At 71.6% G+C, this 54099-nt stretch carries 59 protein-coding genes (1 of these 59 cut by a window edge); 33 read left to right on the top strand and 26 right to left on the bottom strand.

The features are described from left to right. Positions 1-50 precede the first annotated feature (50 nt). Positions 51-788, bottom strand: coding sequence for a DUF3558 family protein (locus tag ACFWWU_RS25510; RefSeq protein WP_384148116.1), 738 nt, complete (start codon positions 786-788; stop codon positions 51-53). 157 nt (positions 789-945) lie between these two features. Continuing rightward, positions 946-1932, bottom strand: coding sequence for a DUF3558 domain-containing protein (locus ACFWWU_RS25505; RefSeq protein ID WP_384148115.1), 987 nt, complete (start codon positions 1930-1932; stop codon positions 946-948). 175 nt (positions 1933-2107) lie between these two features. On the opposite strand from ACFWWU_RS25505, the gene ACFWWU_RS25500 reads away from it, so the two are divergent. After that, positions 2108-3301, top strand: coding sequence for an RtcB family protein (locus tag ACFWWU_RS25500; protein ID WP_384148114.1), 1194 nt, complete (start codon positions 2108-2110; stop codon positions 3299-3301). 147 nt (positions 3302-3448) lie between these two features. Here the strand turns inward: ACFWWU_RS25500 and ACFWWU_RS25495 are convergent, their stop codons facing one another. Beyond that, positions 3449-4213 carry an SDR family NAD(P)-dependent oxidoreductase gene (locus ACFWWU_RS25495; RefSeq protein ID WP_384148113.1) on the bottom strand — a complete coding sequence of 255 codons (765 nt, stop codon included), beginning with the start codon at positions 4211-4213 and terminating at the stop codon, positions 3449-3451. A 65-nt stretch (positions 4214-4278) separates the two neighbouring features. Then, positions 4279-4614: a YnfA family protein gene (locus tag ACFWWU_RS25490; RefSeq protein ID WP_384148112.1), complete on the bottom strand. Its 336-nt coding sequence runs from the start codon at positions 4612-4614 to the stop codon at positions 4279-4281. Positions 4615-4705: 91 nt separating this feature from the next. On the opposite strand from ACFWWU_RS25490, the gene ACFWWU_RS25485 reads away from it, so the two are divergent. Beyond that, positions 4706-5167 carry a hypothetical protein gene (locus ACFWWU_RS25485; RefSeq protein ID WP_384148111.1) on the top strand — a complete coding sequence of 154 codons (462 nt, stop codon included), beginning with the start codon at positions 4706-4708 and terminating at the stop codon, positions 5165-5167. A gap of 39 nt (positions 5168-5206) precedes the next feature. After that, positions 5207-5692, top strand: coding sequence for a MarR family winged helix-turn-helix transcriptional regulator (locus ACFWWU_RS25480; RefSeq protein WP_384148110.1), 486 nt, complete (start codon positions 5207-5209; stop codon positions 5690-5692). 24 nt (positions 5693-5716) lie between these two features. Here the strand turns inward: ACFWWU_RS25480 and ACFWWU_RS25475 are convergent, their stop codons facing one another. Next, on the bottom strand, positions 5717-6454 hold the full coding sequence (locus ACFWWU_RS25475) for a Mut7-C RNAse domain-containing protein (protein ID WP_384148109.1): 738 nt from the start codon (positions 6452-6454) through the stop codon (positions 5717-5719). 94 nt (positions 6455-6548) lie between these two features. Further along, complete coding sequence (locus ACFWWU_RS25470) at positions 6549-7400, bottom strand: NAD(P)H-binding protein (protein WP_384148108.1); 852 nt, start codon at positions 7398-7400, stop codon at positions 6549-6551. Positions 7401-7531: 131 nt separating this feature from the next. Between ACFWWU_RS25470 and ACFWWU_RS25465 the strand changes: the two genes are divergently transcribed. Continuing rightward, positions 7532-7981, top strand: a complete 450-nt coding sequence (locus ACFWWU_RS25465) for a GNAT family N-acetyltransferase (RefSeq protein WP_384148107.1) — start codon at positions 7532-7534, stop codon at positions 7979-7981. A 6-nt stretch (positions 7982-7987) separates the two neighbouring features. Here the strand turns inward: ACFWWU_RS25465 and ACFWWU_RS25460 are convergent, their stop codons facing one another. Together ACFWWU_RS25460 and ACFWWU_RS25455 are read right to left on the bottom strand one after the other, a co-directional pair. Then, entirely contained in the window at positions 7988-8518 is a 531-nt protein-coding gene (locus tag ACFWWU_RS25460) for a GNAT family N-acetyltransferase (RefSeq protein WP_384148106.1), read from the bottom strand. 15 nt (positions 8519-8533) lie between these two features. Next, positions 8534-9436 (bottom strand): DUF6597 domain-containing transcriptional factor, encoded by a 903-nt coding sequence (locus ACFWWU_RS25455; RefSeq protein ID WP_384148105.1) that lies wholly within the window; start codon positions 9434-9436, stop codon positions 8534-8536. Positions 9437-9563: 127 nt separating this feature from the next. Between ACFWWU_RS25455 and ACFWWU_RS25450 the strand changes: the two genes are divergently transcribed. Next, complete coding sequence (locus ACFWWU_RS25450) at positions 9564-10148, top strand: TIGR03086 family metal-binding protein (protein ID WP_384148104.1); 585 nt, start codon at positions 9564-9566, stop codon at positions 10146-10148. Positions 10149-10316: 168 nt separating this feature from the next. Here the strand turns inward: ACFWWU_RS25450 and ACFWWU_RS25445 are convergent, their stop codons facing one another. Then, complete coding sequence (locus ACFWWU_RS25445) at positions 10317-10559, bottom strand: hypothetical protein (protein WP_384148103.1); 243 nt, start codon at positions 10557-10559, stop codon at positions 10317-10319. A gap of 275 nt (positions 10560-10834) precedes the next feature. Between ACFWWU_RS25445 and ACFWWU_RS25440 the strand changes: the two genes are divergently transcribed. Next, positions 10835-11707 (top strand): ABC transporter substrate-binding protein, encoded by an 873-nt coding sequence (locus ACFWWU_RS25440; RefSeq protein WP_384148102.1) that lies wholly within the window; start codon positions 10835-10837, stop codon positions 11705-11707. Positions 11708-11716: 9 nt separating this feature from the next. Here ACFWWU_RS25440 and ACFWWU_RS25435 read toward each other — a convergent pair whose 3' ends face one another. Beyond that, a complete protein-coding gene (locus ACFWWU_RS25435) occupies positions 11717-12133 on the bottom strand; it encodes a MerR family transcriptional regulator (protein WP_329622784.1) in 417 nt (138 codons plus the stop codon). 312 nt (positions 12134-12445) lie between these two features. On the opposite strand from ACFWWU_RS25435, the gene ACFWWU_RS25430 reads away from it, so the two are divergent. Next, positions 12446-12772, top strand: coding sequence for a hypothetical protein (locus tag ACFWWU_RS25430; protein ID WP_384148101.1), 327 nt, complete (start codon positions 12446-12448; stop codon positions 12770-12772). A 61-nt stretch (positions 12773-12833) separates the two neighbouring features. On the opposite strand, the gene ACFWWU_RS25425 is transcribed toward ACFWWU_RS25430, so the two are convergent. Beyond that, complete coding sequence (locus tag ACFWWU_RS25425; RefSeq protein WP_384148100.1) at positions 12834-13454, bottom strand: hypothetical protein; 621 nt, start codon at positions 13452-13454, stop codon at positions 12834-12836. Between the two features lie 280 nt (positions 13455-13734). Here ACFWWU_RS25425 and hemL point away from each other — a divergent pair, with 280 nt between their 5' ends. The 8 genes from hemL to ACFWWU_RS25385 all read left to right on the top strand — a co-directional run bounded on the left by hemL (position 13735) and on the right by ACFWWU_RS25385 (position 22295). Further along, the gene (gene hemL, locus ACFWWU_RS25420; RefSeq protein WP_384148099.1) at positions 13735-15042 is read left to right on the top strand and encodes a glutamate-1-semialdehyde 2,1-aminomutase; all 1308 of its coding nucleotides are present in this window, start codon (positions 13735-13737) and stop codon (positions 15040-15042) included. Next, positions 15039-15725, top strand: coding sequence for a histidine phosphatase family protein (locus ACFWWU_RS25415; protein ID WP_384148098.1), 687 nt, complete (start codon positions 15039-15041; stop codon positions 15723-15725). The genes hemL and ACFWWU_RS25415 overlap by 4 nt, the downstream gene beginning before the upstream one ends. Before the next feature lie 403 nt (positions 15726-16128). Further along, positions 16129-17379: a hypothetical protein gene (locus ACFWWU_RS25410; RefSeq protein WP_384148144.1), complete on the top strand. Its 1251-nt coding sequence runs from the start codon at positions 16129-16131 to the stop codon at positions 17377-17379. A gap of 87 nt (positions 17380-17466) precedes the next feature. Further along, positions 17467-18093: a TlpA family protein disulfide reductase gene (locus ACFWWU_RS25405; protein WP_384148097.1), complete on the top strand. Its 627-nt coding sequence runs from the start codon at positions 17467-17469 to the stop codon at positions 18091-18093. 4 nt (positions 18094-18097) lie between these two features. Further along, positions 18098-18835, top strand: a complete 738-nt coding sequence (locus ACFWWU_RS25400) for a cytochrome c biogenesis CcdA family protein (RefSeq protein ID WP_384148096.1) — start codon at positions 18098-18100, stop codon at positions 18833-18835. Between the two features lie 5 nt (positions 18836-18840). Beyond that, positions 18841-20604 carry a cytochrome c biogenesis protein ResB gene (locus ACFWWU_RS25395; protein ID WP_384148095.1) on the top strand — a complete coding sequence of 588 codons (1764 nt, stop codon included), beginning with the start codon at positions 18841-18843 and terminating at the stop codon, positions 20602-20604. Then, positions 20601-21689, top strand: coding sequence for a c-type cytochrome biogenesis protein CcsB (gene ccsB, locus ACFWWU_RS25390; protein ID WP_384148094.1), 1089 nt, complete (start codon positions 20601-20603; stop codon positions 21687-21689). Before ACFWWU_RS25395 ends, ccsB begins: the two co-directional genes overlap by 4 nt. A gap of 48 nt (positions 21690-21737) precedes the next feature. After that, on the top strand, positions 21738-22295 hold the full coding sequence (locus ACFWWU_RS25385) for an SRPBCC domain-containing protein (protein WP_384148093.1): 558 nt from the start codon (positions 21738-21740) through the stop codon (positions 22293-22295). A gap of 5 nt (positions 22296-22300) precedes the next feature. Here the strand turns inward: ACFWWU_RS25385 and ACFWWU_RS25380 are convergent, their stop codons facing one another. The 4 genes from ACFWWU_RS25380 to ACFWWU_RS25365 all read right to left on the bottom strand — a co-directional run bounded on the left by ACFWWU_RS25380 (position 22301) and on the right by ACFWWU_RS25365 (position 26988). After that, positions 22301-23872 carry a hypothetical protein gene (locus ACFWWU_RS25380; RefSeq protein ID WP_384148092.1) on the bottom strand — a complete coding sequence of 524 codons (1572 nt, stop codon included), beginning with the start codon at positions 23870-23872 and terminating at the stop codon, positions 22301-22303. 4 nt (positions 23873-23876) lie between these two features. Next, complete coding sequence (locus ACFWWU_RS25375) at positions 23877-25937, bottom strand: hypothetical protein (protein ID WP_384148091.1); 2061 nt, start codon at positions 25935-25937, stop codon at positions 23877-23879. 90 nt (positions 25938-26027) lie between these two features. Beyond that, complete coding sequence (locus tag ACFWWU_RS25370) at positions 26028-26504, bottom strand: nucleoside deaminase (RefSeq protein WP_384148090.1); 477 nt, start codon at positions 26502-26504, stop codon at positions 26028-26030. Positions 26505-26535: 31 nt separating this feature from the next. Continuing rightward, positions 26536-26988 (bottom strand): anthrone oxygenase family protein, encoded by a 453-nt coding sequence (locus tag ACFWWU_RS25365; RefSeq protein WP_384148089.1) that lies wholly within the window; start codon positions 26986-26988, stop codon positions 26536-26538. 90 nt (positions 26989-27078) lie between these two features. On the opposite strand from ACFWWU_RS25365, the gene ACFWWU_RS25360 reads away from it, so the two are divergent. Then, on the top strand, positions 27079-27657 hold the full coding sequence (locus tag ACFWWU_RS25360; protein ID WP_384148088.1) for a TetR/AcrR family transcriptional regulator: 579 nt from the start codon (positions 27079-27081) through the stop codon (positions 27655-27657). 85 nt (positions 27658-27742) lie between these two features. Here ACFWWU_RS25360 and ACFWWU_RS25355 read toward each other — a convergent pair whose 3' ends face one another. Continuing rightward, the gene (locus tag ACFWWU_RS25355) at positions 27743-28216 is read right to left on the bottom strand and encodes a GNAT family N-acetyltransferase (protein WP_384148087.1); all 474 of its coding nucleotides are present in this window, start codon (positions 28214-28216) and stop codon (positions 27743-27745) included. A 246-nt stretch (positions 28217-28462) separates the two neighbouring features. On the opposite strand from ACFWWU_RS25355, the gene ACFWWU_RS25350 reads away from it, so the two are divergent. Next, positions 28463-28804, top strand: a complete 342-nt coding sequence (locus ACFWWU_RS25350; RefSeq protein ID WP_384148086.1) for a hypothetical protein — start codon at positions 28463-28465, stop codon at positions 28802-28804. Positions 28805-28942: 138 nt separating this feature from the next. Then, complete coding sequence (locus ACFWWU_RS25345) at positions 28943-29878, top strand: DMT family transporter (protein WP_384148085.1); 936 nt, start codon at positions 28943-28945, stop codon at positions 29876-29878. Here ACFWWU_RS25345 and ACFWWU_RS25340 read toward each other — a convergent pair. After that, positions 29775-30665, bottom strand: coding sequence for a LysR family transcriptional regulator (locus ACFWWU_RS25340; protein ID WP_384148084.1), 891 nt, complete (start codon positions 30663-30665; stop codon positions 29775-29777). The genes ACFWWU_RS25345 and ACFWWU_RS25340 overlap by 104 nt on opposite strands. After that, positions 30665-31018 (bottom strand): PLD nuclease N-terminal domain-containing protein, encoded by a 354-nt coding sequence (locus tag ACFWWU_RS25335; protein ID WP_384148083.1) that lies wholly within the window; start codon positions 31016-31018, stop codon positions 30665-30667. The genes ACFWWU_RS25340 and ACFWWU_RS25335 overlap by 1 nt, the downstream gene beginning before the upstream one ends. 90 nt (positions 31019-31108) lie before the next feature. On the opposite strand from ACFWWU_RS25335, the gene ACFWWU_RS25330 reads away from it, so the two are divergent. Then, entirely contained in the window at positions 31109-32560 is a 1452-nt protein-coding gene (locus ACFWWU_RS25330; protein ID WP_384148082.1) for a menaquinone biosynthesis decarboxylase, read from the top strand. Further along, positions 32557-33459, top strand: coding sequence for a menaquinone biosynthesis prenyltransferase MqnP (gene mqnP, locus ACFWWU_RS25325; RefSeq protein WP_384148081.1), 903 nt, complete (start codon positions 32557-32559; stop codon positions 33457-33459). Before ACFWWU_RS25330 ends, mqnP begins: the two co-directional genes overlap by 4 nt. A 64-nt stretch (positions 33460-33523) precedes the next feature. Here mqnP and ACFWWU_RS25320 read toward each other — a convergent pair whose 3' ends face one another. Continuing rightward, on the bottom strand, positions 33524-34243 hold the full coding sequence (locus ACFWWU_RS25320) for a TetR/AcrR family transcriptional regulator (RefSeq protein WP_384148080.1): 720 nt from the start codon (positions 34241-34243) through the stop codon (positions 33524-33526). Positions 34244-34418: 175 nt separating this feature from the next. Here ACFWWU_RS25320 and ACFWWU_RS25315 point away from each other — a divergent pair, with 175 nt between their 5' ends. The 5 genes from ACFWWU_RS25315 to ACFWWU_RS25295 are packed head-to-tail and all read left to right on the top strand — an operon-like array spanning position 34419 to position 39868. After that, positions 34419-35300, top strand: coding sequence for a glycosyltransferase family 2 protein (locus ACFWWU_RS25315; RefSeq protein ID WP_384148079.1), 882 nt, complete (start codon positions 34419-34421; stop codon positions 35298-35300). Continuing rightward, positions 35297-36661 (top strand): glycosyltransferase, encoded by a 1365-nt coding sequence (locus ACFWWU_RS25310; protein WP_384148078.1) that lies wholly within the window; start codon positions 35297-35299, stop codon positions 36659-36661. Before ACFWWU_RS25315 ends, ACFWWU_RS25310 begins: the two co-directional genes overlap by 4 nt. Further along, positions 36658-38037 carry a lipopolysaccharide biosynthesis protein gene (locus ACFWWU_RS25305; protein ID WP_384148077.1) on the top strand — a complete coding sequence of 460 codons (1380 nt, stop codon included), beginning with the start codon at positions 36658-36660 and terminating at the stop codon, positions 38035-38037. The genes ACFWWU_RS25310 and ACFWWU_RS25305 overlap by 4 nt, the downstream gene beginning before the upstream one ends. Then, the gene (locus tag ACFWWU_RS25300) at positions 38034-39062 is read left to right on the top strand and encodes a glycosyltransferase family 2 protein (RefSeq protein WP_384148076.1); all 1029 of its coding nucleotides are present in this window, start codon (positions 38034-38036) and stop codon (positions 39060-39062) included. Before ACFWWU_RS25305 ends, ACFWWU_RS25300 begins: the two co-directional genes overlap by 4 nt. After that, positions 39059-39868 (top strand): polysaccharide deacetylase family protein, encoded by an 810-nt coding sequence (locus ACFWWU_RS25295; RefSeq protein WP_384148075.1) that lies wholly within the window; start codon positions 39059-39061, stop codon positions 39866-39868. Before ACFWWU_RS25300 ends, ACFWWU_RS25295 begins: the two co-directional genes overlap by 4 nt. 67 nt (positions 39869-39935) lie before the next feature. On the opposite strand, the gene ACFWWU_RS25290 is transcribed toward ACFWWU_RS25295, so the two are convergent. Genes ACFWWU_RS25290 through ACFWWU_RS25275 form a run of 4 tightly spaced genes read right to left on the bottom strand, consistent with a single transcriptional unit; the run spans position 39936 to position 44276 of the window. Next, complete coding sequence (locus ACFWWU_RS25290; RefSeq protein WP_384148074.1) at positions 39936-40784, bottom strand: family 16 glycosylhydrolase; 849 nt, start codon at positions 40782-40784, stop codon at positions 39936-39938. Beyond that, a complete protein-coding gene (locus tag ACFWWU_RS25285; RefSeq protein WP_384148073.1) occupies positions 40781-42052 on the bottom strand; it encodes an FAD-dependent oxidoreductase in 1272 nt (423 codons plus the stop codon). The genes ACFWWU_RS25290 and ACFWWU_RS25285 overlap by 4 nt, the downstream gene beginning before the upstream one ends. An 18-nt stretch (positions 42053-42070) precedes the next feature. Beyond that, positions 42071-42460: a hypothetical protein gene (locus tag ACFWWU_RS25280; RefSeq protein ID WP_384148072.1), complete on the bottom strand. Its 390-nt coding sequence runs from the start codon at positions 42458-42460 to the stop codon at positions 42071-42073. 10 nt (positions 42461-42470) lie between these two features. Further along, complete coding sequence (locus ACFWWU_RS25275; RefSeq protein ID WP_384148071.1) at positions 42471-44276, bottom strand: glycosyltransferase; 1806 nt, start codon at positions 44274-44276, stop codon at positions 42471-42473. Positions 44277-44420: 144 nt separating this feature from the next. Here ACFWWU_RS25275 and ACFWWU_RS25270 point away from each other — a divergent pair, with 144 nt between their 5' ends. The 4 genes from ACFWWU_RS25270 to ACFWWU_RS25255 all read left to right on the top strand — a co-directional run bounded on the left by ACFWWU_RS25270 (position 44421) and on the right by ACFWWU_RS25255 (position 48655). Beyond that, positions 44421-45668: an ATP-grasp domain-containing protein gene (locus ACFWWU_RS25270; protein WP_384148070.1), complete on the top strand. Its 1248-nt coding sequence runs from the start codon at positions 44421-44423 to the stop codon at positions 45666-45668. Positions 45669-45726: 58 nt separating this feature from the next. Continuing rightward, on the top strand, positions 45727-46815 hold the full coding sequence (locus ACFWWU_RS25265) for a phosphotransferase family protein (protein ID WP_384148069.1): 1089 nt from the start codon (positions 45727-45729) through the stop codon (positions 46813-46815). Then, positions 46812-47900: a GNAT family N-acetyltransferase gene (locus ACFWWU_RS25260; protein WP_384148068.1), complete on the top strand. Its 1089-nt coding sequence runs from the start codon at positions 46812-46814 to the stop codon at positions 47898-47900. The genes ACFWWU_RS25265 and ACFWWU_RS25260 overlap by 4 nt, the downstream gene beginning before the upstream one ends. An 86-nt stretch (positions 47901-47986) precedes the next feature. After that, positions 47987-48655: a UbiX family flavin prenyltransferase gene (locus tag ACFWWU_RS25255; protein WP_329625656.1), complete on the top strand. Its 669-nt coding sequence runs from the start codon at positions 47987-47989 to the stop codon at positions 48653-48655. On the opposite strand, the gene ACFWWU_RS25250 is transcribed toward ACFWWU_RS25255, so the two are convergent. After that, the gene (locus ACFWWU_RS25250) at positions 48652-48789 is read right to left on the bottom strand and encodes a hypothetical protein (protein ID WP_267044219.1); all 138 of its coding nucleotides are present in this window, start codon (positions 48787-48789) and stop codon (positions 48652-48654) included. The two genes, ACFWWU_RS25255 and ACFWWU_RS25250, sit on opposite strands and share 4 nt — an antisense overlap. A 113-nt stretch (positions 48790-48902) precedes the next feature. On the opposite strand from ACFWWU_RS25250, the gene ACFWWU_RS25245 reads away from it, so the two are divergent. Both ACFWWU_RS25245 and mqnE read left to right on the top strand, forming a co-directional pair. Continuing rightward, complete coding sequence (locus ACFWWU_RS25245) at positions 48903-49358, top strand: Lrp/AsnC family transcriptional regulator (RefSeq protein WP_384148067.1); 456 nt, start codon at positions 48903-48905, stop codon at positions 49356-49358. Positions 49359-49408: 50 nt separating this feature from the next. Then, positions 49409-50587: an aminofutalosine synthase MqnE gene (mqnE, locus tag ACFWWU_RS25240; RefSeq protein WP_384148066.1), complete on the top strand. Its 1179-nt coding sequence runs from the start codon at positions 49409-49411 to the stop codon at positions 50585-50587. Between the two features lie 61 nt (positions 50588-50648). Here the strand turns inward: mqnE and ACFWWU_RS25235 are convergent, their stop codons facing one another. Together ACFWWU_RS25235 and ACFWWU_RS25230 are read right to left on the bottom strand one after the other, a co-directional pair. Further along, positions 50649-51524, bottom strand: a complete 876-nt coding sequence (locus tag ACFWWU_RS25235) for a GyrI-like domain-containing protein (protein ID WP_384148065.1) — start codon at positions 51522-51524, stop codon at positions 50649-50651. A gap of 78 nt (positions 51525-51602) precedes the next feature. Next, positions 51603-52136, bottom strand: a complete 534-nt coding sequence (locus ACFWWU_RS25230) for a GNAT family N-acetyltransferase (RefSeq protein WP_384148064.1) — start codon at positions 52134-52136, stop codon at positions 51603-51605. A gap of 130 nt (positions 52137-52266) precedes the next feature. Here ACFWWU_RS25230 and ACFWWU_RS25225 point away from each other — a divergent pair, with 130 nt between their 5' ends. Beyond that, positions 52267-52533 (top strand): DUF4229 domain-containing protein, encoded by a 267-nt coding sequence (locus tag ACFWWU_RS25225; RefSeq protein WP_384148063.1) that lies wholly within the window; start codon positions 52267-52269, stop codon positions 52531-52533. Between the two features lie 379 nt (positions 52534-52912). Next, on the top strand, positions 52913-54099 hold the 5' portion of the coding sequence (locus ACFWWU_RS25220; protein WP_384148062.1) for a dicarboxylate/amino acid:cation symporter. It continues 160 nt past the right edge of the window; 1187 of the gene's 1347 nt are visible here — the first part of the coding sequence; its start codon is at positions 52913-52915; its stop codon lies beyond the right edge, outside the window.

Here is a 54099-nt window from a genome sequence, read left to right as displayed (position 1 = left end):
GGGGGAGGGACGGGCTCCGCGCGGATGTCTCCGTCTGCGCCGGTTTGTGACTACTTGTTGGCTGCCGCGACGGCGGCCACAGCCTCCTTGGCGGCCTTCACGGCGCCATCCATGATCTTCTTGTCGGAGGGTGCGTCGGCTCCCGCGTAACCGGCACCGTTGTACGACAGCAGGACCAGCACGTTGCCCGTACGCGCCGCGACCGAGGCGTAGACGAAGTCCTCGTCCGTCTTGCGCAGCTTGTACGCGACCGCCTTCGCCTCCTCGCCGATCCCCGAGGCCGTGGTGGTGCGAACCTTCTTCGCGCCGGGCGTCTCCTGGATCTTGGAGAGCTCCTTCGCCAGGTTCTCCACCGCGCGCTCCTCACCGCTGCCGAGCGACGCGTCCGACTCGTACCGGTAGAACGACACGTCGAGCCAGCGGTACTGCGAGCCGTCCACACCGTTGTCGTCGAGGCCGTTCCACGAGCAGCCGCCACGGCTGGCCAGATCGCTGGAGGCGGCCGGCGTGCCCTTCTTGCTCTTCGCCTTGGGCACCAGGGACGCGGTCGTCTTCGCCGAGATCGCCTTGCAGACCTCGGGCAGCTTCGCGAACTTCGCCGGCTCGACCGTCGGCGTCGGCGAGGCGGTGGGGGTGGCCGAGGCCGACGCGGAGGCCTTGTCCTGCGTCCCCTTCTTGCCGGAGTCACCGCTGCCGCCCGAGTCCGAGGAGCAGCCGGCGACGACGAGCATCACCGGGACGGCTGCGCAGGCGAGTATGCGGGGGAGTCGCGGGGCTGATCGCTGCATGGTTCCTTCAGTCGCTTGTCGTACGGTCCGGCCGTCCGGTCGGAGGCCCGGGCCATCGGGCGGCCACGGCCAATCGGTCGGCCACGGCCATCGGGCGGCCACGGGTACGCCGACACGTTACGTGGTCGCCGTCCGCTCACGGATCGGAGGCGAACGGCTACTCCTCCAGGCGCTCGGCGAGCAGCCGGGCCAGGTTCCGCGCCTTGTCCTGCAGTTCCTTGCTGTCGGGGGCCTCCGCGGAACCGGTGCTCTGCTCCCGGTAGGAGACCGTCACGATGACGTTGGATGTGCGGAACACCACGCTGACGACGCGCTGATGTCCGTTCTGGCCGACAGTACTGAGGGCGTCGTCGAGGTACGCGATGTCGCCGAGGCCGTCGAGGACGCGGGACTCCAGGCCGGTGGAGGCGGAGGTGGGCGTGGGGGTGGGCGTGGGGCCGGTGGAAGGCGCGCCGCTGGTTCCCGTGGAGGGCGAACCCGACGTCGGGCCGTCGGCGGGCGGGGTCTTGCTCGTCGGCGCGGCGGGGCTCGTGGTGCTCGTGGTGTTCGTTGCGCTCTTGGGGTCGGTGGAACCGGTCGCGTCAGGCTTCGCCGTACCGGAGGCGGTGCTCGTGGCCGTGCCCGTGGCCGTACCGGTGGGCGTGGGTGGGGTGGTGGGGGGTACGGGGATGCCCGCCGCGAGCTGCTTGCGGAGGTACACGTCCTGCGCCCGGGCGTCGTCGCTGACGGCGGAGTCGTACGACACGACCCGCTCGATGTCGAGGACGAGCCGGTGGGAGGTCTCGGGGCTGTCGGCCTTCCACGTGCAGCCGACGCGCCGGTCGGTGTCGTACGTGACGGCCGCGACGCCGCGGTACGCCTTGGCGCGCTCGGGGTCGGACAGTGCGGCGGCGCCCGGGAGCAGGTCCTTGAGCATGGCCTGCGGGACGGCGCCGCAGGGCTCGAAGAGCGTGCGGTAGCGGCCGGGAGGGGCGACGGGCGTGATGGGGCCGGCCTTGGCGTCGACGGCGATGTCGTCGGTCGTGGGGCCTGCCGAGCATCCGGTGAGGCCGAGCCCGAGGCCCAGTCCGAGGACGCTGGTGAGGATGGCGGCGGTGCGCGCCGCGGACCCGGTGCGGCCGGGGGCGTACCTCTTTCGCTGCACGGTCCCAGGGCTCCCTTCTCCCGAAGTCTTTCCCGAAAACTGTTTGCCGCGCGAACCCGGCCGGTGGACACAATGTCTATCGCACACGCAGCTGTTGATGCCGGTCCGCTGTCACCTGTACGGGCTTTGGCTCCGGTTTTTGCGTTATCAGACTTTTCGGGGGAATTGAGGAAGTATGTCGTACGTAGAGGTACCGGGGGCGAACGTACCCATCCGGATGTGGACCGATCCTTCCACGGTGGACGACGGCGCCATGCAGCAGCTGCGGAACACGGCGACGCTGCCGTGGATCAAGGGCCTGGCCGTGATGCCGGACGTGCACTTCGGCAAGGGCGCGACGGTCGGTTCGGTGATCGCGATGCAGGGGGCGGTGTGTCCGGCGGCGGTCGGTGTGGACATCGGCTGCGGGATGTCGGCGGTCAAGTCCTCGCTGACGGCGAACGACCTGCCGGGCGATCTGTCCCGACTGCGGTCGAAGATCGAGCAGGCGATCCCGGTGGGCCGTGGTCTGCACCGCGAGGCGGTGGACCCGGGGCGGCTGTACCAGTTCCCAACGGCGGGGTGGGGGGACTTCTGGTCGCGGTTCGACACGGTCGCCGATCCGGTGAAGTTCCGCCGGGGGCGGGCAGAGCAGCAAATGGGAACACTCGGATCCGGGAACCATTTTGTGGAGCTTTGTGTTGATGCGTCCGATTCGGTGTGGCTCATGCTGCACTCCGGATCCCGGAACATCGGCAAGGAACTCGCCGAGTACCACATCGGCGAGGCGCGGAGCCTGCCGCACAACCAGGGGTTGGTCGATCGCGACCTGGCCGTCTTCGTCGCGGACACCCCGCAGATGGCGGCCTACCGCAACGACCTCTTCTGGGCGCAGGAGTACGCCAAGTACAACCGCGCGATCATGATGGCGCTCTTCCAGGAGGTCGTCCGCCGGGAGTTCCGCAAGGCGCGGGTCACCTTCGACCAGGTCATCTCCTGCCATCACAACTACGTGGCGGAGGAGCGGTACGAGGGCATGGACATGCTGGTCACGCGGAAGGGGGCGATCCGGGCAGGCTCCGGGGAATTCGGGATCATCCCGGGGTCGATGGGAACGGGCTCGTACATCGTGAAGGGCCTGGGGAACGCGGCGTCGTTCAACTCGGCTTCGCACGGCGCGGGCCGGAAGATGAGCCGGAGCGCGGCGAAGAAGCACTTCTCGACGCGGGACCTGGAGGAGCAGACGCGGGGTGTGGAGTGCCGTAAGGACTCCGGTGTCGTGGACGAGATCCCTGGCGCGTACAAGCCGATCGAGAAGGTGATCGAGCAGCAGCGGGACCTGGTGGAGGTCGTCGCCAAGCTGAAGCAGGTCATCTGTGTGAAGGGCTGACGCCGGGACGTACGTAAGGGTGGGCCCTGGTACGTATTCCGTACCAGGGCCCATCGGTCCGTTCCAGTCGACCAGGGGCGCGGCGGCGCTCGGCCAGTTGGATGGCCGCCTCCTTCGTGTACGGGGTGTTGTCGACCCCGTCACGAATTACAGCTCGCGGTGGACCTTGGTGTTGGAGGCCTGGGCGCGGGGGCGGACTACCAGGAGGTCGATGTTGACGTGCGGGGGGCGGGTGCAGGCCCAGGTGATGGTGTCGGCGACGTCGTCCGCGGTGAGGGGTTCGGCTACGCCCGCGTAGACCTTGGCGGCCTTGTCGGTGTCGCCGCGGAAGCGGGTCGTGGCGAACTCGTCCGTCTTGACCATGCCGGGGGCGATCTCGATGACGCGGACCGGGGTGCCGACGATCTCCAGGCGGAGGGTCTCGGCGAGGACGCGGGCGCCGTTCTTGGCGGCGACGTAGCCGGCGCCGCCCTCGTAGGTGGAGTGGCCCGCGGTGGAGGAGAGGACGACGACCGTGCCGTCACCGCTCGCGGTGAGGGCCGGGAGCAGGGCCTGGGTCATGTGGAGGGTGCCGAGGACGTTGACCTCGTACATCCGGCGCCAGTCGTCGGGGTCGGCGGTCGCGACGGAGTCGGCGCCGAGGGCGCCGCCGGCGTTGTTGACGAGGATCGCGAGGGTGCGGAAGGCGGTGGCGAACTCGTCGACGGCGGCGCGGTCGGTGACGTCGAGGGCGTAGGCGGCGGCCTGGTGGCCGGCGTCGTTGATCTCGGCGGCGAGGGCTTCGATGCGGTCCTTGCGTCGGGCGGTGAGCACCACGCGGTAGCCGGCGGCGGCCAGCTGCTTGGCCGTGGCGGCGCCGATTCCGCTGCTCGCTCCGGTGATGACGGCGATGGGGGTACCGGGGGCGGTCATGGCGTGCTCCTCGCGCAGGTGGTCGATTCCGTGGATCGCCCGGTCAGGATAGGCGGGGGCGGGGATCAGCGGCCGCGTGGGGCGTACATGATCAGGGACATGCCGGCGAGGCAGACGAGTGCGCCGATGACGTCCCAGCGGTCGGGGCGGTAGCCGTCGGCGATCATGCCCCAGAGGAGTGAGCCCGCGACGAACACGCCGCCGTAGGCGGCGAGGATGCGGCCGAACTCGGCGTCGGGCTGGAGGGTGGCGACGAAGCCGTAGACGCCGAGGGCGAGGACGCCGGCGCCGATCCAGATCCAGCCGCGGTGCTCCCGTACGCCTTGCCAGACGAGCCAGGCGCCGCCGATCTCGAAGAGGGCGGCGACGGCGAAGAGGGCGGCGGAGCGGGCGATCAGCATGGGGGCAGGGTGCCATGGGCCAGGGGACACGCTGGCTGATGGGGTGTCAGGGGATGCGGTCGTATGTGGGTATTTTGTGCTTATGCGTGGAATGCGGAAGTCTGTGCTCGGGGTCGTGCTCGCGGTCGCCGTGCTGATGGGTGCGGGTGGGAGTGCCGGTGCCGTGGGGGCCGAGGCGGATCTTGCCCATCACGGGCAGGTCTCCTTGTGGGACGGGCGGGTCGGTGTGTGGCTGGTCAGTGAGAACCACGGGCCTTCCGATCTCCCCCAGGCGACGGTCCGGCTCGCCTTCTCCGAGCCGATGTCCGGTGGTCAGGAGCTGCCGACGGCCTGTCTGTGGAGCAGTGACCGTGTGGTGTCCTGCCGGACGGGTGAGCTCCGGGCGGCGGGGACCGTCGGTGAGCTGGCGCTCGACCTGCGGACCGCGGGTCTTCCGGACGAGCTGACGGTGGAGATCACCACTGCCTGGCGGGACGGGGCCGCCGACCGGAATCCGGCCAACGACCGGCATCGGGTTCTGGTGCTCGCCACCGGTGATCCGTACGTCTTCTGACCTCGACAGGGGCCGGTGTCTGGTTCGTACAATTTCTGCATGCCGCAGAAGAGTTCCGACCGGCGCGAAGCGCTGATGACCGAGCTGTACGGGGAGGCCCGCCGCTACATGGCCTCCTATGCCCTGTTCAATCAGGCCGTCGCCGATCACCTGCGGCTCCACCCGACCGATGTGCAGTGCCTGAACCTGCTCAGTCTGGAGGAGCGGCCGGTGACCACCGGGCGGGTGGCCGAGCTGACCGGGCTCACCACGGGCTCCGCGACCCGGCTCGTCGACCGGCTGGAGCGGGCCGGGTACGTGACGCGCGAGCGGGACACCGAGGACCGGCGCCGGGTCCTGGTGGCGCTCGTGCCCGGGCGGATGGCCGAGCTCGCCGCTCTGTGGCGGAAGCTCAACGGGACCTGGGGCACGATGTTCGACGTCTACAGCGACGCCGAGGTCGCCCTGCTCATCGCCCATATGCGGCGCACCGTCGAGGTCAGTGCCGTGCAGATCGAGCGGCTGCGCGGCGGCGAGCTCGGCTGACGCTGCCAGGGGGCGTCTGCCCCCTTACCGGGTCGCCGCGCCGCCGAACTCGCGGACCGCTTCGGAGACGATCGCCTCCAGGCGGGCGTGGTGGGCGCCGCGCCAGTAGACCCGGCCGCACTCCACGCACTCCGCGAAGACGTCGTAGGTCTTCTCCGTGCCCTGTTCCAGTTTCTGGCGGACCGCGTCCTTGTCGGCGTCGGACAGCCGGCCGTTGCACGCCGTGCACCGGGTCCAGGGTGTCAGCGGGGGCGCGAACCGCTCCAGGACGTCGCGGAGCTGGTCCTCCGGCCGGTCGCTGTACACGTAGGCGCCCGCCCACAGCTCCCGGCGGCGCAGGAGACCGCGGTCGCGCGTGAGCATGACCCGCTGCTCCCGTGCGGAGAGCGCGGCCAGTGCGGGGTCGCCGATGTCCTCGCTCTCGTACGCCGCGTCGACGCCGAGCAGGCGCAGTCGGCGGGCCAGTGTGCCGAGGTGCACGTCGAGCAGGAACCGGAGTGGCGCGCCCGGCACCGGCTGGGGGCGGGCGACGTCCTCCACCTCGATCGTCTCGCCCGCGACCGGGACGTGCGACGTGTCCACGGGCCGGCCGTCGACGAGGAGCCGTCCCGCTTCGGTGAGCGGCACGCCGAGTGACTCCACCACGTGCCCGAGTGAGGAGGCGCCGTCGGTGGTCACGGGGGTGTGTCCCGAGCGCCGCTCCGCCGAGACGAAGAGCCGCAGGCCGGGGGCGAATCTGATGTGGATCTCCGGTCCGTTCACGGGGACAGGATGGCATCGGGGACTGGGAGGGGGCCAGGGGATTCCCTCGGGGTGTGGGCCGGTTCCGAGGGAGGGGGAGGGGGAGGCGGGCCGGTCAGGGGCGGAAGGCGGCTGCGTGGTCGGTGGCCCAGGTGGCGAAGGTGCGGGCGGGGTGGCCCGTCAGTTCCTCGACGGTGCGGGTCAGCGGCGTCGGCCGGCCGTCGTGCGCGGCCCAGTAGGAGAGGAGGGCGTCCGCGAAGGTCTCCGGTATGAAGTCGGCGACCGACTCCTTCCATTCCTCGGGGGTGGGCACGGTGTGGGGCGCGGGGCGGCCCGTGATCTCGGCCAGGATCGCGAGCTGCTCGGTGAAGTCCAGCGACTCGGGGCCCGTCAGCAGATAGGACGAGCCGCGCAGCCGGGGCTCGGTGAGCACGGCGAGGGCGGCCTCGGCGATGTCGCGCTCATGGATCGGATCCCCGTGTGCGTGCGGATAGGGCAGGGCGGGTGCGTGTCCGTTCCGGAGTGCCCATGACCACTGCAGGGCGTTGGAGGCGAAGGCGCCGGGCTGGAGGTGGGTGGCCTCGAAGGCTCCGGTGTCCGCGGCGGCGGACAGGGCGCGCTCGGCGGCGAGGTGGGAGGCGGCGATCGGGTTCTCCGCGGCGTCCGGGGCGAGGACGGAGCTGGAGGAGAGGAGGACGACGTGCTCGACGCCGGCGGCCCGGGCCCGGTCGGCGAACGTGCCGACGTGTGCGGCCTCCGCGTACAGGAAGACGGCGTCGGCGCCGGTCAGGGCGGCGTCGAAGGTGGTCGGATCGGTGAGGTCGCAGCGCACCGTGTCGACGCCGTGGGGTGGGGAGAGTCCGGCGGGGTTCTTGGAGGCGGCTGTGACCTTGACGCCCGCGGCGTCGAGCAGGCCGATCAGGGTGGAGGCGACGCGGCCGCGGCTGCCGGTGACGAGAACGGTCATGAGGGTGTCCCTTCGGTGAGAGCGAGGATCGCCCGGTTTGCTGCGGGTAGAAGAGTCTGTGTCACGCAGATAAATATCCGTGGGGGCGTCTCATCCGTCAACCCTGAAAAACCCTGGGGTACCGTCCCCGCATGAAGATCAGCGACCTCGATCCGGGCGATCCCCGGCTGGAGAGCGACCTCCTGCCGGTCCTCTCCGAACTCCGCCCCCACCTCACCCCGGAGCTCTTCCGTGAGGTGTACGAGGCGGGGCATCCCCAGGGGCTGCGGTTCAGCGCCGCCTACACCGACGCCGGGCGCTGTGTCGGCGCGGCCGGCTGGCGGATCATCAACAACACCAGCTCCCTGCGCAAGCTCTACGTCGACGACCTGGTGACCGCCGCCGCCGACCGCTCCAACGGCGTCGGCCACGCGCTCATCGCCCACCTGGAGGGCCACGCGCGTGCGGCCGGCTGTCACGAGCTCAACCTCGACTCCGGCACCCACCGCACCGGAGCCCACCGCTTCTACCTGCGCGAGCGCTTCGACATCGTCGCCTTCCACTTCACCCGGCCGCTCACCGGGCAGGAAGACGCCTCCTAACCCCTCCTAGCCGGGCGTGGGGCCCAGGTCGAGCCGCCAGTCGTTGCAGCGCATCGCACGGCCCGGCGGGTACTCGAAGGCGCGCTCCCCGCGCAGCTCGAAACCCGCTTTGCGGCACACCGCGTTCGACGCGGTGTTGTCCGCCGACGGGAAGGCGTGCAGGTGCCGGCGGAGGCCCGCGGCCCGGGCTTCGGCCGCCACCGCGCGCGTGGCGGCCGTCGCGACGCCCCGGCCCTGGAAGCCCGGCAGGACGGTCCAGCCCGTCTCGTACACCGGCTCGTCGTCCCAGGTCTGCGCCCAGAAGCCGATGCTGCCCACCACCACGTCCTCCGGCAGCAGCCGGATCCGGAACATCCGCCCCGCGCCCGTGTCGTCGGCGCTCAGCGCCACGTACCGCCGGTGGCGGCCGACGAGCTGTTCCTCCGTCTCAGGGCCGCCGAGGTGCTCCATCAGCTCCGGTGCGTTGAGCGCGCGCAGCAGCCCCGCGTCCTCTTCGGACCAGGCTTCGAGCCGTACGGGAGAGGCGTCGTCGTCCATGGTCCGTACGGTAGGTCAGGGCACTGACACCGCGCGGGCGTACGCGGTCGGCGGCACCCCGATCGTCGCCGTGAAGTCCCGTACGAGATGGGCCTGGTCGCTGTAGCCGAGCTCGGCCGCGAGCTGGGCCCAGTCGGGGGCGCCCGCCGTCCCGGCGGACTCCGTGCGCTCCAGGGCCTCGTGGATGCGGTAGCGCAGGATGACCCACTTCGGCCCGACGCCGACGCAGGCGGCGAAGAGGCGCTGGAGCGAGCGGGCCGACAGGCCGGACGCGGCGGCCAGCCGGGACACCTTGCGCAGCCCGCGGTCCGTGCGGATCAGGTCCACGAGCTCCATGGCCTGCTCGGCGGCCGGGTCGGGTGCGGGGCCGTGTGCGAGGAGGAAGGCGTCGAGCGCCGCCACGCGCGCGTGGTCGTCGTCGGGGGAGAGGACCGCGGACAGCGGGCCGGAGCCCCCGCCCGTATCCCCACCCTCCGCAGTAGCCGCGCTTCCGGTCGCCGGGAACACCTCGGTGAGGGGAACCCGGCGGCCCGTCCAGGTCGAGACCGGCCACGCGGGCGCGAACGGCCGGAAACCGCCGGGGCGGAACTGCACCCCGCAGACCCGGCCCAGGCCGGTCAGCTTCTGCGTGAACAGGCCGAGCCCGATCCCGGAGACCTCGGCGGACGACTCGGCCGCCTCCGGAGGGCCGTCGAGCGGGCCGTACCGCTGGAAGACGACGTTCACCGACGGGTGCGGGACGACGTGGGTGGCGTACGGCTCCGTCAGCTCCCAGTCGATCAGCCAGTAGTGCTCCAGGTAGGGCCGCAGCTCGGGCGCCGGGGTGTGGCGGCGGAAGCGGACGCGGGTGAGCAGCTCGGCGGGGTCGACGATGCCCCGGGTGTCCCGGCGTGGCGCTGAGGCGGAGGCGGCGGACATGCTCCGCATGCTAGGCGTTCGTGAGCGGTCGCTCGGGGGTCTTCCCTAAGGGTTCTTTCAGGGGTCCGTGCCGGTGGCGGCGCGTTTTTTCAAGACCGGGGCGGGCAGGCTCCCCTAGCGTCGACGTATGACGTACGAGGCCCCGCCCCGCATCGGTGATCTGCTCCGCACCGCCGCCGCCCACGCCGCCCCCCTGGTCGGCGCCACCACCGACGACTCGCTCGGCGCGCCCACGCCCTGCGCCGAGTACGACGTGCGTGCCCTGCTGAACCATCTCTTCTCCGTCGTCGTGAACTTCCAGGCCCTCGCGGCCAAGGAGCCGGCCGACTTCGCCGAGACCCCGGACCGGCTCGCGGAGGCCGGCTGGCGCGAGCGGTTCTCGGTGGAGACCGGGAAGCTGGCCGCCGCCTGGTCGGCGCCCGGCGCGGAGGAGGGGATCGTCGGGGCCATGGGGCTGCCCGCGCGGACGGTCGGGTCGATGGTCCTGCTCGATCTGACCGTGCACGTGTGGGACCTGGCCCGTGCCACCGGGCGCGGCTTCGAACCGGATCCGGCCGTGGTGGCCGGGCTGGTGGAGGAAGTGGAGGGGATGGCGCCGATGGCGCGGAAGATGAACGTCTTCGGGGAGGGCGTCGACCTGCCCGAGGGGGCGACGGTGTTCGAGCGGCTCCTCGCGGCGACGGGACGCGACCCGCGCGCCTGGGCTGCCTGAGGCGGGCCCTGGGGCACGGCCAGGTGGCCTGATGCGCGCTGAGGTGGCCTGATGCGGGCCTGAGGCGGCCTGATGGCGGCCTGATGGGGGCCTGAGGCGGCCTGATGGGGGCCTCAGGCGGCCTGATGGGGGCCTCAGGCGGCGTGCTCGCGCGGCCTGAGGCCCCCATCAGCGCAGGCGGCCCGGGGAGCCGAAGGAGAGGCGGGAGACGACCTGGCCGAAGGCATGCTCCTCCGCGGGTGTCAGCTGCACCGACTCCTGCGGGTGCCAGACGCGCTCCAGCGGGCCGGCCGCCCGGTCGCGGCGCGCCCGGGCCCGCAGGCTCAGCGTCAGCCACACCGCCGTCGAGACGGCGAGCAGGCCGAAGAGCGTGAGGACACGGGGGTCGGAGAACTGGCCGGGCAAGGACATGGCTCACTCCAGAGCGTGAGGGCCGTCCGTACGCGCTGAGCCCCGGCAGGTGGCGCGCGGGCACGAAGGCGCTGGCGATTCCTACTGCTTCCTCCCGACCTGTTCAGTTAACACCACGTCGGGGGACTTTCGGCAGGGGGGCCGGGACCAAAGTCCCGGGCGGGGCGGCGGGCGGCGGGGGCCTCCGCGGGGCGCCGCAGGCCCTCTTGTGCGGGCCGGGGAACCGTTCCAAGGTGGCCGCAGGAGGCAGTCTCGGCCGGGGAGGGAGCAGCCGCATGTCCGGAACACAGCCATGGGGATTCACGGACGACAGGGGTACGGAGCCGGCGTCGGCCCGTGTACCGGAGCGGGTCGTCGCGTACGTACGGGCCGGGGCGGCGCTGCTCGACCTGGGGGTGACGCCGGTCGCCGTCTACGGTTCCGGGCACGACGGCCCGGTGTACGACCCGGCCAAGGCGGGCGGCCTCGACGCGGCCGGGGTCCCGTACCTCGGTCCCGGCCGGGCCCTGGACGAGGGGCTGCTGCGGGAGTCGCGGCCGGACCTGATCGTCGACGTCACGTACGACGGGAAGAGCCCGTACGCGCTGGACGAGGCGGTCGCCGACCGGCTCGGGGTGCCGCTCGTCGCGCTCTCCGTCGGCAACGAGCTCACCCTTCCGGCGATCCTCGGCCGGTTCGGGGCGCTGAGCGATTCGCTCCGGGCCGGGACGGCGGGGTCCACGGCGGGGGCCACGGCGTCGGCGGCGGCGTCGGCGGACCCGACGGCGGGCGTGGAGGAGGCCGAGGCGGTCCTCCGGGGCGCCGCCGGGCGGAGCGGGCTGACCGTGCTCGCGCTCTCCGGGGCCGGCCCCGAGCAGGTCCATCTGGCCCGGCCGCAGGCCTGGCCCGAGCTGGCGCGGCTCGCGGCGCTCGGTGTCCGGCTGGTCGATCCCGGGCCGGGGCCCGGCGCCAACTGGCTCACCGCCGACTGGGGCCGGGCCGCCGAGCTCCGTCCCGACCTGATCCTCTTCGACAACCGGTCCCACGCCGTCCCGCCGTACGAGACACCGCCCGGCACCCGCCTCGCCGCGTGGAACCCGGAGACCCCGCCCAGCCCCGCCGCCTACGCGCGCTTCTTCCGCGAGGTGGCGGAGGCCCTGGCGGCGTAGGGCTTCCGGTCAGGCCGGGGTCGAGGACAGCCGGCTGCGGAGGGACGTGGCGAACTCCTCCGCGCGGGCCAGCTGGGTCCGCAGTTCGGTGACCCGCTCCGCGGCCGCCTGCTCGTAGCGGCGGACGCGGGTCACGAGCGCGGTGCGGTCCTCCGGGTCGAGCTCCGTGTCCGTGCCCGGACGGTCCTCGGTAAGCCGGTCCACGGCCGTGAGCAGTTCGCGGGTCTCGTCGAGGGTGAAGCCGAGCGGCTTCATCCGGCGGATCACCATCAGCCGGGAGACGTCCGCGTCCGTGTAGAGGGGGAATCCGCCGGGCGAGGCCGCGGAGGGCACCACCAGGCCGTTGTCCTCGTACTGGCGGATGGTGCGCAGGGACAGTTCCGTCCGTGCGGCGACCTCGCCGATCTGCATGGGTTCGCCGGCCATCCGTACTCCGCTTCCTACTCCGCTCCGTACTCCGCTCACGCGTGACGTCCTTCCTCGTAGAGGGGTTCCGCAGGGCGCGACTTCCGCGCATTACATACCATTCGTCCTAACTTCAGCACTTATGAGCGCTGGAAGTGCGGCGAAACGCCTGCTCGTCGGACGTCCGTTGGACATACCGGCCAGGGGTAACGCTGTGTCACTCGTGCTCCCTGGGCTACGTTCTCTCTGGTTCGGCCGCACGTACTTCAGGGCGGGCGGCGATCCGTGCGGCGACGAGTGGCGGCGGAGAGCCGGGTGGGAGCGGAGAGCCGGGTGGAAGAACGGGACAGTGACGCGGAGAGGCTCGTGTGGCAGGCCGACGGGCTGCTGACCGACGAGGGGCGGGGCGGGCTGCTGAGGCTGTTGGCCGTGGAGGGGTACCGGACGTCCCGTCCGGCCACCCGTCCGGCGGAGCTGCCGAAGCAGCTCGACGTGTCGGTCGCGTACGGACCCGAGGGCGCGGCGGGCGCGGTCTTCGACCTCGCGGCGGTACGGGCCGCCGCGTCGCCCGCCGGCTCGTACTGGACTCCCCAGGGGGTCGTGACGGGCCGGGAGCTCGACGAGCTCGTCGACTGCGGCGGTGGCGAGACGACCCGGTAGGGATGAGGGGCGCGGCTGCCGGGGTCAGGGGGCGCCCTGCCCCCTAGGGGGCATCGTCCCCCTAGGGCCAGACCAGGCAGTACGGCTGGTGGCCGGCCTCGTGGAGGCGGACCGAGAAGTCCTGCCACTCGTGGAGCAGCTGGTAGACGTCGAAGGCGTCGCGCGGGCCGCCGCGGTCGGGGACCGTGGACCAGATGAAGGCCGCGGCGCCGACCGACTCCTCGCCGATCCCCCGCAGCGGGTCGACCACGGTCATCGGGAGCTTCACGACCGCGTAGTCCGGGTGGAGCACGACGAGCTCCAGCGGGGGAACCTTGTGCAGGGGCATGCCCTGGATGCCCGTCAGGACCATCGCCGCTATGGTCTCCGGCTTGATCTTGGTGAACATGCCGCCCATGCCGAGCTCGTCGCCGCCGAGCTCCTCCGGGCGCATCGAGATCGGGACGCGGGCCGCCGTGGCGCCGTCGGGCGCGCCGAAGTACTTGTACGTCACACCCAACGACCGGCCACTCCCGCCTCCGAGTGCCGGATCCGCCTCGGGGCCCTGACCGCCGGGGCTTCCCGGAGTGCCGGGCGCGCCGGGAGTCGACCCGTCCGCCCGCCGGCGCCGGTGCCTCCCCCGCCGGGCAGACTCCGGACCCAGGTCGTCCGTCCCCTCGCCCGGTCCGCCACCGCGATGCATATCTCCACCCGACTGCTTTTTCTCGGCAACACGACCCCGCCGCGCGACCCGATCATCGTGTCAGTGACCTCCCCCGCGTTCGTACGGTGAAACACCTGTCCGCAAGAACGCCGTGGCCTCTGACACCATGGATTCCGTGAGCCATCCCTCTGACGCCCCAGTTTCGCAGACGCGGCCGACAGCCGCCCCGGCGTCATCTCAGGGTGCCCACACCGTTCCTCCGTACTCGAAGCCGTACCCGAAGCCGTAATCGCGGCCGTACTCGCAGGTCAGGATCACAGTGCCGTATTCATACGAAGCCCCAGTCTCACAGACGCTTTTCGACCGCGCGTCCCTCGTGACGCCCGGCGGCGTGAACTCACCGGTGCGTGCCTTCCGAGCCGTGGGCGGTACGCCCCGGTTCATGGTCTCCGGTACCGGTCCGTACCTCACCGACGCGGACGGCCGGGAGTACGTCGACCTGGTCTGCTCGTGGGGGCCGATGATCCTCGGCCACGCGCACCCCGAGGTCACCGCCGCGGTGCAGGCCGCCGTGGTCCGCGGCACGTCCTTCGGTACGCCGGGTGAGGGCGAGGTCGCGCTCGCGGAGGAGATCGTCGCGCGCGTCGAGCCGGTCGAGCAGGTCCGGCTGGTCTCCTCCGGTACGGAGGCCACGATGTCCGCGATCCGGCTCGCCCGCGGCTTCACCGGGCGCGCCAAGGTCGTCAAGTTCGCGGGCTGCTACCACGGTCACGTGGACGCGCTGCTTGCCGCGGCCGGTTCCGGGGTCGCGACCCTCGGTCTGCCGGACACGCCCGGCGTGACCGGCGCGCAGGCCGGGGACACCGTCGTGCTGCCGTACAACGACCTCGAAGCGGTGCGGGCGGCCTTCGCCGCGCACCCGGGTGAGATCGCCTGTGTGATCACCGAGGCCTCGCCCGGGAACATGGGTGTCGTGCCGCCGGCGGAGGGCTTCAACCAGGGCCTGGCGGACCTGTGCCGGGAGAACGGCGCGCTGTACATCTCGGACGAGGTGATGACCGGTTTCCGTACCTCGCGGGCCGGCTGGTACGGCGTCGACGGCGTCAAGGCCGACCTGCTGACCTTCGGCAAGGTCATGGGCGGCGGCTTCCCGGCCGCCGCGTTCGGTGGCCGCGCCGACGTCATGGGGCACCTGGCCCCGGCCGGGCCGGTCTACCAGGCGGGCACGCTCTCCGGTAACCCGATCGCCACCGCCGCCGGGCTCGCGCAGCTGCGGCTGCTCGACGAGGCCGCGTACGCGAAGGTCGACGCGGTGTCGAAGGAGATCCAGGGGCTCGTCACCGGCGCCCTCGCGAAGGAGGGTGTCGCGCACCGGCTGCAGACCGCCTCCAACATGTTCTCGGTCTTCTTCACGGCCGACGAGGTGCGGAACTACGACGAGGCGAAGCAGCAGGAGGCCTTCCGCTTCAACGCCTTCTTCCACTCGATGCTGGCCGACGGGGTCTACCTGCCGCCGTCCGCCTTCGAGTCCTGGTTCGTGTCGGCCGCCCACGACGAGCGGGCGATCGAGCGGATCGCCGCCGCGCTGCCGGCCGCCGCCCGCGCCGCCGCGGAGGCCACCGCATGAGCCTCTCCAGTGACGACATCACCGTCGTCCACCTGATGCGGCACGGCGAGGTCCACAACCCGGACGGGGTCCTCTACGGCCGTCGCGCCGGCTACCACCTCTCCGAGCTGGGCCGTCAGATGGCGGACCGGGTCGCCGAGTCCCTGGCCGCCCGGGACGTCACGTACGTCGTCGCCTCCCCGCTGGAGCGGGCGCAGGAGACGGCGATGCCCGTCGCCAAGTCGCACGGTCTGGACCTGGCGAGCGACGAGCGGCTCATCGAGGCGGCGAACGTCTTCGAGGGCAAGACCTTCGGCGTCGGTGACGGGGCCCTGCGCAAGCCGGGGAACTGGAAGCACCTGACCAACCCGTTCCAGCCGTCGTGGGGCGAGCCGTACGTCGAGCAGGTCGTGCGGATGATGGGCGCGCTGGACGCGGCGAAGGACGCGGCCCGCGGGCACGAGGCGGTCTGCGTCAGCCATCAGCTGCCGATCTGGATCGTCCGGAGCTTCGTGGAGAAGCGGCGGCTCTGGCACGACCCGCGGCGGCGGCAGTGCACGCTGGCCTCGCTGACCTCGTTCACGTACCGGGGGGACAAGATCGTCTCGGTCGGGTACAGCGAGCCGGCCCGGGATCTGGTCCCGGCGCATCTCCTCGCCGGGGCGAAGCCGGTGAAGGGGAAGTCGAAGGCTTTCGGGGCGTAGCCCCGAGCCGGGAGCCCCGAGCGGGGAGCCCCGAGCCGGGAGCCCCGAGCCGGGAGCCCCGAGCGGGGTTCCGAGCGTAGTCCCGAGCCGGGTTCCGGGCGGGGTTCCGGGCGTAGTCCCGAGCCGGGTTCCGGTAGCCCCGAGCCGGTTCCGGGCGCGATCCGAGCCGGGTTCCGGGCGCGGTCCCGGTGAGCGATTCCCGGAGAGCGGACGCGGGCCACTGGACAGGTGACCCGAAGAGGTCCATCGTCAGGGCGGTCAGGTGGTGTACATGCCATCCGGCCGCCCTGAAATTTATGTGCGAATTTCCGGAACCTCCGTGTTCCGCCCTGCATCTCACTCATTGTCGGTTTGGATGACGTTCAGTTCATACGTCAGCGCGAATGGGGATGTCATGCGCGGGATCAGCGGGATCAGTCGAAGGGGGCTCCTCGGGGCGGGCGTTGGCGCGGCCGCGGCGATGGGAATCGCCGGCTGCGGCAGCAACAACGAGGACAAGCCGGGACGTTCCGGACCCGGCAAGGGGGGCGACGCGTCGGCGGAGCCGACCACACCCGCTCCGACCAAGGACGACGCCAAGCTCATCGGCGACGGTTCCACCGCCGACACCGGCAAGCAGCCGCACCAGCCCGACACCCCCGTGCCCCTCGAACCCGGTCAGACCCCGCCGCAGTTCGTGATCTTCTCCTGGGACGGCGCGGGCGAGGTCGGCAACGGTCTCTTCCCCCGCTTCCTCGAACTCGCCAAGAACCACGACGCGGCGATGACGTTCTTCCTCTCCGGGATCTACCTCCTCCCCGAGTCGAAGAAGAACCTCTACCGCCCGCCGAACAACCGCGTCGGCGCCTCCGACATCGGCTACCTCACCGACGACCACATCAAGGACACGCTGAAGTACGTCCGGCAGGCCTGGCTCGAAGGCCACGAGATCGGCACCCACTTCAACGGGCACTTCTGCGGCGGCTCCGGCTCCGTCGGCAACTGGACCCCGGCCCAGTGGCAGAGCGAGATCGACCAGGCGATGAAGTTCGTCACCGAGTGGAAGACCAACAGCGGCTGGACCGACCTCGACCCGCTGCCCTTCGACTACTCGAAGGAGCTCGTCGGCGGCCGTACCCCCTGCCTCCTCGGCCAGGACAACCTGCTCCCCACCGCCAAGCGGCTCGGCTGGCGCTACGACGCCAGCTCGCCCGGCGGCCGCCAGACCTGGCCCGTCAAGCGTCAGGGCATCTGGGACCTGCCGCTCCAGGCGGTGCCCTTCCCCGGGCACTCCTTCGAGGTCCTCTCCATGGACTACAACATGCTCGCCAACCAGTCGAAGAACACGACGAAGGGCATGCCCTCCCGCTATCCGGGCTGGCGCAAGCAGGCCACCGACGCGCTCCTCGGCGGTTTCCGCCGCGCGTACGAGTCGAACCGCGCGCCCTTCTACGTCGGCAATCACTTCGAGCAGTGGAACGGCGGCATCTACATGGACGCCGTCGAGGACGCGATCAAGGGAATGGCCGGAAAGAAGGACGTCCGGCTCGTCTCCTTCAAGCAGTTCGTGGACTGGCTCGACGTGCAGGACCCGAAGATCCTCGCCAAGCTGCGCGGGCTCGACGTGGGGCAGAAGCCCACGGGCGGCTGGAACTCCTATCTCAAGACCGCCTAGTCAGGTTTAGGCGATCTTGACAAGGGGCTTTACGGGCACGTAGGGGGGTGCCCAAGATCCCCCAAACGCCCATGCGAAACTTTTCACATGAGCCTTAGCAGTCGTGCCAGTCGCGCCCGTCGTGCCCCTCGACGCACCCTGCTCGCCGTCGGAGTGCTGTCCGCCGCCCTCACGCTCTCGGCCTGCGGCGGCGACAGCAACGGCAAGTCCGGCGGCGGTGGCAACACCAACTTCGTGACCAACACGGGCGGTATCTCCACCGCCGCCAAGGGCGAGCGGGCGACCCCCGGGAAGCTCGCGGGCGAGACCCTCGACGGCAAGCAGCTCGACGTCGCCGACCTCAAGGGCAACGTCGTCGTCCTCAACGCCTGGGGCTCCTGGTGCGCCCCCTGCCGCGCCGAGGCTCCCCACTTCGCGAAGGTCGCCAAGGACCTGGAGGGCAAGGGCGTCGAGTTCGTCGGCCTCAACACCCGCGACCCCAACAAGCAGCCCGCGATCGCCTTCGAAGAGGACTACGGGGTGCCCTACCCGAGCCTCTACGACCCGCAGGGCAAGCTGATCCTCTTCGGCTTCCCCAAGGGCACCCTCAGCCTCCAGGGCATCCCCTCCACCGTCGTCCTCGACAAGGAGGGCAAGATCGCCGCCCGTTCCCTCATGGCGCTCGACGAGAAGAAGCTCCGGTCGATGATCGAGCCTCTCCTCAAGGAGAAGTGAGCCGGTGAACGAGACGGTCACCAGCGGAGCCCTGCTGCTCGCCCTGCCCCTCGCGGTCCTCGGCGGCCTGGTCTCCTTCTTCTCGCCGTGCGTGCTCCCGCTCGTCCCCGGCTACCTCTCGTACGTCACCGGGGTCACCGGCGCCGACCTCGCCGAGAGCCGCCGCGGCCGGATGACCGCCGGGGCCGTCCTCTTCGTCCTCGGCTTCACCGTCGTGTTCGTCTCCGGCGGCGCCCTCTTCGGCTACTTCGGGTCGACCGTCCAGGCGTACCGCGAGACGCTCACCACGGTCCTCGGCGTGCTCATGATCCTCATGGGCGTGTTCTTCGCCGGCCTGATGCCGTGGTTCACCCAGCGCGAGTTCCGCTTCCACAAGAAGCCCGCCGCCGGACTGATCGGCGCCCCGCTGCTCGGCGCGCTCTTCGGCATCGGCTGGACCCCGTGCATCGGCCCGACGCTCGCCTCGGTCAACGCCCTCGCCCTGGAGCAGGCCAGCGCGGGGCGCGGCGCGATACTCGCCTTCGCGTACTGCCTCGGCCTCGGCGTACCGTTCGTGCTCGCCGCCATCGCCTTCCGCAAGGCGCTCGGCGCGTTCGGGTGGGTCAAGAAGCACTATGCGTGGGTCATGCGGATCGGTGGCGGCATGATGATCGTCACCGGCGTCCTGCTCCTCACGGGCGCGTGGGACAGCATGGTCGCCACGATGCAGGGCTGGTCCAGCGGTTTCACGGTGGGGATCTGAGTTCCATGAGCACGACCGACACATCCGGTACGTCCGATACGACGGAGACCGAGCGCAAGGCCGACGAAGCGGCCGGCGCCCAGCTCTCCACCGCCCCCACCGAGGACCGTGGCGAGACGCCCGTCGGCGGACCCGTCCTCGGCGTCGTCGGCTGGATCCGCTGGTTCTGGCGGCAGCTGACGTCCATGCGGGTCGCGCTGATCCTGCTGTTCCTGCTCTCCCTCGGCGCCGTCCCCGGCTCCCTCATCCCGCAGACCAGCGCGGACGAGATCAAGGTGCAGGACTTCAAGAACGCCCACGAGACCCTGACGCCGATCTACGAGAAGCTCCAGTTCTTCGACGTCTACAGCTCGGTGTGGTTCTCCGCGATCTACATCCTGCTGTTCGTCTCCCTCATCGGCTGCATCGTGCCGCGCACCTGGCAGTTCGTCGGCCAGCTCCGCAGCCGTCCGCCGGGCGCCCCCCGGCGCCTGGACCGGCTCCCCGCGTACACCACCTGGCGCACCGAGGCCGAGCCCGAGCAGGTCCGCGAGGCCGCGCTCGCCGTCCTCAGGGGCCGCCGGTTCCGCGCCCACACCGCCGGGGACGCGGTCGCCGCCGAGAAGGGCTATCTGCGCGAGGCGGGCAACCTCCTCTTCCACGTCGCCCTGATCGTGATCCTCGTCGCCTTCGCCTGGGGACAGCTCTTCAAGTCCGAGGGCGGCAAGCTGATCGTCGAGGGCGACGGCTTCTCCAACACGCTCACGCAGTACGACGACTTCAAGTCCGGCTCGCAGTTCGGTACGGAGGAACTGGAGCCGTTCACCTTCACGCTCGACGCCTTCGACGGCACGTACGAGAAGAGCGGCCCGCAGCGCGGCACCCCCCGCACCTTCGAGGCGAAGGTCCGGTACGCCGAGGCCGACGGCGCGGAGAAGAAGGCGGTCATCCGGGTCAACGAGCCGCTCAAGGTCGGCGATTCCAAGGTCTATCTGATCGCCCACGGCTACGCGCCCGTCGTCACCGTCAAGGACGGCGGCGGCAAGACCGTCTTCCACGGCGCCGTGCCGCTCCTGCCGATCGACAACAACATCACCTCGACCGGCGCGATCAAGGTGATGGACGGCTACCGCGACAAGAACGGCGAGGGCAAGAAGGAGCAGCTGGGCTTCCAGGCCTTCTTCGTGCCGACCTTCGCCGGCGCCGGCCAGGGCACGATGTTCTCGCAGTTCCCGGCGCTCGACTACCCGGTCATGGCGCTCACCGGCTACCACGGCTCCCTGGGCGTGGACTCCGGTCTGCCGCAGAACGTGTACCAGCTCGACAAGACCAAGATGAAGCAGTTCACGGACGCGTCCGGCAACCCGCTCGCCGACCGCCTGCTGCCCGGCAAGACGATGACGCTCCCCGACGGGGCCGGCTCGATCACGTTCGAGAAGGAGATCAAGGAGTGGGCCAGCTTCCAGATCTCGCAGCAGCCGGGCAACGGCCTCGCCCTCGCGGGCGCGATCGCGGCGATCGCCGGTCTGACCGGTTCGCTCTTCATCCAGCGGCGCCGGGTCTGGGTCCGGGCCGTACGGGGTGAGGACGGCGTGACCGTCGTCGAGATGGCCGGCCTCGGGCGGAGCGAGTCGGCCAGGCTCCCGGAGGAGCTGGGCGACCTCGCGGTCACGCTCACGGCGGACGCGCCGCCCGCCGCACCAGCGCCCGAAGCCGATCCGGAAGCCGTACCGGAACCCGCGGAAGAACCCGCAGAAGACCCTGCCCCTTCTGGAGAGGCCGACAAGTGATCCTCGCCGCCACCACCAACGAGAGCCTGGCGAAGATGAGCGACCTGCTCATCTACTCCTCCATGGCCGTCTACACCCTGGCCTTCTTCGCGCACATCGCCGAGTGGGTCCTCGGCAGCCGCAGCAAGGTCGGCCGGACCGCCGCCGCTCTCACGCAGCAGGCCTCGGCCGCGGCCGCCGCCGTGACCGTCCAGGTCAAGGGGGCGGCCGGTGCCACCGCCGTCCTCGACAAGCCGAAGGTCGTGACGCGCTCCGCGGCCGGCACCCGGGACGTCCCGGACGGCCCCGGCGCGTCCGGCGGCACGGTCAAGGGCGACCTCTACGGCCGGATCGCCGTCTCCCTCACCGTTCTCGCCTTCGCGATCGAGGCGGCGGGCGTGGTCAGCCGGGCCCTCGCCGTGCAGCGCGCCCCCTGGGGCAACATGTACGAGTTCTCCACCACCTTCTCCACGGTGGCGGTCGGCTCGTACCTCGGCTTCCTCCTCGCCAAGAAGAACGTGCGCTGGATCGGCCTGCCGCTGGTCACGACGGTCCTGCTCGACCTGGGCCTGGCCACCACCTGGCTGAAGACCCCCAGCGACCAGCTGGTGCCGGCGCTCGACTCGTACTGGCTGTGGATCCACGTCTCCACCGCGATCTTCTGCGGCGCGGTCTTCTACCTCGCGGCCGTCGCCACCGTCCTGTACCTCTTCCGCGACTCGTACGAGAGCAAGCTCGCGAGCGGCGGCACCCCGAGCGCCTTCGCCCGCTCCGTCCTGGAGCGGCTGCCCTCGGCGGCGTCCCTCGACAAGTTCTCGTACCGGGTCAACGCCGCCGTCTTCCCGCTGTGGACCTTCACGATCATCGCGGGCGCCATCTGGGCCGGCGACGCGTGGGGCCGCTACTGGGGCTGGGACGCCAAGGAGGTCTGGTCCTTCATCACGTGGGTCGGCTACGCGGCGTACCTGCACGCGCGCGCCACGGCCGGCTGGAAGGGACGGAAGGCCGCGTACATCGCGCTCATCGCCTTCGGCTGCTTCCTCTTCAACTACTACGGCGTCAACATCTTCGTCACCAGCAAGCACTCCTACGCGGGCGTGGAGTAGAACCGGCGCGGAGTAGCGGGCGGGGGGCCCCGGGGCCACGCTGGAGGTATGAGCGAGATACCCCGGGGCAGGTGCGAGACCCACGACGGCGACACGCACCTGCTGCGGTACGTCATGGAGCTCCCGCACCCGCCGGCGGAGGTCTGGGAGGCCGTCGCCACCCCCGAGGGCCTGCCGGGCTGGCTGTGCGCGGCGGACCCGCTGGAGGCCCGGCTCGGCGGACGGGTCACGCTCCGCTGGCTCGCCGTGTCCGATCAGGGGGCTCCGCCCCCGGGCTCGACGGAGGTCTCGGGGCGGGTGACCGCCTGGGACCCCGAGTACGTCGCCGAGTACACGGTCGATCCGCCGCACGGCCGGATCCGGTTCCATCTGGAGCCGGGGTCCGGGGGCGGCGGGTCGACCGTGCTGCGTTTCACCAACGAGTTCCAGGGGACGCGGGAGTACCGGCTGGACTGCCTGGCGGGCTGGCACGACCACTTCGAGCGGCTCTCCGCCGCGCTGGACGGCCGCCCGACGGACTGGGCCGCGTGGTCGCCCGACCGCTGGAGCGAGCTGCGGGCGCTGTACGAGCGGGACGAGGCGCCCTGGCCGAAGTGGGTGCCGTGACGTCCCTAGTTCCTCTTCGGGGGCAGGCAGGACGTGCTCGGGGGGTTCTTCTCCGGCCAGGCGATCTCGACGAAGCGCTGTGAGCCGTCCAGGGCCAGTTCCACGATCGGGACCGCCTTGTTGTACGGGTTGCCGTAGTTGTCGAGGCAGATCCAGCCGCTCGCGCCCTGCACCCGCAGCGAGCCCTTCACCTGCGGCCACTGCGTGACCACGTCCGCGAGCTCCGGGTACTGGGCCTCCTGCGGCGTGGCCTGGCGGATCGCGTGGACCGCCGTCGCCATCGCGTCGTACGCGACGATCGCCTGCCCGTCCGCGAGCGGGACCGGCTTCTTCGAGGCGCGGGCGATGTCCGTCTCGAAGGTCGAGTACGCCACCACCGAACCGCCCGTCGCCGGGACCGGCCGCCCCGGCGCCGGCTTCCACGCGTCGGGGTGGGCGAGCGCGGCGTAGCGGACCGTCAGCTTCTTCCTGAGCGCGTTCCGGTCGAGCTTCTCGTCGGCGCCCAGGTACGAGCCCTCGTCGCCGGTCAGGATCGTGAAGGCGCGGTCGGTGCAGCCGCGCGACCCCAGCGCGTTGATGAACTGGCGGAGCTGGGTGTGGCGGCCCGCGAAGAAGACTGTCTCGGCGCGGGTGTCACAGATCAGGTGGGTGATCTGGCGGAAGGTGTTCGCGGTGGTGCCCTCGTCGGTCGGGTCGGGCGGCGAGGTGAAGAGCTGCGGCTCGTAGGGCGCGCCCTTGAGGGACGCGGCGAAGGCGGACTTGAGGGTGTCCGTGTAGTGGTCGCCGCTGCGGGTGTCCTGGACGAGGAGCGCCTTGGCGGCGTCGACGCGGCCGAAGTGGGCGAGGGCCTTGGCCTCGTCGCTGTTGGTGGGGGAGACGCGGGCGAGGCCGGGGTAGCGGTTGTTCCCGGCGCCGGGGCCGTTGGCGATGTCGTCGGCGGTGATGGTGGTGCCGACGACGGCGATCCCGCCCTCGGTGAGGGTGGTCACCGCCTCCCGCATCTGCGTCGAGGAGGTGGCGACGCCGGAGACGACCCGCAGCCGGTCGGGGGCGCCGGTCATCGACGCCAGCTGCCGGGTGACGGCCTGCCAGTGGGCGTTTCCCTGGCCGGTGTTGGCGAGGACGAGCCGGATCTTCGGGGTCTGGCTGTTGGACTCGTGGTTGGCGCGGTACTGGTAGGCGTACGCGCCCTGCACCTCGTGGAGCACCTTGGTCCGCATGCCTCCGTCGGAGGAGGTCAGCGGCAGGAGCACGGCGACGGTCGCGTACTCGCCGGGCTTGAGGGCGGTGTTCTCGCGGCCGATGGCCTCGGCGACCTCGGCGAGTTCGGGGATGCCGAAGGCGTGGCCGTCGCCGTTGACGCCGACGCACTCGGAGCTGCCCTCGGGGCGTGCGACGCCCGCCGCGCAGGAACGGTCCTCCGGAGTGGTGAGCCGGGCGATCCCGTATCCGCCGAGGCCGACGACGAGGACGGTCCCGAGCAGGGCGGCGACGAGCTTCTGGCGGGGTGTGCGGACGCGGCGGCGGAGCCGGTCGGTCACTCCACCGGTCGGTCCACCGGTCAGACGGTCGGGCATGGCGTCAGACTCCGTCCTCGCGGCCCGGCGGCAGCGAGAGCTCCCGCCAGGCGCGGATGTCGCGCGGCCAGTGGGTGGCCGCGTCCCAGAGCGAACCGCTGCCCGTCAGATGGCGGCCGGAGAGCCTGCGCAGCTCGTGCGCGAGCCGGTCGGCCACGTCGTCGTCGGGCAGTGCGAGCGGATCGGTGAGCAGCCATACGGCGTGCAGCAACCGCCCTACGGAAAGGTGGAGTTCGATGTGCTCGGCGTCGAGTCCCGCCGGGAGGTCACCCGCCGGGGCCTGGCCCAGGGCGATCGCCCGGCGCGGGTCGGGTCCCGAGTGGTCTCGCTCGCGCGGGTACGCGGCGGCGGCGACGAACTTCAGCCGCCCGAGCCAGCCGAGGACGTCCTGCTCGGGGAAGGTGGCCCGCAGGTGGGTGACGGCCTCCTCGGTGCGGCCGAGCGCGAGGTCGTGGTGGAGCCGGTACGGGCCGGGATCGGGCCCGTAGTACCGGTGCAGGGTCTCGTGGACCGCGCGCCAGGACGCGTAGCGCGGGTGGTCGTCGTCCTCGAAGCGGAGCCGGTGCAGGAGCAGGGCGCGCAGGAGGGGGTCGGCGACGAAGTGGCGGGGGCCCTCCTGCCAGTCCTCGGCGCGGAGCCGGTCGCGGACGCGCAGCGCCACGTCCCCGTCCAGGGACTCGCCCTGGAGCCGGGCGTGGGCGAGCGCGCGGGCGGACCCCTCGTCGTGGGCGGCGGCGAGCACGGCGTACGGGCCGGGGCGTCGCACCGGGAGCAGCTCGGCGAGGAGGGTGGGGGCGACGGGCACCGGCGGGGCGTCCTCGCGCAGCTCCACCGTCAGGTCGAGGAGCCCGCCCGGGGTGAGGCCGGCCCGGAGCTCCGGCGGGGCCTCGCCGGCGGCGCGGCCGAGGAGGGCCACGCCGAGCGGTCGGCCGCCGGTCAACCGGTGGACGGCGCGGGCGAGTTCGGGTGGCGTGCGGCCGGCCGGGTCGTGGTGGTCGAAGGCGGTGCGGGTCTGGGCGGGGGAGAGCGGGGTGAGCTCGACGGCGAGGATGCCGGAGCCGACGCTCGCCCCGCGCGGGCAGGGCGCGCGGTGCGCGGTCTCCGGCAGCCGGGTCCTGGTGGCGTGCCGCAGCCCCTCGTGCTCGCGGATCCGGGAGGTGGCGAGGACGACGACCCGGTCGCGGCGGCCGTCGGCGCGGGCGCGCAGGATCGGCTCGACGAGCTGCCGGCCGAGCTCCTCGTGGGCGTTGTCGAGGAGGAGGACCGGTCTGCCGATGCGGGTGCCGCGCCGGAGCCCCGTATAGGCGTGGAGCAGGTCCTCGGTGAGGGCGCCGACGAGGAAGTCCTCGGCCTCGCGGCGGCGCCGGCCGCCCTGTTCGAAGTCGATCGCGAGCTGCCGGAGACCGGCTTTGCCGCGCCCGCCGGCGTTGCGATAGCTGCCGTACCAGTTCTCGGAGGCGCGCTGGAACCGCCCGAAGACCTCTTCGAGGACGGTTTCCACGGTCGCCTCGGCGAGCAGCCCGGCCATCGGCACGCCGGCCTCGGCGAAGGTGCCGGCCAGCTTGGAGAGGACCTTGGAGACCCAGTTCCCGGTGGCGCCCTTCGTCGCGTCGACGGTCGCGAGCAGCGGTCCGAGCCGAAGGAGGTCGTTCCTGGCCCGCTCGTCGTCCTCCTGGGACCAGCCGAGTGAGGCGACGGCCACGAGCCCGAGCGACAGCCTCGGGAACTGCACCGGCTTCGCGGCGAGCACCTTCGGCGACAGCTGGACGGCGAGCTCGGTGAGCGCCCCGGTGACCTGGCTCCAGCCGGGCCCGTGGTCGGCGGGCGGCTCGACGTGCGCGCAGTCGAGCAGGGCGAGCGGCGTGTAGCCCTTGTAGCGGTTGCGGACCTCTTTGAGCAGGGAGGTCTTCCCCATGCCGCGCCCGCCCGTGAACACCGTGACCGGCGGATCGTCGCCGTGTTCGTACGCGACCCGCGCGGCACCGTGCCGGGTGAGCCCGCTGAGCCGTGCGACGAGACCACTGTCGTGCAGGACCGCCTCGCGTCCGTAGAGCTCCCTGTCCACCGGCCACCCCCCTGCTTCCCCCTGCTACCCCACGAGATGCGCCCCGTCACATCGTCAAGTTCAGGATATCGACAGGGTGTTGGGGGCACGTCAACCTTTGCGAGGTTGCGGTGACGGCTCTTCTCCGATGTCCTCGTGCCAGAGGGCGGGGTGCGCGGCGACGAACTCCCGCAGGAGTGCCACGCATTCGGCGTCGCCGAGGACGATCACCTCGACGCCGTGCCGGGTGAGCCAGTCGTGCCCGCCGTGGAAGGTCTCGGCCTCGCCGACGACGACCCGCGAGATTCCGAACTGCCGGACGAGGCCGGAGCAGTACCAGCACGGCGACAGGGTCGTGACCATCGTCGTCCCCCGGTACGAGCGCTGCCGCCCGGCGGCGCGGAAGGCGGCGGTCTCGGCGTGCAGGGACGGGTCCCCGTCCTGCACGCGCCGATTGCGCCCCCGCCCGAGGAGCGTGCCGTCGGCGCCGTAGAGCGCGGCCCCGATCGGGATCCCACCTTCTGCGAGCCCGCCCCGCGCCTCGTCGAGGGCGGTCCCGAGCCAGCGCTGCGCCTGTTCGTGGTCCATGAGGGGACTGTTCCCCGTGGGACCGACTGCGTCACGCGCCGGCGGTGGCGGTGACCAGCAGGGTGAACGCGGCGACGATGACGGCGACGCGGAGGTAGTGGTAGCGGTTCCAGCGGTGCAGCTGCTGCTTCCAGTCGGCGGGCCGGTTCTCGGGGGTCCAGGTCTTGTTTCGGTTGTTGATCGGGACGAGCAGCAGGATCGACATGACCACGCTGAGGATCAGCAGTCCGGCGGCGGTGACGACGAGTCCGGCGCCGTGGTGGTTCCATCCGGCGACGGCCCAGATCCCGCTGAGGACGAGCGAGCCTATGTACCAGAACGGCATCAGGGTGCCGAGCATGCGGCCGCCGTGGGCGTGGCCGAGCTGGCCGCTGTCCTCGGGAAGCGCGTCCAGGATCCGGCTCATGATGAAGGCGACGGAGAACTCCACCCCCACCATCAGGCCGACGACGACGGTGGTGACGACCTCGAGTGCGTTGAGCATGACGATCCCTCCGCGAACTAGCGTTGCTAGATGATGGTGCAACGCTAGTACTACTAACGCTCGGTTGTCTAGCGATGCTAGGATCAAGTCATGTCGGTAAAGGAACGCAAGGAGCGCGAACGGGCGGAGCGCGAGCGCCTCATCGTGGCGACAGCCCGCGAACTCGCCGAGCAGCAGGGCTGGGACGCCGTCACCACCCGCCGGCTCGCCGAGCGCATCGAGTACAGCCAGCCCGTCCTCTACAGCCACTTCCGCGGCAAGCGCGAGATCATCGGCGCCGTCGCCCTGGAGGGCGCCACCGAGCTGGCCGCGGCGCTGCGGGCCGCGACCTCCGCCACGGACGGCCCGCGCGAGCGGGTCGCCGCCCTCGCCCACGCCTACCTCGACTTCGCCAAGCGCAACCCGGCCGTCTACGACGCCTTGTTCCAGCTCGACGGCGGCCTGGCGTACGCGCAGGAGGACACCCCTCAGCCGCTGAAGGACGCCTTCGCCGCCCTGCTCGAGTGCCTCGCCGAGGTCGCCGGCGACGGCGTCCACCCGGGGCTGTTCACCGAGGTGTTCTGGGCGGCTCTGCACGGCCTGGCGACCCTGACCAGAGCGGGCCGCCTGCTGCCCGAGGGCGCTGAGCCGAGGGTGGAACTGCTGGTGGACCGGCTCGCCGTGATCTGACACGCCGCCGTCCCGGCGGGCACGCGGCCGGGGCCCTCGACCACGACCCGACGTACCCCCTAGGGGGTACCGGAAGGGGATCTCATCAGGTGTCGAGTGGAAGTTCCAGCAGTTCCTCCGGGGGCTGGAAGCCGAAGCGCTGATAGAGCGGGGTGCTGCGCTCTGACGGCCAGACGATCAAACCTTCGAGGCCGGCGGTGTGTGAATGCCGCTTCAGCGCCTCAAGGAGCGCCGAGCCGGCTCCTTTGTTCCGTTGAGACGGCAGGACGAAGAAGTTCGTGACATAGCCCACCGGGTTGTTGTCCTCGTAGGGCTCCGGCATCCGCTCCACCAGGCAGAGGAAGACGTGACCGCAGATCTCCCCTTCGGTCTCGGCGACCCAGGCCGACCACTGGCCATCCCTGAGCCGGTCGTGGATCCAGTGCTCTGCCTCTTCCGGGGGCCGCGTCGGAGCCGGTGGCCGCCCTTCGTGGTCCTCTTGCTTGTGCGTCCAGCGCAGTTCGGCCAGGCGCCCCGCGTCGGCGGGCCGGGCTGGGCGCACGGTGAAGTCTCTGGTCATGAGGCAAGTCTCTTGGTCGCACCGTGGCGGGACGAATGGATTTCCGCGCCGGTCCCGGACGACGTACCCGGATCCGCTTCCGTGCGGGCCCGCCGGGCCCATGTCGGCGGCCGTCCCGGCTTCTTGCCCGTTTGAGATCATCTTCCGTCAACCGCCTGACGCGGCACGCCGGCGGCTGGGACGATCCGTGACGTGATCGCTTGGATGCGCCGCACCCCCCTCTGGGTGGTGATAGTGGGGGGCGTCATGACCGCCGGCCTGTTCCTCGTCGGCGCCGTCGTGCATGTCGCGGACCTTCTTCACCACGGCCTTCAGGCCTACGACTGGGCTCCGAGGTGGCTGAACTTCTACTGGTCCTCGCTGGCGCTCCTCGACCTGCTCGCAGCTGTGCTGCTGATCAGAGGCAAGCGTCGAGGGACGGACCTCGCCTGCGCCATCATGGCGACCGATCTCGCCGCCAACTGGTACGCGACCTATGGCGTCCAGCACAGCAGTCTCGCCGCTCAGCCCGGCCTCCAAAGACTGGTCGTCCTCGCCGCGTTCGTGCTGGGAACGGCGCCTTTCGTCCGACGGCATCTCACCAGTTGAGAGGGGCCGTGAGCCGACGGCCGACGGTCCATCGGGTCTGCCGATGGACCGCCCATCGGGCCCGCCGATCGGGGCCATCGGGAGGACGGCCCACTGGCTCGTGGACCGGGTGCCGGACCCGCCCGTAGCGTCACTGCCATGAGAAACGAGACCAGGGGAACCGTCGAACTCACCCTCGCCATGGTGCTCTCCGGCACGCTCGGCATCTTCGTCGTCGAGTCCGGGGCTTCGCCCTTCGAGGTGGTGTTCTTCCGGTGCCTCTTCGGGGCCGCCGCGCTCGGGGCGTACAGCCTCGCCCGGGGGTTCTTCACCGGGCACGGGTTCACCGCGAAGAAGCTCGGGCTCGCCGCCCTCGGCGGGGTGTTCATCGTCTTCAACTGGGTCTTCCTGTTCGAGGCTTACGAGGCCACCTCGATCTCCCTCGCCACCGTCGTCTATCACACGCAGCCGTTCTTCCTCGTGCTGCTCGGTGCGGTGTTCATGCGGGAGCGGATCTCCGGCGCCAAGCTCGCGTGGCTGGCCGTCGCCTTCGGTGGGCTCGTGCTCGTCTCCGGAGTGCGGCCCGGCGACACCGCCTCCCTCAAGGGGCTCGGGTTCGCGCTCGCCGCCGCCGTGCTCTACGCCCTCGCCACCTTCGTCACCAAGCGGATCACCGGCATACGGCCGCACCTGATCGCGCTCGTCCAGGTCCTCGTCGGGCTCCCGCTGCTCCTGCCCTTCGTCGACTTCGGCGCCGTCTCCGGGATAGGGGGAGGGTGGCTGTGGCTCGTGGGGCTCGGGGTCATTCACACCGGGCTGATGTACGTGCTGATGTACGCCGCCTACGCCAAGCTGCCGACCGCCAAGATCGCCGTCCTCGCCTTCACCTACCCCGCCGTCGCCATGGGCGTCGACTGGGCGGTGTACGGGCACCACATCGGGCTCGTTCAGGCGCTCGGCGTTCCGCTCATCGTCCTCGCGAGCCTCAAGGTCACACTGGCCGGCTCTGCTCGGACACCAGTCGCCGCGCCTGCTCCACGAACAGCCGGACATGCGCCGGAAGCTTCTTCCCCCGTCGCCACGCGAGCTGTGTGAAGAGGGTGAAGGGGGGATCCCAGTCCAGGGCGACCAGCGTGCCGGAGGTCAGTTCCTCCGCCACCGCCACCCGGGGGAGCAGGGCCACCCCCAGGCCCGAGGTCACTCCCCGCTTCGTCGCCTCGATCGTGCCGAACTCCATGAAGGGCGGCGCCCACTCCCGCAGCTCCTCCTCGAAGAGGTCGCGGTACGGGCAGCCGGGTTCGGTGCCCACCAGGCGGGCCGCCGCCAGGTCCGCGTTCGTCAGCCCCGTACGCCCCACCAGGGGGTGGCCGGGGCCGGCGACCAGCACCAGCGGCTCGGGCGCGAGGACCTCCGACTCCAGGCCCTCGTGCTCCGTGCCGGGCTCCATCAGGAAGCCCACGTCGTACGTGCCCTGGCGCAGCGCCGCCCGGGTCTCGTCGCCCAGGGTCGGCCGCAGCGTCAGCCGCACCTTCGGGTAGCGGTGGTGGAAGTACTCCAGGAGCGGCGGCAGCCGGTAGGACGTGAGGGACTCCATCGTGCCCACGGCGATCGTTCCCGAGGGTTCGGCGGCGGTCGCGACGGCCGTCCTGGCCTCCTCGGCCAGCTCCGCCATCCGGCGGGCGTACGGCAGGAGCCGCTCCCCGGCCTCGGTGAGCCGGATACGGCTGCCGAGCCGCTCGAAGAGCTCCACGTCGAGGGACGACTCCAGGGAACGGATCTGGCCCGTGACGCTGGACTGGGCGTAGCCGAGGTCGGCGGCCGCCCGGGTGAAGGAGAGGACGTCGGCGACCTTCTCGAAGGTGACGAGGAGCCTGAGCTCCATCACTTCTCGGTGTCCTCGCCGCTCTCGCGCTTCCTCAGCTCCTCCTCGCGGCGGCGGAGGTCCGCCTCCCGGGCCTCGAACCCCTCGGCGGTCTCGTCCTTCAGGGACTTCAGGAACTCGGGGTTGTCGTCGGGGGCGACCCAGCCGCCCGACCTGCCCCGCGCCGAGGCGGCGCGCCGCACCTTGCCCGCGAAGAACCAGACGATCGGCCCGACGATCCAGAACAGCAGGATGATGATGACCCAGACCACCTTCGGCAGGTGCTTGGTCTCTTCCTCCGGGGTGTTCAGGCAGTCGATGAAGGCGTAGATCGTCAGCGCCAGCGGCAGGATGTACAACAGCGCCCTGAGCATGTGGGACAGCCCCCTGGAAGCGGTGGCGGGGGCGCGGTTCGGCGGCCCCGGTGACAGGTCAAGGGTAGCCGGTGACCGATACTGGCCCTTATGGCTTACGACGATCTCCGCTCGCTGCTCAGGGCCCTGGACCGCGAAGGCGACCTCAAGCGCATCAAGGCCGAAGTCGACCCGTACCTGGAGGTCGGGGAGATCGTCGACCGAGTGAACAAGGCAGGAGGCCCGGCGCTTCTCTTCGAGAACGTCAAGGGCTCCTCGATGCCGCTCGCGATGAACGTCTTCGGGACCGACCGCCGACTGCTCAAGGCCCTCGGTCTGAAGTCGTACGGCGAGATCAGCGAGAAGATCGGCGGGCTGCTCAAGCCCGAGCTTCCGCACGGTTTCGTCGGGGTCCGCGAGGCCTTCGGCAAGCTCGGCTCGATGGTCCACGTGCCGCCGAAGAAGGTGAAAGAGGCCCCGGTCCAGGAGGTCGTGCTCACCGGCGACGACGTCGATCTCGACGCGCTCCCCGCGCTCTTCACCTGGCCCAAGGACGGCGGCTCCTTCTTCAACCTCGGGCTCACCCACACCAAGCACCCGGAGACCGGCGTGCGGAACCTGGGGCTCTACCGGCTCCAGCGGCACGACAAGCGCACCATCGGCATGCACTGGCAGATCCACAAGGACAGCCGCAATCACTACGCGGTGGCGGCGGCCCGCGGCGAGCGGCTGCCCGTCGCGATCGCCTTCGGCTGCCCGCCGGCCGTGACGTACGCGTCGACGGCCCCGCTGCCCGGTGACATCGACGAGTACCTCTTCGCCGGCTTCGTGCAGGGCAAGCGGATCGAGATGGTCGACTGCAAGACCGTCCCGCTCCAGGTGCCCGCGCACGCCGAGGTCGTCGTCGAAGGGTGGCTGGAGCCCGGTGAGACCCTGCCGGAGGGGCCTTTCGGCGACCACACCGGCTTCTACACGCCGCAGGAGCCGTTCCCCGCGCTGACGATCGACTGCGTGACGATGCGGAAGCGGCCGCTGCTCCAGTCGATCGTCGTGGGCCGGCCGCCGACCGAGGACGGGCCGCTGGGCCGGGCCACGGAGCGGTTCTTCCTGCCCCTGCTCAAGATCATCGTGCCGGACATCGTCGACTACCACCTGCCGGAGTCGGGCGGCTTCCACAACTGCGCGATCGTCTCGATCGACAAGAAGTACCCGAAGCACGCGCAGAAGGTCATGCACGCCATCTGGGGCGCGCACATGATGTCGCTGACGAAGCTGATCATCGTGGTGGACAAGGACTGCGACGTCCACGACCTGCACGAGGTGTCCTGGCGGGCCCTCGGCAACACCGACTACGCCCGCGACCTGACGGTGGTGGAGGGGCCGGTCGATCATCTGGACCACGCCTCGTACCAGCAGTTCTGGGGCGGCAAGGCCGGTATCGACGCGACCAGGAAGCTGCCAGAGGAGGGCTACACCCGGGACGGCGGCTGGCCGGACATGGTGGAGTCCGACCCGGCGACGGCGGCCCTCGTGGACCGCCGCTGGAAGGAGTACGGGCTGTGACCACGGCCGCCGTACCGGGCGCTGATCCGGGGCGTACGAAGGCGTTCCTGCGCCTCGTGATGATCGAGCACTCGGTCTTCGCGCTGCCCTTCGCGTACACCGCCGCGCTCACCGCGATGTATCAGGTGGACCGGCAGATCCACTGGTGGACGCTCTTCCTCGTCACCGTCTGCATGGTGGGCCTGCGGACCTTCGCCATGGCCTGCAATCGGATCATCGACCGCGAGATCGACGCCCGCAATCCGCGGACGGCGGGGCGCGAGCTGGTGACCGGGGCGGTGTCGGTGCGGTCGGCGTGGACCGGGGCCGGGATCGCGGTCGTGGTGTTCCTGGGGGCCGCGGCGCTTCTCAACCCGCTCTGTCTGGCGCTCGCGCCGCTCGCCGTCATCCCGATGGTCGTCTACCCGTACGGCAAGCGGTTCACGAACTTCCCGCACGCCATCCTCGGGCTCGCCCAGGCCATAGGGCCGATCGGCGCCTGGCTCGCGGTCACCGGCGAGTGGTCCTGGGACGCGGTGATCCTCGGCCTCGCGGTCGGCGTCTGGATCGGCGGCTTCGACCTGATCTTCGCCTGTCAGGACGTCCAGGCGGACCGCGCCCACGGCGTGCTGTCCGTCCCGGCGCGCTTCGGCGTTCCGGCGGCACTGTGGGGCGCCCGCGCCTCGGCGGTCGTGACGACGGGGCTGCTCGTCTGGTACGCGGTGGCGACGGACGCGGGGATGTTCTTCTGGGTCGGCCTCGTCATCGTGGCGGCGGCCTTCTGCTACGAGCACTCGATCGTGAAGCCGAACGACCTGTCCCGCCTCAACCGGGCGTTCTTCACGACGAACGGCTTCATCGGGATCAGTCTCTTCGTGTGCGCCCTGCTCGATCTGCTGGTGCGCGGGCTGTCCCTCTGATTCCTCGGATCTCTCTCGGATCTCTCTCGGATCGATCCGTCGGGATCGATCCGAGAGAGATCCGTCAGGATTCGGGGGCGAAGCGGTCCAGGAGGGCGTCCAGGCCGATGGCCAGGCCCTCCGGGGCCCGCCCGGCGAGTGTCGGGGCGGCGCCGCGCAGGCAGGGCAGCTCGCGGGCCGGCATGCGGTGCAGGCCGAGGCGGAAGGCGGGATCGGGCTCGTCGGGGTTGTCGACCATGGCCCGCAGGTCTCCGAGGATGTAGCCGAGGACCCAGCCGGTGACGGCCCGGAAGGCCATGACGGTGGCGTCCTCGTCCAGCCCGGCCCGCTCCAGGAGGGCCAGGATCCGCTCGTGGTCCCTGAGGACGGGGAGCGGACGGCGGGCGAGCGGGACCGCCAGCATGCGGGTGGCCAGGAGCGGGGCCACCTGGGGATGCGCGAGGGCGACCCGGTAGGTCGCGGCGGCGATCCGGTGCAGTTCGTCCCGCCATCCGGGTGCCTCGCCGGAGGCGGCCAGCTGTTCCTCCAGCTCGGTGTAGAGGGCCTCCACCAGACCGTCCAGCAGCGCGTCCTTCCCGGCGGCGTACCGGTACAGCGCCATGGCCTCCACTCCGAGCTCCGCGCCGGTCCGGCGCATGCTCAGCGCGGACAGTCCCTCGCGGTCGACCAGCTCCAGGGCGGTGGCGAGCACGCGCTCGCGGCTCAGGCGGCCGTACCGCCCGTGGTCCCCGGCGCGGCGGCCCGGCGCACGGCGCCCCTGCGCGGGGTCCTTCTCGATCGCCATGTGCCCGCCTTCGCTGTGCGCCTTGACCGCAGGACATCCAGGGATAAAGTGTACATATACGACGTAAACGTATGGTGCATCGCAAGGGTGACCGCACCTGTCACCCGGCACCCACTCCGGCGGACGGCCTCCGCAGCACGACGCGACCGTGCACCGATTCGATCCCGGAGCCATCATGACCACGCACCCGACCCTGCGGCAGAACACCGACTCCCAGCCCGGCTCCCCGCCGGACTCCCCGTCCGCGGACCACCCACTCCGCCGCTCCACCGACCCGGCCCCGCACCCCATGCGGCGCGCCGAGGACAAGGCGCCGACCCGGCTCGCGGTGAGCCTGGTCATCCCGGCCCTCAACGAGGCGCGCAACATCCCCTGGGTCTTCGAACAGATCCCGGACTGCGTCGGCGAGGTCCTGCTGATCGACGGCGACTCCCACGACGCCACGGTCCGCATCGCGACCCAGATCCTGCCCACGGTCCGCAGCCTGAAGCAGAGCGGGAAGGGCAAGGGGAACGCGCTGCGCACCGGCTTCCTCGCGGCGCGCGGCGACTACGTGGTGATGATGGATGCCGACGGCAGCATGTCCCCCGCGGAGATCCCGCACTTCGTGCACTTCCTCGAGAACGGCTACGACTTCGTCAAGGGGTCCCGTTTCGTCGAGGGCGGCGGCTCCCTCGACATCACGCGCTTCCGGCAGCTCGGCAACCACGCCCTGCTGGCCCTCGTGAACCGGCTCTACGACGCCACGCTGACCGACCTGTGCTACGGCTTCTGCGCGTTCCGGCGCAGCTTCCTCGACCAACTGGACCTGCACGCCACCGGTTTCGAGATCGAGGCCGAGATGATCGTGCACGCGCTGCGCTCCGGACTCCGGATCGCCGAGGTCCCCAGCCTCGAACTGCCCCGCCGCAACGGCCGGTCCAACCTGCACGCGATCTCCGACGGCCGCCGGGTGCTGCGGACGCTCCTGTCCGAGCGTCCCGGCGGGCAGAAGGCGTCCGCCCAGCCCGCATCCGCCCAGCCCGCGTCCGCCCCGTTGGAGCGGAGCGCGTCGTGACCGGCGGCCGTCCGCTCGCGTCCGCCGCGCCGCTGGCGGTCGTGGACATCGACCTCGCCGAGCCCGGGGCGTTCCGGCGCCCCGGGGGCGGGGCGCGGACCAGGCCGTCGGGTGCCGCGCTCGGTCTCGTACGGTTCCACGGCCGTCCGCTGGGGATGGCCGAGGCGTCCGGCGGCGGGCCCGATGAGCTGTGGCAGGCGCTCGCGGCCGCGGCGGTCCGGGAGTTCACGGTCACCGACGAGGGCCTCGGTCGCGCCGAGCCGCACCGGACGCCCGTCGAGGCGCCCGTCAAGACGCCCGCGATCAGCGTGATCGTGGCCACGAGGAACCGCGCCGGGATGCTCCGCGACTGTCTGGACTCGCTCCTCGCGCAGACGTACCCGCGGTTCGAGGTGATCGTGGTGGACAACGCACCGGCGGACACGACCACGGAGGAGCTGGTCCGGCGGGAGTACGGTGGGCTCCCGCAGGACCACGGTCCCGTGGTCCGCTACCTGCGCGAACCCGTGCCCGGCCTCGCCCGTGCCCACAACCGGGGGCTCGCCGCGGCCCGCGGCGCGATCAGCGCCTTCACCGACGACGACACGCTCGTCGACCCGCTGTGGCTGACCGCGCTCGCCGCGCCCTTCCTGGCGGACGCCCGCACCGGATGCGTCACCGGGCTCATCGTCCCCGCCGAGCTGGACACCGAGGCGCAGGTCGCGCTGGAGCGGCACGGCGCGTTCGCGAAGGGGTACGCGCCCCGCGTCTGGTCGCTGCGCGCACCGCCCGCGGACCCGCTGTTCCCGTTCACCGCGGGCCGCTTCGGCTCCGGCGCGAACATGGCCTTCCGTACGGAACTCCTGCGCGACCTCGGCGGCTTCGACCCCGCCACCGGCGTCGGCACCCCCGCCCACGGCGGTGACGACCTGCTCTCCTTCTTCCGGGTCCTCGCCCGCGGCCGCTCGCTGGCCTACGAGCCCGCCGCGATCGTCTGGCACCGGCACAAGCGCACTCCCGAAGCCCTCGACGCGCAGGCGTTCGGCTACGGCGCGGGCTTCGGCGCCTATCTGGCCGGGGCGATCGTCCACGAACCACGCATGCTGCCCGCGCTGCTGCGACGGCTGCCCGGCGGCGTACGGTACGCGCTCACGCGACACAGCGAAGGCGCCGGACCGGATGCCGGACCGGACGCCGGACCGGGCTCCGGGCGCGGCGCCACGGCGTCCAGGCTCACCCGTCTGGAGCTGCGGGGCATGCTCTACGGGCCGTACGGCTACCTGCGCAGCCGCCGGATCGAGCGGCGGCTGCGACGGCGGACCGAAGGCCGCCGCGACGACCTCGCGCGCCCCGGCTCGCGGAGGCGGGGCGGACCCCGATGACCGAGTCGCGGACCGCACGGCACGCCCGGAGGCCACCGGCGGCCGGCACCACGGTCGTGGTCGACCGGCCTCCCCCCGACCCGCGGCGCTCGGTCGGCGAGGTGGTCCGGTCCGGCGTCACCGCGGTGTTCCCCCGTGACCCGCTCCTGCGCAACGGCCACCTCCTCGCGATCAGCTCCCTCGTCAGCGCCGCGCTGGGGTCCCTCTTCTGGGTCCTGGCCACGCGCTGGTACGACGACGAGGTGGTGGGCCTCAGCTACTCCGCGCTCTCCATGACCCTGCTCCTGGCCAACATCGGCCAGCTCAACCTCTCCGACTTCCTCGTCCGGTTCGTGCCGTCCGCCGGCCACCACACCCGCCGGCTGATCCTCCTCTGCTACACCGTCAGCGCCGTCATGAGCGCCCTGGCGGCCTTCTGCTTCCTGCTGCTCGTCCCCGAGGTCGCCCCCGGCCTCGACTTCCTGCTGACCCCGGTGACCGCCGTCTGCTTCATCACCGCCACCGCCGGATACGCCGTCTTCGTCATGCAGGACGGCGCGCTGACCGCGGTGCGGCGGCCCGGCTGGGTGGTCGGCGAGAACGTGATCTTCGCCTGCGTGAAGATCGGGCTGCTCGGCATCGGTGCGGCCATGGCGCTCTTCTCCGGCATCCTGCTCTCCTGGGTCGGGGCGCTCGCCGTCTCCCTCCTCGTCGCCAACTTCGTCCTGCTGCGGCGGGCGGTACCCGAACACGTACGGGTGTCGACGGAGGCGCAGCGACCGGACCGGGCGCTGCGGTACGCGGCCGCCGACTACTTCGGCTCGCTGTTCCGGATGGCGGCGTACACCCTGGTCCCGCTGATGGTCCTGAACGCGCTGGGCGCCGAGCAGAGCGCCTACTTCTCGCTCGCCTGGATCGTCGGCTACGTGCTCTACCTGGTGGCCCGCAACCTGGGCAGCTCCCTCGTCGTGGAGGCCGTGAGCAACCCGGAGCGGCTGGTCGAGCACACGGTGAGGATGCTGCGCCACACGGGTCTGCTCCTGGGCGCCGCCATCGTCTTCGTCGCCGCGCTCGCGCCGCAGATCCTCTTCTTCTTCGGCCCCGAGTACGCCGAGCACGGAACCACCCTGCTGCGGCTCCTCGCCCTGTCCGCCCTGCCGAACATCGTGGTCAGCCTCGCCATCGACGTGTGGCGGGCGCGGCGGCGCCTGCGGTGGGCCGTCGGGGTGCAGGTCGTGATGTGCGTGATGGTCCTGGGGCTCACCAAGATCCTGTTGCCCACGATGGGGATCACCGGCGCGGGTGTCGCCTGGCTGGTGACCATGTGCGTGCTCGCCGTGCCGCTGCTGATCTGGCGGAAGCGCTGGCTCACGACCGGATCCGGGAGGTCCTCGTGAACACCGACACCGACACCGACGCCGGTACCGGCCGCGTGCCGACTCTGACCGTCGTCGTCTGCGCCTACACCCTCGACCGCTGGGAAGACCTGCGGACGGCCGTCGGGTCGTTGCGCGCACAGCGGCACCCCGTGGAGGAGACCGTGCTGGTCGTCGACCACTGCCGCGAACTGTACGAGCGGGCGTCCGCCGCCTTCCCCGGCGTGCGGGTGCTCGCCAACGCCGAGCGCCAGGGGCTGTCCGGGGCACGCAACACCGGTGTGGCCGCCGCCCGTTGCGAGGTCGTGGCCTTCCTCGACGACGACGCGGCCGCCGATCCGGACTGGTCCGCACGGCTCCTCGCCCGCTATGCCGACCGCGCCGTCGCGGGCGTCGGAGGTCTGGTCCGGCCGTGGTGGGTCACCCGCCGGCCGGTGTGGTTCCCGCGCGAGTTCGACTGGGTGGTCGGCTGCTCGTACCACGGACTGCCCGAACAGCCTTCCCCCGTACGGAACTTCATCGGCGCCAACATGTCCTTCCGCCGGTCCGAGCTGGTCGCCGCCGGAGGGTTCCGGACGGATCTGGGGCGCGTGGGGACCCGCCCCCTCGGCTGCGAGGAGACCGAGCTCTGCCTGCGCATCGCGGCCCGTCACCCGGCCGCGGTCCTGCTCCACGAACCCGCCGCCGCGGTCCGCCACCGGGTTCCCGCGGCCCGCGCCACCTGGGCGTACTTCGTCGCACGGTGCTATGCGGAGGGGCTGTCCAAGGCGCACGTCGCCCGGCTCGGCGGCACCCGCGCGGCCCTGTCCAGTGAGCGCGCCTATCTGCGGTCGACCGTCCCGAGGGCGTTCGTCCGGGCGCTGCGGCCCGGCCGCCCCGGCGGTCTGCGCACCGCCTCGGCGCTCGCGGGAGGGGTCGGCGTGACCGTCGCGGGCTACGTCGCGGGCCGGGTCCGGCATGCGGAGCCGGACCCGGCGCCGGTCCCAGGGCCGGCCGCCGTACCGGCCCTGGGAGGGGTGGGGGACGCCGGCGGGGGGCTGCCGTGACCGCCGTACCCGTCTTCCTCTACCACTCGGTGGCGTCCGACCCGCCGTCCTGGATCGCGCCGTTCACGGTCGGCCCGCGCGCCTTCGCCGAGCAGCTGGAGATGATCGCCGACAGCGGTCTGCGGATCGTGCCGCTGCACCGGCTGGTGGCCGCGCAGCGCGGCGGCCCGCCGCTCCCCGCCCGGGCCGCGGTCCTCACCTTCGACGACGGCTTCGCGGACTTCCACTCGACCGTGCTGCCCCTGCTCGCGCGGCGTGACCTGCCCGCCACCCTGTACGTCACCACCGGCGGGCTGCGCGGCCGGGCCGGCGGCCCGACGGAGGGCGTCTTCCCGCCGGAATCACGGATGCTGAGCTGGCGGCAGCTCGTCGTCCTCGACGCGTACGGCATCGAGATCGGCGGCCACACGCGGACGCATCCGCAGCTCGACACCCTGCCCGCCGACCGGGCGTGGGACGAGGTGGCGGGGTGCGGACAGGAGCTGGAGGACGTCCTCGGTCACCCGGTGACCTCGTTCGCCTATCCGCACGGGTACTCCAGTCCCGCGGTGCGCGACCAGGTGCGCGCGGCCGGCTGGACGTCGGCCACGGCGGTGCGCGACGCGTTCAGCTCGACGGGTGACGATCCGCTGCGCATCGCCCGGCTGATGGTGCGCGCGGACACGGACCGGGAGCGGTTCCGGCAGTGGACGACGGGTGCCGCGGCGCCGGTCGCGCCGTTCCCCGAAGGGCCGCGGACCAGGGGCTGGCGCGCCTACCGCCGGATGAGGGCACGGCTGAACGTGCCGTACAAGGCGGTCTCCTGAGGGAGTTCGGGGCGGGGCGGTCCACGCGCCGGGAGGGGGCGTGGCTCACCGCCGGGAGGGGCGTGGCTCACCGCTCCCACACCCGTACCCAGTCCACGCGCATCCGGGCCGTGTCGACCGTGTCCGGAGGGGGCTTCGGCACCCCGACCGCCAGATTGATCAGCACCTCCATGGGCACGTCCGGGATCCGTTCCGTGTCGGTGACCCGGAGGCGTTCGACGCCGTCCACGTACCAGACCAGCGCGTCGGGCTCCCACAGCAGACCGAACACGTGGAACCGGTCCGGGAAGTCCGCCGGGCCGTACGTACCGCGCTGCCGTTCCTCGTCGCCGTCGGGCCCGCGCCAGTGCACGTACATGCTGACCTGCTCGGTGGTGTCCAGGAACTCCATGATGTCGATCTCCGGCGGCGTGAACTTCGAGTCGGGCATCATCCAGAACGCGGGGAACATGCCCGCCTCGGGCGGGATCCTGATTGCCGCCTCGAAGTAGCCGTACGTGAACGTGCGCCGGGGCTCGCCGTACCAGTCGTCGCGGCCGGTGGAGATCATGCCGGAGGTCCACGGGTAGGTCCGGTCGTCGCTGCCGTCCGTCTCGCGCCGCTCGGCGGTGAGGGTCAGTTCGCCGTCCCGCACCGAGACCTGCTCCGGCAGGTACCACTGCAGTTCGTCGTTGCCGCTGTTGGTGCAGCCGTCCTTGTTCCAGTCGTAGCAGGTGGTCCACGTCCGGCCGTCGAGTTCCGTCCCGTCGAACCCGTCGTCCAGGACGACCCGCCACGAGCCGGACGGCGGCGGCCCGGTGGTGGGCGCCCGCGGGCTCTCGGCCGTTCCGGTGCAGGCGGTGGCCGTCAGCAGCAGGGCGGACGACAGGGCCAGCGCCAGCCGCCGAAGGGACTGGCGGGCGCCCTTCGCGGTCACCGTGGCCCGCCCGCGACCGAGGCCGCGACCCGGTGGGCGGCGAACGTCGTGCCGTGGACGAACCGCAGGAGAGGGCCGAAGGTGGGGGCCGCGGCCAGGCCGGTGAAGTACAGGCCGGGGACCGAGGACTCGAACCCCGCCGACAGCACCGGCGCGCCACCGGGCGAGGTGGCCACCGACGTCCGCAGCGCCGGTTCCAGGATGGGGATCCTCCCCACGTCCACCCGGTAGCCGGTGGCCGCCAGGACGTGATCGGTGTGCAGGACGTCCCGCCGTCCCGTCGGGTCCTCCAGCTCCAGGCGTACGGCACCGTCCGTACCGTCCTCCTGCCGGGCCGAAACGAGGCTGTGCGCGCACCACACCGGGAAGCGTCCGTCGACCCGGTCCCGGAGCCACCACGCGCCGGACGGTCCGAGCACGGTGCGCAGGAAGTGCTCGCGTACCGGGGGCGGCAGGCGGCGGTAGGCGGCCGGGCCGTGGCTGACCGCGAACAGCGACCAGCCGGGGCCCAGCGCCGAGCCGGGTTTACGCAGCCGGGTGGACCGGGAGCGGGAGGCCGGCCGGTCCGCCGGCGGAGGGTCGCCGAACAGCAGGGCCCGGGTCCGGGCGATCACGACGGGCCGGGCGCCCGCCTCGTGCAGCAGCGCGGCGCTCTCCAGGGCCGACTGGCCCGCGCCGACGACGGCGACGCGCCGGCCGGCGAAAGCGGCGAGGTCCCGGTGATCGCAGGAGTGGGACGCGAGGCCCGCCGTGACGAGCGGCGCCAGTCCGGCCGGCCGGTGGGCGTACGCGACGAGTCCGGTGGCCACCACCACGGCCCGCGCGGTGACCTCCTCGCCGCCGTCCAGGGAGACGCCGAACCCGCCGTCGGCGGCCCGCACCTCGCGTACGGCCGTACGCTCCACGTCCGGCACCAGGCGCTCCTGGAACCACTGGCCGTACGCGATGAACTCCTCCACCGGGATCGGATAGGTGTCGCCGACCGGCCGGCGTCCCCGCGCGGCACGGAAGTCCGCGAACCGGTGCCCGCTCTCGGGGGCGGAGATCGAGGAGGCCGCCGGGACCGACTTGAGGAACATGCCGTCGGGCATGTGGGCCCGCCAGGTCGCCATCGGATCGCCGAACACGCGGGTGGTCACGCCGTTCGCGGCCAGCCAGGCGGCGGTGGCGAGGCCGAACGGACCGGCTCCGACGACCACGACGGGAAGCCGCCGGCGCGCGCCGGCGCCGGGGTGCGGGGGCGGGATCGGGGGCGGGTCCTGGGCCATCGCGCGCTTCCTCTCTCTTCAACCAGCGTGCACCCCCGTGTCCCGGTTCCGCGCGCCGGAGCGGCCGGGCAGCAGGGCCAGGACGGAGGTCAGGACGGCGAGGGCGACGAGGGACCGCGTGGCGGTGAAGACGCCGCCGAGGAAGAGCGCGACGGCCACGAGGGTCGCCAGGGCGAGACCGAGCACGAGGCTGACGAGGGCGGTCTCCAGGGCCGCGGCCGGGTTGCCCCACAGCGGGCTGCCGGCCGGCCGCAGGACGCGCAGGGCCGCGAGCCCCGGGCAGACGAGCAGGAACGCGGTGACGACGGCCACCCGCACCGGGGCGGCGTCCGGCAGCGCCGTGGCGAGCAGGGCGAGCCACCCGGAGGCGGCGAGTCCCAGGCGCGGGAGGATCGGCGGGAGGATCACGAGTGACTCCTCAGTCCGGTGGCGGTGTCACGTAGCGGTACACGATCGCGTCGCCGTTGTCGTAGACGCGGGTGAAGCCCGGAGCGCCGGACAGCGCGGCCTGCAGCCGCTCCGAGACGTCGCCCGGCAGGGCCCCGGTGACATAGAGGTTCATGTCCTGGGCCCGGGTGAGCACGACGTACGCGGGCTTCTCCTCGGTGGCGCCGTAGATGAATCCGGTCACCCCCTCCAGCGGGTCGATCACCATCTGCCGCAGGTCGTCCGTGTCCTGGTAGGCCAGCTGGACCCTGCGGTGCTTCTCGTAGTCCAGGTCGAGGTCGGGCACGTCGGCGGTGAGCGAGACGATCGTCGAGCCCGGTGGGGCGTGCTCGATCACGTAGCGGGCGGCGGCGACCTCCTTGAGGGTGTACTGGTTCAGGGCCTCCTTGCCGTAGTAGCCGAAGACCAGCCCGCCGAGCATGGCGAGGAGGACGGGGTAGACGGCGAGCGTGCGCCCGACGCCCCACCGGTCACTCGGCGGCAGCAGGAGGGCCGCCACCAGGAACGCGGCGGCGGGCAGCGCGAAGAGGTAGGCCCGGAAGAGCATCTCGCCGCCGTAGGCGTTGACGGCGAGCAGCGGCAGCGGGGCCGCGGCCAGCAGGGGCAGGCCGGTGCGCCAGGTCCACCGGCGGGTCAGCAGGCCGGCCAGGGCCAGGAGGGCGACCCCGGCCGAAAGACCGCGGTCGACCCAGGACAGCAGGATCTGTCCCGGAGCGGCGTCGCCCAGCGCGGCGAGGCCGGAGGCGACGTTCTCGTCGGGCTCGGTGAGGGACTGGATGACGCCGGTGATGTTGACGGAGATGTACGACCGGGCCACGGTGGCGTCCCAGGCGGCGGTGAGGACGACCGCGGCGATCAGCACCGGCAGCGCCAGCCGCCGGCTGCGACGGGGGAAGGACAGCATGGCCATGGCGCTGATCAGCATCAGCGGCGTGAGCGGGTGGGAGACCACGATCGCGGCCACGATCACCACGACCACCACGAGGAGCCCGGGCGGCCAGCCGTCCCGGCGGCCCGGATCGGGGCGGGGGAGCGCCGACGACGGCAGTTGCCGGAACAGGAGGGCGATCACCGTCAGGAAGAGCAGGAAGGCGAAGGACTGGGGCGCGAAGTAGTCCTGACCCACCCAGGAGCAGCTGTAGAAGATCCAGACCGCGCCCCACACGACCCGCCGGTCGCGGGTCACGCTCCTGTACACCAGGAGCAGCGGGGCGAGCAGCAGGACGTTGGCGACCGGGGGCGTCCAGGAGGCGTACCCGACGGCCGAGTCCAGGCCGGTGGTCCGCAGGAACATCGCGTGGAGGTCGAAGAAGCCCGGCCACTCGTTGTAGACGGAGAACTTGTCCGCGTTGGGCACCTCGCCGCCGTGCCGGTTCACGGCGTCGATGACCGCCAGGTGTTTCCAGGCCCAGGAGTAGCGCAGGGTCGGGTAGAGCAGCGTGGGCGTGGCGTGGAGCAGGGCGATCAGCGTGAGGACGTAACCGGTCAGCCAGGCGCTGTGGGTGCGGCGGTCGCTCAGGGCCAGGCAGAAACCCAGCGTGAGCAGCGCCGTCGCGACCCAGAACAGCGGGGGCAGTACCTGGAGCAGTCCGAGGTCGCGCATCTTGTCGAGCGGGACCGAGCGCAGCGACAGCAGCCAGAGGGCGACCGAGACGGGCAGGACCACGCGTGCGGCCCAGAGGGGGACGACGTCGGCCCGGGTGCGCGGCGCCGGAGCGGTGGGCTGCTCGGCGACCGGCTGCTCGGCGGGGCGCTGCTCGGGGGTCGGCACGTCCATCAGGACACGTCCGTGGCCTGATCGGCGGGACCGCACCTTTCGGTAAGTCGCAAAAGGGACATAGTGGTGGTAATTCTAGAACGCCCCCTGCTGTGAGGCCTGATGAGAACGTCGGGCCCCCGGAAACCCGCCGAAGGGAGAGCCGTGAGGCAGCGTGCGCCGGGCGACCCCCTCCTCGATCCGGCGGTGCCCGCGCTCCTGGCCAAGATCGGCCGGTACCCCCAGCACCACGGCGGGCTCGGCGTGGTGCGCACCCTCGGCCGGGCCGGTGTCACCGTCCACGCCGTCGTCGAGGACCGGCTCACCCCGGTCGCGCTCTCCCGCCACCTGTCCCGCGCGTTCGTCCGGCCGACGACCGGCCTGGAGAGGCAGGACGTGCTCGTCGCGGCCCTGCTCGACATCGGCCGCTCCGTCGGTACGCGCTGCGTCCCCGTGCCGACCGACGACGAGGCCGCGATCCTGATCGCCGAGCACTACGAGGCCCTGTCCGAGTGCTTCCTGCTGCCCCGGGTACCGCCGGGCCTGCCGCGACTCCTCGCCGGAAAGGCGAGCCTGCACGTGCTCTGCGAGGAGCTGGGGGTCGCCTCGCCGCGGACCAGGGCGCCCGTCACCCTCGACGAACTCGTGGACGCGGGCAGGGAGCTGGGCTTCCCCGTCGTGCTGAAGAACCGCGACGCGTGGACCAGGCTGCGCAACCCGGCCGTGGGCGGCACCACCGCGGTCCGCGACGAGCGCGGCCTCCTGGACCGGTTCGCACCGGGCGTCCTGCCCCCGCTCCTGGTGCAGGAGTACATCCCGAGGGAGTGGGCGGAGGACTGGATCACCCACCTGTACTGCGGATTCGGGGGCGAGCCCCGGGTTGCGTTCACCGGTCTGAAGCTGCGGTCCTGGCCGCCGTACGCCGGGGTGACGACCCGGGCCGTGGCGCTGGGCAACCCCACCCTCGTGAAACTGGCCGCGGACCTGTGCCGCCGGATCGGCTACAGCGGTGCGGCGGACCTCGACTGGCGCTACGACCGCCGCGACGAGCGCTACAAGCTGGTGGACTTCAATCCGCGGACCGGCGCCCAGTTCCGGCTGTTCGAGAACGTCGACGGCGTCGACGTCGTACGGGCCATGCATCTCGACCTGACGGGCCGTGACGTGCCGCGGGGCCCCCAGGTCGAGGAGCGGGTGTTCGTCGCCGGACAGCTCGACCTGCCGTCGGTGGCGGCGTGGCTGCGCGAGGAGCACCGGCTCCCGCCCGACCTGCTGCCGGGGCCGGAGACCGAGCGGGCCTGGCTCAGCCGCGAGGACCCGCTGCCGGCCGTGGCCGAGGCGGTCCGGTTCCTCGGCACCGTCGCCCGTCGTGTCGGCCGGGAGGTGCGGGCGAGCGGCGCGCGGAGGCCGTAAAGGCCTTGTTAGAGTGAAATATCCGCATTCATTCGTCGATGGGTGGCCGGGAGGATCCGTGGACACCGCGCTCCCCCGGACCGTGCCGGGGGAGCGGCCCGGCCCCGGACGGTCAGGATGGAGCGGTTTCCTTCCGCTCGACCCGAGCCCGCTGCTGACCCGGCCGCTCGACCTGGTGCGAGCCCGCCGCCTCGCCGGTCTGCTGCGCGGCCGGGACGTCCGATACCGCGACCTGCACCGCCTGGAGCGGACCGTCTCCGACCTGCTGGTGTTCCGCCTTGAGGACCACGCGGCGGACCCCCTCGTGATCAAGTACCCGCGCAGTGCCCGCGCGGCCGGATCCCTCACGCACGGCTGCGCGGCCCTGCGCGCACTGGCCGAGGACGACCGGCTCGGGGAGTGGCGACGGCTGCTGCCGCCGGCCGAGGAGCTGCGGTACGACGGCCGGCTGCTGCTCGTGGCGGAGCGCTGCCTGCCGGGCGTCGAGGGAGACGTACTGCTCCGGCGCGCACCCGGCCGGGCCTGGCCGCTGGCCGTCGCGGCGCTCGACTCCGTCGCGGCCCTGCACCGCGCGACGGGTCGCCCGGAGCGTGCCGAACGCAGGACCGCCGACTGGGTGGACGCCCGCCTGGCGGTGCTGGCCCAGGAGGTCCCCTGGTGCGGCGGGGCCCGTGGCGCGGCCGCCGTACGGGCCCTGCGGGAGCGCCTCCACGGCGGCCTGGCAGGGCGCACCCTGACGGCCGCCTGGACCCACGGCGACTACCACCCCGGGAACATCCTGGTGGACGGGGAGAGCGGAGCGCTGTCCGGGGTGATCGACTGGGCGGACGCGCGCCGCGACGGGCCGTGCGCCGTCGACTCGTACCTGTTCGTCCTCACGCTGCGGCGGCAGCGCGAGCGGCGGGAGCTGGGGCGGATCGTGGCCGACACCGTGCGCCGCGGAGGCCTGCTGCCCGCGGACCGCGCCCTGCTCGCCCACTCCGACGTCCCGCCCCCGCGGCAGGAGTCCGACGAGGCCCTGCTGCCGCTGCTCACCTGGCTGTGGCACGTGGCGGGGAACGCGGCCAAGTCCGCGCGCTACGGACGCAGTCGCCGCTGGGTGGCCGGCAACGTGGTGCCGGTCCTCACCGAGGTGGCGCGGCGATGAGCACGGTGGAGGTGCTCGCGTGGACCACCGCGGCGGGGCCCGTGCGGGTGACGTCCCCGGCCCCGCGCGAGGTCTGGTGGCGGCTGGCCGAGGAGGACGGGGCCACGCTGGTCACCCAGACCCCGTCCTGGCTCGACTGCGTCTGCGACACGGGCCCGTTCGAGGACGCCAGCCGGTTGTACGTCTTCGAGGGCGGCCGCCGGGTTCTCGTCCCCCTCGTCCGGCGGCGCGGGCTGCCCGGGCGGCTGACGGCCGAGGAGTCCTGGCCGTCGGGCTGGGGGATCGGCGGGCCACTGGCGTCCCCGGGCGCGCCCGACGTGGAGGAGGCCCGGGTCGTCTTCCGCGACCTGGCCGGGCGCCCGGCGCTGCGGGTCGGACTGCGGTTCGGGCCGGACGTCGACCCGGTGTGGCCGTCCGCCGCGCCGCCCGACTTCGTCGCCGAGGGACTCACGACGCACGTCCTGGACCTGAGCGGGGGCTTCGGCACCGTCTGGGACCACCGCTTCCACCAGCGGGCCAGGCGCGACGCGCGCAGGGGCGAGCGGTCGGCCGTCGAGGTGGAGATCGACCGCGAGGGCCGGCTGGTGGGGGAGTTCTACGGCCTGTACGAGACGTCCATGCAGCGGTGGGCCCGGCAGCAGCACGAGCCGCAGGCGCTCGCCCGCCTGCGCCGGTCCCGGGGGTTCCCGCGGCGGCACTTGGAGGCGGTCGCCGACCGGTTCGGCGCCTCGTGCGCCGTCTACCTGGCCCGCGTGGACGGGGAGCCGGCCGCCGGCGTGGTGGTGGTGTCGTACGAAGGCCGGGCGAAGTACTGGCGTGGCGCGATGGACCGGGAGCTGGCCCATCCGGTGCGGGCGAGCTTCCTGCTCCAGCGGCTCGCGATCGAGGACGCGTGTGCGGAGGGCCGCGGGTCCTACGTCATGGGCGACTCCCGCCCGGGGTCCTCGCTCGCGCTCTTCAAGGAGGGGTTCGGGGCCGAGGGGCGCCCCTCCCTCCGCTACCGCCGCGAACGCCTTCCCCTGACCGAGGCGGACCGCCTCGTGAAGGCCACGGCCAAGCGGCTGCTGCGCTTCCGGGACGCCTGACCGGGGTGGTCCGGTGCCCGGAGCGTGCCGTGCTCCGGCCTGGGTTTTCCCGGCCGGATAGGCTCACTGTCGTGGAGTCGCAGGAGATGAAGAGTCGTCGGCCCTGGGTGGTGGGGGTTTCGGGCGCGTCGGGTACGCCGTACGCGGCCGCCGTACTGAGGGGGCTGCTCGCCGCGGGTGAGAGCGTCGATCTCGTCGTGTCGAGGGCCTCGCGGCTCACGCTCCTCGACGAGACGGGGATCTCCTTCCGGGACGCGCACTGGCGCGAGGACCTGGCGACCTGGCTGGCGCGGGGCGCCGACGGGAAGCCCGGCACGTTCGACGTCGGGGACGCGCTGGAGGACGTGCGGTACTGGGCGGCCGGTGATCTGGCCGCGGGGCCGTCCTCGGGCTCGTACCCGGCGAAGGGGATGCTGGTGGTGCCGGCCTCGACCGCCGCGGTGGCGGGAGTGGCACTCGGGCTCTCCAAGGACCTGTTGCAACGGGTCGCGAGCGTGACGCTGAAGGAGCGGCGGCCGCTGGTGGTCGCCGTGCGGGAGACCCCGCTGAACGGTCAGACGCTCAAGCACATGGTGGCGCTGGACGAGGCGGGCGCCGTGGTGCTGCCCGCCTCTCCGGCGTTCTACGCGGGGGCGACGCACATCCAGGATCTGGTGGACTTCGTCGCCGGGCGGGTGCTGGACGCGGCAGGCGTGCCGCATCGGCTGTACCGCCGGTGGGAGGGAGAGCTGGGTGCGGCTCTCCAGGCTGATTAGCGCTTCTTGGCGCGCTTCTTCGCGGCGCGCTTCGAGGCGGAGGTCGACTGGTGGGCACGCGAGCGGTTGGCCAGGTCCTGCAGCTCGCGCATACGGGCGTAGGCCATCTCGATCGTGTACACGGTGAACACCACTCCTGAAAGATCGTCTTTGATCAACTGAAAGATTCACAGGGCGTCTTCCCTGTGTACCTTAGATTCTATACCTAAACTCGCGGTATCGCTGGACAATGGAAGGCCTCATACCTATGGACGCCGTGGACAGGCAGCTCATCCAGGCTCTGCGCGAGAACGGTCGTGCCTCGTACGCCGAGCTCGGCCGGCTCGTCGGGCTCTCCGGCCCCTCCGTCACCGACCGCATCAACCGTCTTGAGACGGCCGGGGTCATCACGGGCTACCGCGCCACCGTCGACGCCGCCTCGCTCGGCCTCGGCGTCACCGCCCTCATCGGCATCTCCCTCTCCGACGCGGCCGACCACGAGGACGTGGCCCGCCGTCTGAAGGACCTCGCCGAGATCGAGGACTGCTGGTTCATCGCCGGCGACGACTCGTTCATGCTCAAGGTCCGCGTCGGCGACGTCGACGGCCTGGAGAAGACGATCCGCCGCCTCAGCGGTACGAAGGGCGTCTCCCGTACCCGTACGACGATCGTGCTCTCCACCAAGTGGGAGAACCGGGTCGGAGACCTGCCCGAAGAGGGCTGAGAGTACGGTGGGGAAGCTTGGAACTTGTCAGAACTGGGAGGCGGCCGCACATGACTGCATCGATCAAGGATGTGGGCCTCAAGCGCGAGCTGGAGCAGAAGGTCCGGGACGGTGAGCGGCTGAGCCGTGAGGACGGCATCGCGCTGTACGAGACCGACGACCTCGCCTGGCTCGGCGGGCTGGCCCACGAGGTCCGGACCCGCAAGAACGGCGACGTGGTGCACTTCAACGTCAACCGTCACCTCAACATGACGAACGTGTGCACCGCCTCCTGCGCGTACTGCTCCTTCCAGCGCAAGCCGGGCGAGAAGGACGCGTACACCATGCGCATCGAAGAGGCCGTGCGCCTCGCGAAGGCGATGGAGAACGACAACCTCACCGAGCTGCACATCGTCAACGGGCTGCACCCCAACCTGCCCTGGCGGTACTACCCGCGCTCGCTCTCCGAGCTCAAGAAGGCCCTGCCGAACGTCTCCCTCAAGGCCTTCACCGCCACCGAGATCCACCACTTCGAGACGATCTCCGGGATGTCGGCCTCCGACATCCTCGACGAGCTGATCGAGGCCGGTCTGGAGTCCCTGACCGGCGGCGGCGCCGAGATCTTCGACTGGGAGGTCCGGCAGCACATCGTGGACCACCGCACCCACTGGGAGGACTGGTCCCGGATCCACCGCCTGGCGCACTCCAAGGGCCTCAAGACGCCCTCGACGATGCTGTACGGGCACATCGAGGAGCCGCGCCACCGCGTCGACCACGTGCTGCGGCTGCGTGAGCTCCAGGACGAGACCGGCGGCTTCCAGGTCTTCATCCCGCTGCGCTACCAGCACGACTTCGTCGACATGCAGGACGGCAAGGTCCGCAACAAGCTCCAGGCGCGCACGACGATGGCGACGGGCGCGGAGGCACTGAAGACCTTCGCGGTCTCCCGCCTCCTCTTCGACAACGTGCCGCACGTCAAGGTGTTCTGGGTCATGCACGGCGTCCAGACCGCGCAGCTCGCGCTCCAGCACGGCGCGGACGACATGGACGGCTCGGTCGTCGAGTACAAGATCACGCACGACGCCGACAACTACGGCACGCCGAACAAGCTGGGCCGCGAGGACCTGCTGGAACTGATCAGGGACGCGGGCTTCCGGCCGGTCGAGCGGAACACCCGCTACGAGATCATCCGCGAGTACGACGGCCCGGACACGACCCGGCGCGAGACGCCGCAGTCGATGCGGTTCTGACGACACGGCAGGACAGCAGAGGGCCGGCGGGGACACCCCGCCGGCCCTCTTCTCCTTGTCCTCAACCCTCCGTGTGCTCCACCGGGATCCACAGCTCGGCCCGCGCCGTCGTCCAGTCCTCCGACGGCGCGACGGCCAGCAGCTCGGGGCCCGGCCTACTCGCGTACGGGTTGGACGGGAACCACTGCGTGAAGATGTCCCGCCACAGGTACTGCAAGGTCGTGGGGAACGGGCCCTCGTTCTCGAAGACGGCCCACGTCCCGGCGGGTACGTCGAGCACGTCGAACTCCGCGGGGACCTCGCCGCCGCTCACCACCCCGTGCCAGTAGTCCAGCTCCACGCCCTCCTCCCGGCTCTCCGTGAGGTGGACGACGGCGGAGATGACACCCGCCGGCTCCGCGTCCGACAGGCGCGCGAGCCGGTCCAGGGCCTCCTGGCCGATGGACCGGATGTGCGCGGCGATCGCCGGGTTCTCGCCCTCGTGGACGAGGGGCACGCGGGCCCCGCGCCCGACGACCCGGAAGTCTTCCCTCTCCACGACCCTGTACCGCATGGTGCTGTTCCCTTCGACGACGAGGCGGAAGGACATCCGCGGCTGGGAGCGCAGGGCGGCACCCGTGCGGCGGGCCTCTCCGGGGCCGACGCCGTGCACCGCGCGGAACGCGCGGGCGAAGGCCTCCCCGGAGCCGTAGCCGTAGCGGACCGCGATCTCCAGGAGCGTCCGCTCGCCGGCGAGCACCTCGGCGCCGGCGACGGTGAGCCGCCTGCGCCGTACGTACTCCGACAGGGGCATCCCCGCCAGCGCCGAGAACAGGCGCCGGAAGTGGTACTCCGAGGTCAGGGCGATCCGGGCCAGCTCGGCCGCGTCGAGGTCGCCGCGGTCGCCGCGGAGGTGCTCCTCGATGTGGTCCAGCGCTTGGTTGAGCCGCTCCAGCACGTGTGTCCTTCCTTCTTCCAGGTCCTCACGGTAGGAAGGGCGGGCCCTGCCGGACCCGACAAGCCGTGCCCGTTCCGGTCAGTTCAGGGGCAGCAGCATGATGATGTCGTCGCGGTCGTCGCCGGGGGCGACCCGGATCGCGTCGGGGACGCGGCCGACCTCCTTGTAGCCGGACTTGGCGTAGAAGCCGTCGACTCCGGTGCCGCCCCGGCAGGTCAGGCGGATCGCCTCGATCGCCTCGAAGCCCTCGGCGGTACGGGCGGTGTGCTCGACGGCCGCCATGAGGTCGGCGCCGTAGCCCTTGCCCTGGTGGCGGGGGTGGACCATCACGGTGTAGAGCCACACCCAGTGGGTCATCAGCGGGTGGTTGTTGAAGGCGAAGAACGCGGTGGCGGCGACCTCGCCGTCCTCGTCGCGGCCGACGAGCAGGCGCGTACCGCCCTCGGTCATGGCGACGAGGTGCTTGAGCAGCGCGGGGCGGATCGCTTCGGGGGTCACGGGCGGGACGAAACCGACGGCGCCGCCCGCGTTGGAGACGTCCGCCCAGAGGGCGAGCACGCCGTCGCGCAGGCTCCGGTCGACCGCCGGATCCACCTCGAACGTAAGGGTCATAGATGGATTCTATCCATTACTTGCTGTGGCTCAACCCCCCGCTCCCGGCGAGCGTCCCTCCCCGTGCTTCACTGGAGGGGCGCTCGTCCCGTATGGGAACTTTTCGGAACGGAAGAGTGGACTGACTGACATGCTCCGCTACTCGCTGATGCGGCTCGGCATCTTCGCCGGGTGCTTCTTCGCCCTGTGGGGTCTCGTCTACGTCGGCGTGCTGCCGCGCGGCCTGGGCGACTCGAACCTGCTCTGGGTCCTCGCCCTCGCCATCGTCATCTCCGCCCCCCTCAGCTTCGTCCTCCTGCGCAGGCAGCGCGACGACATGAGCGTCGAGATCGTCGAGAAGGTCGACCGCGCCAAGGGTCGGCTGGCCTCGAACCGGTCCCAGGAGGACGCGCTGTAGCCGCATAAGGGCTGCGTAAGCTTCGTCACAGATCCCCCCGGATCCACCCGGATCCCACCCACCCCAGCTGGAGCTTCCCAGGCTCCTGCCTGGGGTGTTCTGCGTTTCGGAGGCGGAGAGGCCTCTCCAGGTCTCAAAGAATGACTTTGAGGATCTCAAAGTTCAAGTGTTAACGTGTTCGACATGACGACAGCAGTGCGCCTCTCTCATGCCGCGAGCATCCCGCTCGTGGCGCGCCTGCACGTCGATCTGTGCCGCTGTATGTCCGCGGTCTGTTGCCGCGAGCTCTGACCCGGCATCATGCAGCGGCCCGCGTGAAAGCGCGTGTGTGCCGCACCCCCGTCCCGTATTTCCCGATACGCACCTGTGGAGTGTGTCTGTGTCCGCGTCCGCGACCACGCCCGAGCAGAAGTCCCCGGCTTCCTCGCGAATACCCAAGATCCCCTTCTGGGCCCAGATCATCGCCGGCCTCGTCCTCGGCGCCCTGCTCGGCTGGATCGCCCGCAGCCAGGACGTCACCTGGCTGAAGGAGACCCTCGGCCAGGTCGGCGACATCTTCGTCCAGCTGCTCAAGCTGGCCGTCGCGCCGCTCGTCTTCTTCGCGATCCTGGTCTCGATCACCAACCTGCGGAAGGTGAACAACGCCGCCAGGCTCGCCACCCGCACGCTGCTCTGGTTCATGATCACCTCGCTGATCGCGGTCGCCATCGGCCTCGCGATCGGCCTGATCACCAACCCGGGCTCCGGCACCGGCCTCACCCCGCAGGACGGCAAGCTGCCGAAGCGCGAGGGCTCCTGGATCGACTTCCTCACGGGCATCATCCCGTCGGACGTCATCACGCCCTTCACCGAGCTGAACGTCCTCCAGATCGTCTTCATGGCCGCCGTCGCCGGCATCGCCGCCCTCAAGCTCGGCGACCGCGCCAAGCCGATCCTCACGCTCTCCGAGTCGATCCTGGAGCTCCTCCAGAAGGCGCTGTGGTGGGTCATCCGCCTCGCCCCGCTCGGCACCGTCGGCCTCATCGGCTTCGCCATCGCCGACTACGGCTGGGACCTGATCGGCAAGTACGCGACCTTCACCGCCGACGTCTACATCGGCTGCGCCCTGGTCCTCTTCGGCGTCTACCCGCTGCTGCTCGCCACGGTCGCCAAGGTCAACCCGATCCAGTTCTACAAGGGCGCCTGGCCCGCGATCCAGCTGGCCTTCGTCTCCCGCTCCTCGGTCGGCACCATGCCGGTCACCCAGAAGGTCACCGAGCGCCTCGGCGTCCCGAAGGAGTACGCCTCCTTCGCCGTCCCGTTCGGCGCCACCACCAAGATGGACGGCTGCGCCGCGATCTACCCGGCGCTCGCCGCGATCTTCATCGCGCAGATCTTCGACGTCCAGCTCGGCATCGGCGACTACCTGCTGATCGCCTTCGTCTCGGTCATCGGCTCGGCGGCCACCGCCGGTCTGACCGGCGCGACGGTCATGCTGACGCTGACCCTCTCCACCCTGGGCCTCCCGCTGGAGGGCGTCGGTCTCCTCATGGCGATCGACCCGATCCTGGACATGATCCGCACGGC

Source organism: Streptomyces sp. NPDC058650 (assembly GCF_042717315.1).
Classification (GTDB): Bacteria; Actinomycetota; Actinomycetes; order Streptomycetales; family Streptomycetaceae; genus Streptomyces.
Note: the sequence above shows the minus strand (reverse complement) of the source record. Positions and strands in the feature narration are given on the sequence as shown.

Excerpts from the sequence above, each read along its gene's own strand:
- ACFWWU_RS25510 (WP_384148116.1), bottom strand. The coding sequence starts at position 788 with ATGCAGCGATCAGCCCCGCGACTCCCCCGCATACTCGCCTGCGCAGCC.
- ACFWWU_RS25500 (WP_384148114.1), top strand. The coding sequence starts at position 2,108 with ATGTCGTACGTAGAGGTACCGGGGGCGAACGTACCCATCCGGATGTGG.
- ACFWWU_RS25495 (WP_384148113.1), bottom strand. The coding sequence starts at position 4,213 with ATGACCGCCCCCGGTACCCCCATCGCCGTCATCACCGGAGCGAGCAGC.
- ACFWWU_RS25490 (WP_384148112.1), bottom strand. The coding sequence starts at position 4,614 with ATGCTGATCGCCCGCTCCGCCGCCCTCTTCGCCGTCGCCGCCCTCTTC.
- ACFWWU_RS25485 (WP_384148111.1), top strand. The coding sequence starts at position 4,706 with ATGCGGAAGTCTGTGCTCGGGGTCGTGCTCGCGGTCGCCGTGCTGATG.
- ACFWWU_RS25480 (WP_384148110.1), top strand. The coding sequence starts at position 5,207 with ATGCCGCAGAAGAGTTCCGACCGGCGCGAAGCGCTGATGACCGAGCTG.
- ACFWWU_RS25470 (WP_384148108.1), bottom strand. The coding sequence starts at position 7,400 with ATGACCGTTCTCGTCACCGGCAGCCGCGGCCGCGTCGCCTCCACCCTG.
- ACFWWU_RS25465 (WP_384148107.1), top strand. The coding sequence starts at position 7,532 with ATGAAGATCAGCGACCTCGATCCGGGCGATCCCCGGCTGGAGAGCGAC.
- ACFWWU_RS25460 (WP_384148106.1), bottom strand. The coding sequence starts at position 8,518 with ATGGACGACGACGCCTCTCCCGTACGGCTCGAAGCCTGGTCCGAAGAG.
- ACFWWU_RS25455 (WP_384148105.1), bottom strand. The coding sequence starts at position 9,436 with ATGTCCGCCGCCTCCGCCTCAGCGCCACGCCGGGACACCCGGGGCATC.
- ACFWWU_RS25450 (WP_384148104.1), top strand. The coding sequence starts at position 9,564 with ATGACGTACGAGGCCCCGCCCCGCATCGGTGATCTGCTCCGCACCGCC.
- ACFWWU_RS25445 (WP_384148103.1), bottom strand. The coding sequence starts at position 10,559 with ATGTCCTTGCCCGGCCAGTTCTCCGACCCCCGTGTCCTCACGCTCTTC.
- ACFWWU_RS25440 (WP_384148102.1), top strand. The coding sequence starts at position 10,835 with ATGTCCGGAACACAGCCATGGGGATTCACGGACGACAGGGGTACGGAG.
- ACFWWU_RS25435 (WP_329622784.1), bottom strand. The coding sequence starts at position 12,133 with ATGGCCGGCGAACCCATGCAGATCGGCGAGGTCGCCGCACGGACGGAA.
- ACFWWU_RS25425 (WP_384148100.1), bottom strand. The coding sequence starts at position 13,454 with ATGCATCGCGGTGGCGGACCGGGCGAGGGGACGGACGACCTGGGTCCG.
- ACFWWU_RS25415 (WP_384148098.1), top strand. The coding sequence starts at position 15,039 with ATGAGCCTCTCCAGTGACGACATCACCGTCGTCCACCTGATGCGGCAC.
- ACFWWU_RS25405 (WP_384148097.1), top strand. The coding sequence starts at position 17,467 with ATGAGCCTTAGCAGTCGTGCCAGTCGCGCCCGTCGTGCCCCTCGACGC.
- ACFWWU_RS25395 (WP_384148095.1), top strand. The coding sequence starts at position 18,841 with ATGAGCACGACCGACACATCCGGTACGTCCGATACGACGGAGACCGAG.
- ACFWWU_RS25385 (WP_384148093.1), top strand. The coding sequence starts at position 21,738 with ATGAGCGAGATACCCCGGGGCAGGTGCGAGACCCACGACGGCGACACG.
- ACFWWU_RS25380 (WP_384148092.1), bottom strand. The coding sequence starts at position 23,872 with ATGCCCGACCGTCTGACCGGTGGACCGACCGGTGGAGTGACCGACCGG.
- ACFWWU_RS25370 (WP_384148090.1), bottom strand. The coding sequence starts at position 26,504 with ATGGACCACGAACAGGCGCAGCGCTGGCTCGGGACCGCCCTCGACGAG.
- ACFWWU_RS25365 (WP_384148089.1), bottom strand. The coding sequence starts at position 26,988 with ATGCTCAACGCACTCGAGGTCGTCACCACCGTCGTCGTCGGCCTGATG.
- ACFWWU_RS25360 (WP_384148088.1), top strand. The coding sequence starts at position 27,079 with ATGTCGGTAAAGGAACGCAAGGAGCGCGAACGGGCGGAGCGCGAGCGC.
- ACFWWU_RS25355 (WP_384148087.1), bottom strand. The coding sequence starts at position 28,216 with ATGACCAGAGACTTCACCGTGCGCCCAGCCCGGCCCGCCGACGCGGGG.
- ACFWWU_RS25350 (WP_384148086.1), top strand. The coding sequence starts at position 28,463 with ATGACCGCCGGCCTGTTCCTCGTCGGCGCCGTCGTGCATGTCGCGGAC.
- ACFWWU_RS25345 (WP_384148085.1), top strand. The coding sequence starts at position 28,943 with ATGAGAAACGAGACCAGGGGAACCGTCGAACTCACCCTCGCCATGGTG.
- ACFWWU_RS25340 (WP_384148084.1), bottom strand. The coding sequence starts at position 30,665 with ATGGAGCTCAGGCTCCTCGTCACCTTCGAGAAGGTCGCCGACGTCCTC.
- ACFWWU_RS25335 (WP_384148083.1), bottom strand. The coding sequence starts at position 31,018 with ATGCTCAGGGCGCTGTTGTACATCCTGCCGCTGGCGCTGACGATCTAC.
- ACFWWU_RS25330 (WP_384148082.1), top strand. The coding sequence starts at position 31,109 with ATGGCTTACGACGATCTCCGCTCGCTGCTCAGGGCCCTGGACCGCGAA.
- ACFWWU_RS25320 (WP_384148080.1), bottom strand. The coding sequence starts at position 34,243 with ATGGCGATCGAGAAGGACCCCGCGCAGGGGCGCCGTGCGCCGGGCCGC.
- ACFWWU_RS25315 (WP_384148079.1), top strand. The coding sequence starts at position 34,419 with ATGACCACGCACCCGACCCTGCGGCAGAACACCGACTCCCAGCCCGGC.
- ACFWWU_RS25305 (WP_384148077.1), top strand. The coding sequence starts at position 36,658 with ATGACCGAGTCGCGGACCGCACGGCACGCCCGGAGGCCACCGGCGGCC.
- ACFWWU_RS25285 (WP_384148073.1), bottom strand. The coding sequence starts at position 42,052 with ATGGCCCAGGACCCGCCCCCGATCCCGCCCCCGCACCCCGGCGCCGGC.
- ACFWWU_RS25275 (WP_384148071.1), bottom strand. The coding sequence starts at position 44,276 with ATGGACGTGCCGACCCCCGAGCAGCGCCCCGCCGAGCAGCCGGTCGCC.
- ACFWWU_RS25260 (WP_384148068.1), top strand. The coding sequence starts at position 46,812 with ATGAGCACGGTGGAGGTGCTCGCGTGGACCACCGCGGCGGGGCCCGTG.
- ACFWWU_RS25255 (WP_329625656.1), top strand. The coding sequence starts at position 47,987 with ATGAAGAGTCGTCGGCCCTGGGTGGTGGGGGTTTCGGGCGCGTCGGGT.
- ACFWWU_RS25245 (WP_384148067.1), top strand. The coding sequence starts at position 48,903 with ATGGACGCCGTGGACAGGCAGCTCATCCAGGCTCTGCGCGAGAACGGT.
- mqnE (WP_384148066.1), top strand. The coding sequence starts at position 49,409 with ATGACTGCATCGATCAAGGATGTGGGCCTCAAGCGCGAGCTGGAGCAG.
- ACFWWU_RS25230 (WP_384148064.1), bottom strand. The coding sequence starts at position 52,136 with ATGACCCTTACGTTCGAGGTGGATCCGGCGGTCGACCGGAGCCTGCGC.
- ACFWWU_RS25225 (WP_384148063.1), top strand. The coding sequence starts at position 52,267 with ATGCTCCGCTACTCGCTGATGCGGCTCGGCATCTTCGCCGGGTGCTTC.